This window comes from Thermocatellispora tengchongensis, assembly GCF_014202315.1.
Classification (GTDB): domain Bacteria; phylum Actinomycetota; class Actinomycetes; order Streptosporangiales; family Streptosporangiaceae; genus Thermocatellispora; species Thermocatellispora tengchongensis.
Genome location: NZ_JACHGN010000011.1, coordinates 230,687 through 288,158, shown reverse-complemented (window position 1 = coordinate 288,158; position 57,472 = coordinate 230,687). Strand labels below are relative to the sequence as shown.

The 57,472-nt window shown below is 71.0% G+C and carries 50 protein-coding genes and 3 pseudogenes (2 of these 53 cut by a window edge); 30 read left to right on the top strand and 23 right to left on the bottom strand.

The genetic code is table 11. From position 1 onward, the window contains the following. A protein-coding gene (locus HNP84_RS26155; protein WP_221336750.1) for an alpha/beta fold hydrolase crosses the window boundary here: on the bottom strand, positions 1-384 show its 5' portion. 522 nt of this gene lie to the left of the window's left edge; 384 of the gene's 906 nt are visible here — the first part of the coding sequence; the start codon lies at positions 382-384; its stop codon lies beyond the left edge, outside the window. 636 nt (positions 385-1,020) lie between these two features. Here HNP84_RS26155 and HNP84_RS26150 point away from each other — a divergent pair. The 13 genes from HNP84_RS26150 to HNP84_RS26090 all read left to right on the top strand — a co-directional run bounded on the left by HNP84_RS26150 (position 1,021) and on the right by HNP84_RS26090 (position 14,891). After that, positions 1,021-1,617, top strand: a complete 597-nt coding sequence (locus tag HNP84_RS26150) for a flavin reductase family protein (protein WP_221336749.1) — start codon at positions 1,021-1,023, stop codon at positions 1,615-1,617. Positions 1,618-1,632: 15 nt separating this feature from the next. Further along, positions 1,633-2,394 (top strand): SDR family oxidoreductase, encoded by a 762-nt coding sequence (locus HNP84_RS26145; protein ID WP_376771956.1) that lies wholly within the window; start codon positions 1,633-1,635, stop codon positions 2,392-2,394. Further along, the gene (locus HNP84_RS26140) at positions 2,391-3,158 is read left to right on the top strand and encodes an SDR family oxidoreductase (protein ID WP_185052543.1); all 768 of its coding nucleotides are present in this window, start codon (positions 2,391-2,393) and stop codon (positions 3,156-3,158) included. The genes HNP84_RS26145 and HNP84_RS26140 overlap by 4 nt, the downstream gene beginning before the upstream one ends. Before the next feature lie 183 nt (positions 3,159-3,341). Further along, positions 3,342-4,082 carry a 3-oxoacyl-ACP reductase FabG gene (gene fabG, locus HNP84_RS26135; RefSeq protein WP_312925738.1) on the top strand — a complete coding sequence of 247 codons (741 nt, stop codon included), beginning with the start codon at positions 3,342-3,344 and terminating at the stop codon, positions 4,080-4,082. 273 nt (positions 4,083-4,355) lie between these two features. Beyond that, the gene (locus tag HNP84_RS26130) at positions 4,356-5,360 is read left to right on the top strand and encodes a phosphotransferase family protein (RefSeq protein WP_312925718.1); all 1,005 of its coding nucleotides are present in this window, start codon (positions 4,356-4,358) and stop codon (positions 5,358-5,360) included. Beyond that, a complete protein-coding gene (locus tag HNP84_RS26125) occupies positions 5,360-6,586 on the top strand; it encodes an acyl-CoA dehydrogenase family protein (RefSeq protein WP_185052540.1) in 1,227 nt (408 codons plus the stop codon). Before HNP84_RS26130 ends, HNP84_RS26125 begins: the two co-directional genes overlap by 1 nt. Positions 6,587-6,810: 224 nt before the next feature. Beyond that, on the top strand, positions 6,811-7,608 hold the full coding sequence (locus HNP84_RS26120) for an alpha/beta fold hydrolase (RefSeq protein ID WP_185052539.1): 798 nt from the start codon (positions 6,811-6,813) through the stop codon (positions 7,606-7,608). Positions 7,609-7,639: 31 nt separating this feature from the next. After that, complete coding sequence (locus tag HNP84_RS26115; RefSeq protein WP_185052538.1) at positions 7,640-8,818, top strand: LLM class flavin-dependent oxidoreductase; 1,179 nt, start codon at positions 7,640-7,642, stop codon at positions 8,816-8,818. 163 nt (positions 8,819-8,981) lie between these two features. Next, positions 8,982-10,319 carry an MFS transporter gene (locus HNP84_RS26110; protein ID WP_221336748.1) on the top strand — a complete coding sequence of 446 codons (1,338 nt, stop codon included), beginning with the start codon at positions 8,982-8,984 and terminating at the stop codon, positions 10,317-10,319. Positions 10,320-10,329: 10 nt separating this feature from the next. Then, entirely contained in the window at positions 10,330-11,148 is an 819-nt protein-coding gene (locus HNP84_RS26105; protein ID WP_185052536.1) for an SDR family NAD(P)-dependent oxidoreductase, read from the top strand. 55 nt (positions 11,149-11,203) lie between these two features. Beyond that, positions 11,204-12,157, top strand: coding sequence for an NAD-dependent epimerase/dehydratase family protein (locus tag HNP84_RS26100; protein ID WP_246518702.1), 954 nt, complete (start codon positions 11,204-11,206; stop codon positions 12,155-12,157). 22 nt (positions 12,158-12,179) lie between these two features. Then, positions 12,180-13,157 (top strand): NADPH:quinone reductase, encoded by a 978-nt coding sequence (locus tag HNP84_RS26095; protein WP_185052534.1) that lies wholly within the window; start codon positions 12,180-12,182, stop codon positions 13,155-13,157. Positions 13,158-13,274: 117 nt separating this feature from the next. Continuing rightward, entirely contained in the window at positions 13,275-14,891 is a 1,617-nt protein-coding gene (locus HNP84_RS26090) for a long-chain-fatty-acid--CoA ligase (RefSeq protein WP_185052533.1), read from the top strand. Positions 14,892-14,948: 57 nt separating this feature from the next. Here the strand turns inward: HNP84_RS26090 and HNP84_RS57120 are convergent, their stop codons facing one another. From HNP84_RS57120 to HNP84_RS26055, 10 genes and pseudogenes are all read right to left on the bottom strand, one after another. Next, positions 14,949-15,101 (bottom strand): hypothetical protein, encoded by a 153-nt coding sequence (locus HNP84_RS57120; protein WP_512700964.1) that lies wholly within the window; start codon positions 15,099-15,101, stop codon positions 14,949-14,951. A 54-nt stretch (positions 15,102-15,155) separates the two neighbouring features. Continuing rightward, positions 15,156-15,650, bottom strand: a pseudogene (locus tag HNP84_RS55220) (glycoside hydrolase family 31 family protein); the annotation flags it as partial. Positions 15,651-15,780: 130 nt separating this feature from the next. Then, positions 15,781-16,209, bottom strand: a pseudogene (locus HNP84_RS55215) (TIM-barrel domain-containing protein); the annotation flags it as partial. 26 nt (positions 16,210-16,235) lie between these two features. Then, positions 16,236-16,349 (bottom strand): annotated as a pseudogene (locus HNP84_RS56740) (hypothetical protein); the annotation flags it as partial. A gap of 115 nt (positions 16,350-16,464) precedes the next feature. Further along, entirely contained in the window at positions 16,465-17,487 is a 1,023-nt protein-coding gene (locus tag HNP84_RS26080) for a zinc-dependent alcohol dehydrogenase family protein (protein WP_185052532.1), read from the bottom strand. Between the two features lie 322 nt (positions 17,488-17,809). Then, on the bottom strand, positions 17,810-19,021 hold the full coding sequence (locus tag HNP84_RS26075) for an alpha/beta fold hydrolase (protein WP_185052531.1): 1,212 nt from the start codon (positions 19,019-19,021) through the stop codon (positions 17,810-17,812). 126 nt (positions 19,022-19,147) lie between these two features. Continuing rightward, complete coding sequence (locus HNP84_RS26070) at positions 19,148-20,200, bottom strand: ABC transporter permease (RefSeq protein WP_185052530.1); 1,053 nt, start codon at positions 20,198-20,200, stop codon at positions 19,148-19,150. Continuing rightward, positions 20,197-21,729, bottom strand: coding sequence for a sugar ABC transporter ATP-binding protein (locus HNP84_RS26065; protein ID WP_185052529.1), 1,533 nt, complete (start codon positions 21,727-21,729; stop codon positions 20,197-20,199). Before HNP84_RS26065 ends, HNP84_RS26070 begins: the two co-directional genes overlap by 4 nt. Further along, the gene (locus tag HNP84_RS53465) at positions 21,726-22,820 is read right to left on the bottom strand and encodes a substrate-binding domain-containing protein (protein ID WP_185052528.1); all 1,095 of its coding nucleotides are present in this window, start codon (positions 22,818-22,820) and stop codon (positions 21,726-21,728) included. Before HNP84_RS53465 ends, HNP84_RS26065 begins: the two co-directional genes overlap by 4 nt. A 172-nt stretch (positions 22,821-22,992) precedes the next feature. Then, on the bottom strand, positions 22,993-23,493 hold the full coding sequence (locus HNP84_RS26055; protein WP_185052527.1) for a TetR/AcrR family transcriptional regulator C-terminal domain-containing protein: 501 nt from the start codon (positions 23,491-23,493) through the stop codon (positions 22,993-22,995). 178 nt (positions 23,494-23,671) lie between these two features. Between HNP84_RS26055 and HNP84_RS26050 the strand changes: the two genes are divergently transcribed. Beyond that, on the top strand, positions 23,672-24,181 hold the full coding sequence (locus HNP84_RS26050; RefSeq protein WP_185052526.1) for a YflT domain-containing protein: 510 nt from the start codon (positions 23,672-23,674) through the stop codon (positions 24,179-24,181). 81 nt (positions 24,182-24,262) lie between these two features. On the opposite strand, the gene HNP84_RS26045 is transcribed toward HNP84_RS26050, so the two are convergent. The 3 genes from HNP84_RS26045 to HNP84_RS26035 form a co-directional block, all read right to left on the bottom strand. Continuing rightward, complete coding sequence (locus HNP84_RS26045) at positions 24,263-25,819, bottom strand: glycoside hydrolase family 43 protein (RefSeq protein WP_312925715.1); 1,557 nt, start codon at positions 25,817-25,819, stop codon at positions 24,263-24,265. After that, positions 25,813-26,049, bottom strand: coding sequence for a hypothetical protein (locus tag HNP84_RS53460; RefSeq protein WP_185052525.1), 237 nt, complete (start codon positions 26,047-26,049; stop codon positions 25,813-25,815). The genes HNP84_RS26045 and HNP84_RS53460 overlap by 7 nt, the downstream gene beginning before the upstream one ends. A 159-nt stretch (positions 26,050-26,208) precedes the next feature. Continuing rightward, positions 26,209-27,585 carry a glycoside hydrolase family 10 protein gene (locus tag HNP84_RS26035; RefSeq protein WP_185052524.1) on the bottom strand — a complete coding sequence of 459 codons (1,377 nt, stop codon included), beginning with the start codon at positions 27,583-27,585 and terminating at the stop codon, positions 26,209-26,211. Positions 27,586-27,836: 251 nt separating this feature from the next. On the opposite strand from HNP84_RS26035, the gene HNP84_RS26030 reads away from it, so the two are divergent. Beyond that, complete coding sequence (locus tag HNP84_RS26030; RefSeq protein ID WP_185052523.1) at positions 27,837-28,880, top strand: LacI family DNA-binding transcriptional regulator; 1,044 nt, start codon at positions 27,837-27,839, stop codon at positions 28,878-28,880. Between the two features lie 263 nt (positions 28,881-29,143). On the opposite strand, the gene HNP84_RS26025 is transcribed toward HNP84_RS26030, so the two are convergent. From HNP84_RS26025 to HNP84_RS26010, 4 genes are all read right to left on the bottom strand, one after another. Beyond that, a complete protein-coding gene (locus tag HNP84_RS26025; RefSeq protein ID WP_185052522.1) occupies positions 29,144-31,270 on the bottom strand; it encodes a xanthine dehydrogenase family protein molybdopterin-binding subunit in 2,127 nt (708 codons plus the stop codon). Then, on the bottom strand, positions 31,267-32,271 hold the full coding sequence (locus HNP84_RS26020) for an FAD binding domain-containing protein (protein WP_185052521.1): 1,005 nt from the start codon (positions 32,269-32,271) through the stop codon (positions 31,267-31,269). The genes HNP84_RS26025 and HNP84_RS26020 overlap by 4 nt, the downstream gene beginning before the upstream one ends. Then, the gene (locus tag HNP84_RS26015; protein ID WP_185052520.1) at positions 32,268-32,825 is read right to left on the bottom strand and encodes a (2Fe-2S)-binding protein; all 558 of its coding nucleotides are present in this window, start codon (positions 32,823-32,825) and stop codon (positions 32,268-32,270) included. The genes HNP84_RS26020 and HNP84_RS26015 overlap by 4 nt, the downstream gene beginning before the upstream one ends. Positions 32,826-32,971: 146 nt before the next feature. Further along, the gene (locus HNP84_RS26010; RefSeq protein WP_185052519.1) at positions 32,972-33,445 is read right to left on the bottom strand and encodes a hypothetical protein; all 474 of its coding nucleotides are present in this window, start codon (positions 33,443-33,445) and stop codon (positions 32,972-32,974) included. Positions 33,446-34,443: 998 nt separating this feature from the next. On the opposite strand from HNP84_RS26010, the gene HNP84_RS26005 reads away from it, so the two are divergent. Continuing rightward, complete coding sequence (locus HNP84_RS26005; RefSeq protein WP_185052518.1) at positions 34,444-36,465, top strand: protein kinase domain-containing protein; 2,022 nt, start codon at positions 34,444-34,446, stop codon at positions 36,463-36,465. Further along, complete coding sequence (locus HNP84_RS26000; RefSeq protein WP_185052517.1) at positions 36,465-38,390, top strand: serine/threonine-protein kinase; 1,926 nt, start codon at positions 36,465-36,467, stop codon at positions 38,388-38,390. Before HNP84_RS26005 ends, HNP84_RS26000 begins: the two co-directional genes overlap by 1 nt. 83 nt (positions 38,391-38,473) lie before the next feature. Here HNP84_RS26000 and HNP84_RS25995 read toward each other — a convergent pair whose 3' ends face one another. Further along, positions 38,474-39,235: a hypothetical protein gene (locus HNP84_RS25995; RefSeq protein WP_185052516.1), complete on the bottom strand. Its 762-nt coding sequence runs from the start codon at positions 39,233-39,235 to the stop codon at positions 38,474-38,476. Positions 39,236-39,667: 432 nt separating this feature from the next. On the opposite strand from HNP84_RS25995, the gene HNP84_RS25990 reads away from it, so the two are divergent. The 7 genes from HNP84_RS25990 to HNP84_RS25955 all read left to right on the top strand — a co-directional run bounded on the left by HNP84_RS25990 (position 39,668) and on the right by HNP84_RS25955 (position 46,908). Next, positions 39,668-40,195: a toxin-antitoxin system HicB family antitoxin gene (locus HNP84_RS25990; RefSeq protein ID WP_185052515.1), complete on the top strand. Its 528-nt coding sequence runs from the start codon at positions 39,668-39,670 to the stop codon at positions 40,193-40,195. Beyond that, positions 40,195-41,133, top strand: a complete 939-nt coding sequence (locus HNP84_RS25985; RefSeq protein ID WP_246518617.1) for a DUF4097 family beta strand repeat-containing protein — start codon at positions 40,195-40,197, stop codon at positions 41,131-41,133. The genes HNP84_RS25990 and HNP84_RS25985 overlap by 1 nt, the downstream gene beginning before the upstream one ends. A gap of 96 nt (positions 41,134-41,229) precedes the next feature. After that, positions 41,230-41,733 carry a DUF1707 SHOCT-like domain-containing protein gene (locus HNP84_RS25980; RefSeq protein WP_185052514.1) on the top strand — a complete coding sequence of 168 codons (504 nt, stop codon included), beginning with the start codon at positions 41,230-41,232 and terminating at the stop codon, positions 41,731-41,733. A gap of 251 nt (positions 41,734-41,984) precedes the next feature. Beyond that, on the top strand, positions 41,985-42,074 hold the full coding sequence (gene kdpF, locus HNP84_RS25970) for a K(+)-transporting ATPase subunit F (RefSeq protein WP_185052513.1): 90 nt from the start codon (positions 41,985-41,987) through the stop codon (positions 42,072-42,074). Beyond that, positions 42,074-43,735, top strand: coding sequence for a potassium-transporting ATPase subunit KdpA (kdpA, locus tag HNP84_RS25965; protein ID WP_185052512.1), 1,662 nt, complete (start codon positions 42,074-42,076; stop codon positions 43,733-43,735). The genes kdpF and kdpA overlap by 1 nt, the downstream gene beginning before the upstream one ends. A gap of 2 nt (positions 43,736-43,737) precedes the next feature. Continuing rightward, positions 43,738-46,059, top strand: a complete 2,322-nt coding sequence (gene kdpB / locus HNP84_RS25960) for a potassium-transporting ATPase subunit KdpB (protein WP_185052511.1) — start codon at positions 43,738-43,740, stop codon at positions 46,057-46,059. Beyond that, positions 46,060-46,908, top strand: a complete 849-nt coding sequence (locus tag HNP84_RS25955) for a potassium-transporting ATPase subunit C (RefSeq protein WP_185052510.1) — start codon at positions 46,060-46,062, stop codon at positions 46,906-46,908. Here HNP84_RS25955 and HNP84_RS25950 read toward each other — a convergent pair. The 3 genes from HNP84_RS25950 to HNP84_RS25940 form a co-directional block, all read right to left on the bottom strand. Then, on the bottom strand, positions 46,868-49,519 hold the full coding sequence (locus tag HNP84_RS25950) for a sensor histidine kinase (protein WP_185052509.1): 2,652 nt from the start codon (positions 49,517-49,519) through the stop codon (positions 46,868-46,870). The two genes, HNP84_RS25955 and HNP84_RS25950, sit on opposite strands and share 41 nt — an antisense overlap. A gap of 208 nt (positions 49,520-49,727) precedes the next feature. Beyond that, complete coding sequence (locus HNP84_RS53450; RefSeq protein ID WP_221336746.1) at positions 49,728-50,315, bottom strand: multicopper oxidase domain-containing protein; 588 nt, start codon at positions 50,313-50,315, stop codon at positions 49,728-49,730. A 431-nt stretch (positions 50,316-50,746) separates the two neighbouring features. Further along, positions 50,747-51,661: a zinc-binding dehydrogenase gene (locus tag HNP84_RS25940; RefSeq protein WP_221336745.1), complete on the bottom strand. Its 915-nt coding sequence runs from the start codon at positions 51,659-51,661 to the stop codon at positions 50,747-50,749. Positions 51,662-51,933: 272 nt separating this feature from the next. Between HNP84_RS25940 and HNP84_RS25935 the strand changes: the two genes are divergently transcribed. From HNP84_RS25935 to HNP84_RS25915, 5 genes are all read left to right on the top strand, one after another. Then, positions 51,934-52,521 (top strand): helix-turn-helix domain-containing protein, encoded by a 588-nt coding sequence (locus HNP84_RS25935; RefSeq protein ID WP_185052507.1) that lies wholly within the window; start codon positions 51,934-51,936, stop codon positions 52,519-52,521. A 64-nt stretch (positions 52,522-52,585) separates the two neighbouring features. Next, a complete protein-coding gene (locus tag HNP84_RS25930; protein WP_185052506.1) occupies positions 52,586-52,792 on the top strand; it encodes a hypothetical protein in 207 nt (68 codons plus the stop codon). Between the two features lie 384 nt (positions 52,793-53,176). Further along, positions 53,177-53,899 carry a TetR/AcrR family transcriptional regulator gene (locus tag HNP84_RS25925; protein ID WP_185052505.1) on the top strand — a complete coding sequence of 241 codons (723 nt, stop codon included), beginning with the start codon at positions 53,177-53,179 and terminating at the stop codon, positions 53,897-53,899. After that, positions 53,896-54,822 carry an ABC transporter ATP-binding protein gene (locus HNP84_RS25920; RefSeq protein WP_185052504.1) on the top strand — a complete coding sequence of 309 codons (927 nt, stop codon included), beginning with the start codon at positions 53,896-53,898 and terminating at the stop codon, positions 54,820-54,822. The genes HNP84_RS25925 and HNP84_RS25920 overlap by 4 nt, the downstream gene beginning before the upstream one ends. Next, positions 54,819-56,468 (top strand): ABC transporter permease, encoded by a 1,650-nt coding sequence (locus HNP84_RS25915; RefSeq protein ID WP_185052503.1) that lies wholly within the window; start codon positions 54,819-54,821, stop codon positions 56,466-56,468. Before HNP84_RS25920 ends, HNP84_RS25915 begins: the two co-directional genes overlap by 4 nt. Positions 56,469-56,585: 117 nt before the next feature. On the opposite strand, the gene HNP84_RS25910 is transcribed toward HNP84_RS25915, so the two are convergent. Continuing rightward, the gene (locus HNP84_RS25910; protein ID WP_185052502.1) at positions 56,586-57,038 is read right to left on the bottom strand and encodes a MarR family winged helix-turn-helix transcriptional regulator; all 453 of its coding nucleotides are present in this window, start codon (positions 57,036-57,038) and stop codon (positions 56,586-56,588) included. Positions 57,039-57,129: 91 nt separating this feature from the next. On the opposite strand from HNP84_RS25910, the gene HNP84_RS25905 reads away from it, so the two are divergent. Next, positions 57,130-57,472, top strand: partial view of an NADP-dependent oxidoreductase gene (locus HNP84_RS25905; RefSeq protein WP_185052501.1) — the 5' portion only. 689 nt of this gene lie beyond the right edge of the window; the window shows 343 of its 1,032 coding nt (coding positions 1-343); its start codon is at positions 57,130-57,132; the stop codon falls past the right edge of the window.

Genomic DNA, 57,472 nt, shown 5'->3' with positions numbered 1-57,472 from the left:
CGCGACGATCCTGGTCTCGTCCAGATAGGCGGACCGGGTCGCAGGGTCGGAACCGGATCCGACGCTGACGGCCATGATCGACCGCACCCGGTCCGGGTGGCGTAATCCCAACTGCACTGCCGTGTACCCGCCCATCGAGAGTCCGACGACGTGGGCGGTCTCGACCTCCAGGACGTCGAGCACGGTGATCGCGTCATCGACGGCTTGCCGCCAGGAGTAGGCCGAAGGACTCGTCGGCACATCGGACGGCAGGTAGCCGCGCGCCGCGTAGGTGATGCACCGGTAGTCGTCCTTGAGTTCGGCGACCTGCCGAGACCAGCTCCGGTGGTCGCCGGCGTATTCGTGGAGGAAGAGCACCGGGGCCCCGTCTCCGGTGTCGGTCACGTGGAGACGAATACCGTCAGATGTTTCGACGAGTGGGCACATCGTCATGTCTCTCCTTTCTCGGCAGGCCGGGTTTCCTGGCAGGCCGGGTCGAGGCGCCGGTTATCGGGGGCGCCTCACCTCGTCAAAGCTCCGATGCCGCCAGGGCGGACCGCACCTGGCCGCCGCCTCATCGTGGGATCGGGAGGGAGATCACCGGCTGGAGGTGTCCGGCGAGGTCGCACGTGTGCGCGCTGTGCTGGGTCATGGTGCCTGATCGTGCCCCTGACCGGCGTGCACGCCCCGCGGAGACACCTTCGGGCTCTGTCGGATACACGTCGATGCCCCTCCTGCCATGCCTCGGGCTGCGACCTGCGTCATGGTTTCACAACCTGCGAATGCGTCTGTGACCCAGGTCCGCGGGCTGGTCGATGAGTCGTGGAATCCAGGTCACAGCCTTCGCCGCCGCGGCCGGTCAGACTCCTGCTACCGGCCGCGACGGGGGCGCACGGCGACGCCGGCCCCGGGAGCAGCGGCTGGTTGGGGTCCTCGAAGCACTGTTGGAGGCATCGTGCGGACGCTCGACCTGGTGACCTGCGGAAGAAGGGGGACGATCTCCCTCTCCGGCTCCCTCTCCGGTCGGCCGGGGGCGAGCCCATGACGACTGACAGCCTGCCGCCCGCCGCCATATCGAGCGAGCGCTACCGGCACGTGCTGGGGCACTTCGTCACCGGGGTGACGGTCGTGACCGCGATGCACGCCGACGGGCCGGTCGGATTCACGTGCCAGTCGTTCGGCGCGCTCTCGCTGGATCCCCCGCTCGTCCTCCTGTGCCCCAGCAAGGTCTCGACGTCGTGGCCGAAGGTGGCGGCCGGCGGCCGGTTCGGGGTGAACATGCTGGCGCACGACCAGATCGCGTTGTGCCGCCGTTTCGCCGTCAGCGGGGGTGACAAGTTCGCGGACGTGCCCTGGGCCGCCGGCCGGTTCAGCGGCGCACCGATGCTGCCCGGCACGCTGGGGTGGCTGGAATGCGAGATCGTGACCGTGCACGAGGCCGGGGATCACTGGATCGTCGTCGCCCGCGTCCTCGATCTGGCCGCGTCCTCCGATCGGCGGCCCTTGACGTTCTTCCGTGGCACACTGGCCGGTTTCCGCTCGCACGAACCAGCCGAGTCTCCGCGCGCGGTGCCGGTCCCGGCCGATCCGAGCGGCGGCCGGATGCCACAGCGATACGAGCAAGTGCCTGGAGACTGAGCTGAGGAAGGCGAGATGGGCGGCATGAGCTTTCACGGCAAGACCGCGATCGTCACCGGCGCCAGCCGGGGGATCGGCCTCGCCATCGCCGGGAGACTGGTCGCGGAGGGAGCGCGGGTGGTGATCACCGCACGCAGGAAGGAGGCACTCGACGAGGCCGTGGCCCGCCTCGGTGGCCCCGATGTGGCGTTCGCGGTCGCCGGCAAGGCCGACGACACCGAGCACCAGGCGGAGACGGTCCGCCGGGCAGTCGAGACGTTCGGCAGCCTCGACCTGCTGGTGAACAACACCGGCATCAATCCCTGGTACGGCCCGATGGTCGAGCTGGACCTCGGCGTGGCCCGCAAGGTCGTCGAGGTCAACTGCGTCGCGGCGCTGTCATGGGTGCAGCAGGCCCACCGCGCCTGGATGCGGGAGCATGGCGGTGCGGTCGTCAACGTCTCGTCCCACTCGGCGATCCGGCCCGCGCCGGGCGTCGGGTTCTACGGCGCCAGCAAGGCCATGCTCGTCGCGATCACCGAGTCGCTGGCCGTGGAGCTGGGCCCGGACATCCGGGTCAACGCCGTCGCGCCGGCGGTGGTGAAGACGAAGTTCGCCGCGGCGCTGTACGAGGGCCGCGAGGAGCAGGTGTCCGGGGCGTACCCGCTGAAGCGCCTGGGCGAGCCCGAGGACATCGCCGGCGCGGTCGCGTTCCTGCTGTCGGAGGACGCCTCCTGGATCACCGGCCGGTTGCTGGTCGTCGATGGCGGCGCGTCCCTGGGCGGGGTGGCCGGATGACGATCGCGGGCCAGGGGGTCGTCGTCACCGGCGCCGCCGGTGGGATAGGAAAGGCGCTGGCGGCGCGGCTGGTCGCCGAGGGAGCCCGCGTCGTGGTGAACGACCTGGACCCCGCCGCGACGGGGGCGATCGCCGCCGAGATGGGCGCGTACGCCGTCCCGGGTGATGCCGCCTCCGAGGCCGGCATGACGGCCCTGGTGTCGGCCGCGCGCGACCGCCTCGGCCGGATCGACGTCTGGTTCGCGAACGCCGGCATCGCTCGCGGCCTCGGCCTCGACGCCGGCGAGGCCGAGTGGGCGGCGAGCTGGGAGGTCAACACGATGGCCCACGTCCGCGCGGCCCGACTGCTGGTCCCTGAGTGGCTGGAGCGCGGTGGCGGCCGGTTCGTGGTGACCGCCTCGGCCGCGGGGCTGCTGACCGCGCTCGGCGCCGCGACGTACTCGGTGACCAAGCACGGCGCGATCGCGTTCGCCGAGTGGCTGTCCGCGACCTACCGGCACCGTGGGATCGTGGTCCAGGCGATCTGCCCGCAGGGCGTGCGGACCGACATGCTCGCGGCGTCCGGGCCGATGCGCAGCGTCCTGGCCCGCGACGCCCTGACGCCCGAGGACGTGGCGGAGGTGGTCGTGCAAGCGCTGCGGGACGACCGCTTCCTGATCCTGCCGCACCCGGAGGTGGGCGACTACTACCGCCACCGGGCCGCTGACACCGACCACTGGCTCGGCGGGATGAACAAGCTGCAGCGCTACCTCGAAAGCACGTGAGGCCCGGCCACGGCGGCAGCGACCGGCGCAAGTCGCCGGATCCAGGTCACAGCCTTCGCCGCCGCGACGGGTCAGACTCCTGCTACCGCACCGCGACGGGGCCGCACGGCGACGTGGCCCCTGGGGTCGCTTGCCGGACGTGCGAGGAAACCGGGAGACGGAGGACTGATGGATCAACCGCGCATCGCGATCGTGACCGGCGCCGCCCGCGGCATCGGCGCGGCCACGGCGCTCCGCTTGGCCGAGGACGGCCACTTCGTCGCCGTGCTGGACCTGGACGCACAGGACTGCGCGGGAACGGTGGACGCCATCGCCGCCCGGGGCGGGAAAGCGCTGGCGGTCGGCGCCGACGTGAGCGACGAGAGTTCGGTGGCCGCCGCGTTCGACACGATCGTCTCCGGGATCGGAGAGCCCACGATCCTGGTCAACAATGCGGGCATCATCCGGGACAACCTGCTGTTCAAGATGACCACCGCGGACTGGGACGCGGTACTGGGCGTCCACCTGCGCGGCGCCTTCCTCATGAGCCGGGCCGCCCAGGGCTACATGAGGAACGCCGGGTTCGGACGGATCGTGAACCTGTCCAGCACGTCCGCGTTGGGCAACCGCGGCCAGGCGAACTACTCGGCGGCCAAGGCCGGCATGCAGGGCTTCACCAAGACGCTGGCCATCGAGCTGGGCAAGTTCGGCGTCACCGTGAACGCGGTCGCGCCGGGCTTCATCCAGACCGACATGACGGCGGCCACCGCGGAACGTATCGGCATCTCCTTCGAGGACTTCATCGCGGGCGCGGCCGCGCGGATCCCCGTGGGCCGGGTGGGCCGGCCCGAGGATGTCGCCCACGCCGTGTCGTTCCTGGTCAGCGAGGGCGCCGGCTTCGTGTCCGGCCAGGTCGTCTACGTGGCCGGCGGGCCGGCCGATTGAGAACAGCCGGCGGGCCGGCCGACTGGAACAGCGGTATTCAGCGCGTGCTACTCGCGTGAGAGGACGTTCGGCGATGAGAGTCTTCGACGGGATCACCGATCCGGAGGGTGCCGAGCCGCTCGCCGTGAGACGGGTGGACCTCGATCACCGGGTTCGCGTGAGGGGGACGACCGGGCGCGACGGCGGCGGAGGGCCGGTATGCGTGATCGATGTGCTCAGGGTGGCGGCGCCGTGACGGAGCAGCTCGTCACCGCCTCCACCGACCCTCCGGGCGTGGACCTGAAACGGCTGGCGGACTGGTTCTCGGCCGCGAGGCCCGGGGTGGGCGGACGGCTGCTGTCGGCCCGTCTCATCCCCGGCGGCAAGTCCAACCTGACGTACGAGGTCGGCGACGGTGAGCGTAGCTGGGTGCTGCGCCGGCCACCGCTCGGGCACATTCTGGACACCGCCCATGACATGGGTCGCGAGTACCGCGTCATGTCGGCCCTGGCGGGGACCGGCGTTCCGGTGCCCGCCACCTACGCCCTGTGCACGGACGACTCCGTCATCGGGGCGCCCTTCTACATCATGGAGAAGGTCGAGGGCACCCCGTTCCGAAACGCGGCGGATCTCGCACCGCTCGGGCCGGAACGGGTCCGGACGATCTCGCTCCGGCTGGTCGACACCTTGGCCGCACTTCACGATGTCGATCCCGCCACGGTGGGGCTGGCGGACTTCGGCCGCGCCGATGGATTCCTGGACAGGCAGGTCCGGCGCTGGAGCGCTCAACTGGAGGCGTCCCGCAGCCGCGACCTGCCGGCGGCCGGCGAACTGCGCGGCCTGCTGGCGTCGCAGGTTCCGGCGCAGTCCGCACCGGGGATCGTGCACGGGGACTATCGCCTCGACAACGTGCTCGTCGACCGGAACGACCGGCCGGCGGCGATCATCGACTGGGAGATGGCCACCATCGGCGATCCGGTAACGGATCTCGCCCTTCTGATCGTCTACCAGAGGCTGAGCCGGCTCACCGGTGGCGATCTCGTTTCCGACGCCGCCTCGGCACCGGGATACCTCACCGAGGACGAGGTGAGGAACCGGTACCGCTCGCGTGGCGGCCGCGACCCGGCGCACTTCGGCTTCTACCTCGGCCTCGCCGCCTACAAGCTGGCGGCGATCGTCGAGGGGATCCACTACCGCCACCTGCGGGGTCGGACCGTGGGCGCCGGGTTCGACGGGATCGGTGCGTTGACCGAGCCACTGCTGGAGATCGGGCTGGCGTCGCTGAAGAAGGATGACTGATGGACTTCACCTACGACGCCCGCACGGAGGAACTGCGCGGGCGGCTCCTTGAGTTCATGGCTGCCCACGTCTACCCGGCGGAGGCGGTGTTCGAGCGGCAACTGGCCGAACTGGACGACCGGTGGGCCTGGGACTCGGCGCCCGTACTGTCCGAACTGCGCGCGCAGGCGCGGCGGCAGGGACTGTGGAACCTGTCCCTCCCCGGCGCTCACGGCGCCGGTCTGACCAACCAGCAGTACGCGCCGCTGGCCGAGATCACCGGCAGAAGCCCGCACCTGGCGCCTGCCGCCCTCAACTGCGCCGCACCCGACACCGGCAACATGGAACTGCTGTCGCTGTTCGGCACCGACGCGCAGAAACGACGGTGGCTCGAACCCCTGCTGGCCGGGCGGATCCGTTCCGCGTTCGCGATGACCGAACCCGATGTCGCGTCCTCCGACGCCACCAACATCGCCATGCGCATCGAGCGCGACGGCGACCAGTACGTGATCAACGGCCGCAAGTGGTGGATCACCGGGGCCATGAACCCGAATGCCGCGATCTTCATCGTCATGGGCAAGACCGATCCGGACGCCGACCGCCACCGTCAGCAATCCATGATCCTGGTCCCGCGGGACACTCCCGGCCTGCGGGTCGTCCGGGCCATGCACGTATTCGGCTACGACGACCGCGAGCACGGGGGGCACGCCGAACTGCGCTTCGATGACGTCCGAGTCCCGGCCGCCAACCTCATCGGCAACGAAGGGGACGGCTTCGCCATCGCCCAGGCCCGGCTCGGGCCGGGACGCATCCACCACTGCATGCGGGCGATCGGCATCGCCGAACGCGCGCTCGAAATGCTGTGCGCGCGGGCACGGGAGCGGGTCGCGTTCGGCAAGCCGCTGGCGGACCAGGGAGTCGTCCGCGACTGGATCGCGGAGTCCCGCGTCAAGATCGAGCAGTTGCGCCTGCTCGCCCTCAAGGCGGCATGGCTCATGGATACGCAGGGCAACAGGGCCGCCCACACGGAGATCCAGGCGATCAAGATCGCCACACCGGCGACCGTCCAGTGGATCCTCGACAAGGCGGTCCAGGCGCACGGAGGCGGTGGCCTGTCCCAGGACTTTCCGCTCGCGTACGGCTACGCTCTCGCCCGCATGCTGCGGTTCGTGGACGGCCCCGACGAGGTGCACAAGGACGCCCTCGCGCGCAGCGAGCTCCGCAGGTCCGGGGCGATACGAAGGTAGGCGGCGCGGTGGCGGGCGCAGTGGCCGCTCCGCCCATCGACCGTCGCGGGGCCGGCGGCACCGGGCGCCCCGGCGGCGGGAGGCCGCAAGTCGCCGGACTCAGGTCACAGTCTTCGCCGCCGCGACGTACCAAGCTCGACCTACCGGACGCGACGAGGCCGCACCGCAACGTCGGCCCGGGAGCAGCATCTCATCGGGGTCCTTGAGCCCCTGTTGGAGGCATTGTGCAGACGCTCGACCTAGTGGACGCCCACAGCGGCGTCGAGTTCGGAAACGGTGTCCACCTGGAGGCCCGCTTCGACGGAACCCACAGCCGAGTCGCCCTGGTGCTCCCCGGAGCCGAGCGCGCCCGGGAGAACACCGCGTTCGTGGAAGCACTGGCGAAAGAGTTCTCCGTTGTCACGCCGACCCACCCGGGCTTCGGCCGCTCACCGCGACCGGACTGGTGCACATCCGTCGACGATCTCGCCTACATCTATCTCGACTGGCTGGACCGGTCCGGGCTGACCGATGTCACGCTCGTCGGCCTTCAGTTCGGCGGCTGGGTCGCCATGGAAATGGCGGTGCGGAGCTGCGCGCGGATCTCCCGTCTCGTGCTCGTGGACACGCTGGGCGTCAAGCTCGGCGGGCCGCTCGACCGGGAGGTCGTCGATGTCTTCGCGACGCCGCACGCGGAGCTGGACCGGCGCCTGTACGCGGATGCGAGCCTCGGAATGGGTGACCTCGCGAGTGCGCGGGTGGAGGACGTCCTTGAGATGGCGCGCAATGAGGAGGCTCTCGCGATGTACGGGTGGGAGCCGTACATGCACAACCCCCGGTTGATCCACTGGATGTGGCGCATCGCCGTGCCCACACTTGTCATCTGGGGTGGCCGGGACGGCATCGTCACGCCGGAGTACGGCCGTGGCCTCGCCCGAAGGATCCCCGGCGCGCGATTCGAGCAGATCGACCAGGCCGGGCACCGCGCACAGGTCGAGTGCCCCGAGGAGGTCGCCAAGCTGATCTGCGACCTCGCCCTCTGACCCCGCCCGGAACAGGAAAGGAGCCTCTCCCGTGGAGTACTGGCACTTCAGCGAGACGGCTTACCCGTATCTGCCCGATCCCGAGAGCTACGACTCGATACGCGTCACCTTGCCGAACGGGGTCATCGATCCCGAACGGGCCGCCGGCCTGTGGGACCGCTACATCCGCGAGTGGCAGGTCGCGGACGAATGCGGCCTGAACGTGATGGTCAACGAACACCACTCGACCGCGACGTGCATGAACTCGGCCGCGCCCGTTGTCGCGGGAGTGCTCGCGCGGGTCACCACCAGGGCGCGGATCTTGATTTTGGGAAACCCGGTCGCGAACCGCGTGGACCCCGTTCGCATCGCCGAGGAGATGGCCCTTGTCGATCTGCTCAGCCACGGCCGCCTCGATGTCGGATTCGTACGTGGCGTGCAGTACGAGGTCGCCGCGACCAACTCCAGACCAGTACGCATGACCGAGCGCATGTGGGAGGCGATCGAGCTCATCACGCGTGCCTGGTCGACTCACGATGGGCCGTTCAACTGGGAGGGGGAGTTCTTTCACCACCGCCAGGTGAACATCTGGCCGCGGCCCTATCAGCAGCCCAGCCCGCCGGTGTGGATTTCAGCCGTCAATCCCGGCAGCGTCACCCGGATCGCCGACCACGACTATCGGGTCGCGACGTTCCTGGCGGGGTTCGAGGGCACGCGAGCGCTCTTCCAGGGGTATCGCGACCGTTGTGCGGAGACGGGCAAGCGGCCGCCCGGCGACGAGAAGTTCGGCTACGCAGCCCTCGTCTATGCCGGGAAAACCGACGAGGAGGGCTTCGAAGGCGCCCGCAAGCTGCTGTGGTACCTCCACACCAACAAGGTCGCCAAGCAGTTCGCCTACCCGCCGGGCTACATGCCGTATTTCGTCCGGGCCGCCGGCCTTCGCGGTCAGCGGTCGTCCGCGCCGGGCGCCCCGGCCTCCTCGCCGATACCCGACCTGACGTCGATGTCGCTGGACGAGCTCATCGCTCGGGGAATCGTCTTCGCGGGGAGCGCGAAGACCGTCGCTGGACAGATCGAACGCTTCTACAACCACGTAGGCGGATTCGGGAATCTGCTGATCATGGGTCAGGCCGGCCATATGGGGCACGACGAGACGGTTCGCGGAATTCGGCGTTTCGCCGAGGATGTCGCACCCGCGCTCGACCGCGTGACGGACCGAGTCACCGCCTGATCCGAACAAAAGTCATCTGTCGCGCGCCGGCGCTCGGGAAGCGAGCGTGGGGGACCGGTGCCCATGGACGCCGTCGGGTCGAACCCGCATGAGCCGGGTTCATTCAGCTGATCACCCGTACAGACCCCACGATCGGAGGACAGCGATGTCCCAATCATCTCCAGTGGATGCGGACAACAGGACACCATCGGAAGAGGGACGCCGACGCGCCACCTCCGTCTCGCGCCGGGCCGTCGTCGCCGCGGGCACCGGTAACGCTCTGGAATTCTATGATTTCGCGATATTCGCGTCCTTGACCCCGGTCATCTCCAAGCTCTTCTTCCCGTCCCATGAACCGCTCGCCGCGATCCTGTCCACGTTCGCCCTCTTCGGGGTCGGCTTCGTCATGCGGCCGGTGGGTGCCATCGTGTTCGGACGGGTCGCGGACCGGCGGGGGCGCAAGATCCCGCTCGCGATCGCAGTGCTGATCATGGGGGTGACCACGGTGCTCATCGGCGTCATGCCGACCTATCCCCAGGCGGGGATCGTGGCGCCAGTGCTCCTGTGCATCGCCCGGCTGCTCCAAGGGCTGTCGGTGGGCGGGGAGTTCGGCGCGTCGGCCAGCTTTCTGGTCGAGCACGCGCCTCGGCATCGCCGCGGGCTCTACGGATCGTACGCCTTCTTCTCCTCCACCTTGGGGAGCGTGCTCGGCGCCCTCGTGGTCTTGATCCTGACGTGGGCGATGTCGCCGCAGGACCTCGACGGCTGGGGCTGGCGCGTTCCGTTCCTGCTGGGCTTCCCGCTGCTGGTGACCGGGCTCTATCTGCGCTACCGCATCGCGGAGTCGCCTGAGTTCGAGGAGATCCAGGCCGGGAACGCCCGGGCGAAGAGCCCGCTGCGCACATTGTTCAAACAACACTGGCCGGCGTTCCTGACGGTGATCGGGATCTGTGTCGGCTTCAACATCGCGTCGTCCACGGCTCAGGCGTTCGTGCTGACCTACATCCGCAACGTCATCGGTCTGCCCGCGCTGCAGGCGCTCACCACCGTGGTCCTCTCCGCGGCCGTCGGGGTCTGTCTGGTGGTCGTCTTCGGGTATCTCTCGGACCGGTACGGCAGGAAGCCGATCCTCATCTTCGCGTCGGTCATGACGGTGGCCCTGCCGTACCCCAGCCTGCTGATCATCGGACTCAAGGGATTCGGCCCGGCGCTCCTCGGGCAACTCATTCTGTGGATCCCCGTCGCCGCGTTCGGCGGCGCCATTCCGGCCCTCTTCGCCGAGTTGTTCCCCACCCGGGTCAGGGTTTCCGGATTCGGAATCGCCTATGGCTTCGGTTCCGCGATCTTCGCCGGCACCGCGCCGTTCGCCGCGACTTTGCAGATCGAACTCTCGGGGAACAGCCTGGCGCCGGCCTGGTACATGGCCGCGGCCGGCGCCGTCACGCTGACGGTCGTGATCGCGGCTGTCGAACGGAAACAGTCCAAGGCGCGAGAGACGGCCCACCTGGAAGGTTTGGCCTGAGGGAGTGAGCATGGGATCGACTACAGGTCGATTGACCGGGAAGTCAGCGCTGATAACGGGAGCGGGTTCGGGAATCGGAGCGGCGACGGCGGAACTCTTCGCCCGCGAGGGCGCGAAGGTCGTCGTCGCCGACGTGGACAAGTCGAAGGCGACGCTGACGGCGGATCGTATCCGTGACGACGGTGGTGTCGCCGAACCGTACGCTGCGGATGTCTCGGACGAGACCCAGGTCGCCGGCCTCGTCGAGTTCGCGGTGGAGAGCTTCGGCGGCCTGGACGTCCTGCAGAACTACGCCTCCGACCGGAGCGTGATCGCCGAGGACGTCTTCGTCGCCGACGCCGACCCGTCGGTGTGGCTGCGGCAGTTGGGCGTGGATCTCATGGGCTGCGTCCTGACCGCGAAATACGCTGTGCCGCATATGACGCGGGCAGGCGGGGGCAGCATCGCCAATGCCTCTTCGCTCGCCGCCTGGCTCTCCCTCGAATCCCGCCCGGCTTACGCGACCGCGAAAGCCGGGGTGATCGGCCTGTCGAAGTCCCTGGCCACCCAATACGGGAAGCAGGGAATTCGCTGCAACGTCATCGTCCCCGGACATATCGTCTCGCCCGCGACCGAGAAGATGTATTCCGCGGCGCAGACCGAGGTGATGCTGGATCACGTACTCGCGCCCCGGCTCGGACGGCCGGACGACGTCGCGCTGGCCGCTCTGTTCCTGGCCTCGCCGGAGTCGGCGTTCATCAACGGCCAGGTGATCGTCGTCGATGGCGGCATGTCGGCATACGCGCCCGTGGTCCCGTCGCTCCGGCGCCTGGCCGCGAACGGCCGGTGACGCCGGGCCGAGCAAATACGAGCGAACAGGACGACAGGGAGGCGACGTGCGCTTGATGGTGACGGGTGGACTGGGTGTGAACGGCTCGTGGGTGGTTCGGGAACTTCTTGGCCGCGGCCACGAAGTAGCCATCGTCGAGAACCGTGCCGACACCTCACTGATCGAGGACGTAGCGGAAAAGGTCGAGCTCGTCGTCGGCGACATCTGCGACGGCGAAGAACTGACCCGCGCCGTGTCGCGACTTCGACCGGAATGCATCATCCACCTCGCCGCATTCGTCGATTGCGAATCGAACCCGGGCACGGCGATCTCGGTGAACGTCGGCGGAACCGCCGCGGTCTGCGCGGCGGCGGTCGCGGCCGGTGTGAGGCGCGTCGTCTACACCAGCTCGAAAGCGGTGTACGCGCCCGCCACGGGAAAGCACGGGTTCCCCGCCTACGAGCCGATCTCCGAAGACGACGACCTGCGCCCGGTCGGGATGTACGGCATCACGAAGGCGGCCGCGGAGAACGTGATGGAGTGGTACGGACGCAATTCCGCGGTCGAATGCGTCAGTCTCCGCTTCGCCACCGTCTTCGGGCCGGGAAGACTGCAGCGTCACAGCGGTCCGATCAACACCTACAGTTCGATGATCGAGCTCCCGGCGTCGGGCCGTGCCTTCACGGTGGAGCAGGGCGGAGACGAGCGGGACGACATCATTTACGTCCTCGACGTGGCCGACGCCGTCGCGTGCGTCGCGCTGGCCCCGGAACCGCCTCGTCACCACGCCTACAACGTGGCCGGCGGGAGGGCGGTGTCGGTGCGCGATTTCGCGGACGCGATTCGCAGAGTCATTCCAGAAGCAGCGCTCGAAGTGGGCCCGGGATTGAATCCCATGAAGATGGAGGCCAGCTATTACATGGCGCTGGACGGCACTCGGATGGAGGAGGAGTTTGGATGGCGTCCCCGCTACGACGTGGACCGTGCGATCCGGCACTACTGCGAACTGGTGAAGTCGCGCCTTTCCTGACGAGCCGGCGGGTGGTGGGGGCATGAGAGCAGCGGTCTACCGCCGGCCGGGTCCTGCCGCCGAGGTGCTCGAAGTCGTCGAGCTCGAACCGCCGGAACCGGGCCCGGGTCAGGTCCGGGTCCGGATCGTCACCTCGGGCATCAACCCGACCGACTGGAAGACGCGCGCCGGGTACGCCGGGCGTATGCCGGACGGATTCCAGGTCCCCCACCACGACGGCGCGGGCGTTGTGGACGCCGTGGGGAGCGGCGTCGCCGGGCTCGCCGCCGGGCAGCGGGTGTGGCTGTATCTGGCGGCCTTCGACAACCGCTATGGGACCGCGGCCGAGTACGCCGTCGTGCCCGCCTCGCGGGCGGTGCCCCTGCCCGACGACGCTTCCGACGACCTGGGCGCCTGTCTCGGCGTACCCGCTCTCACCGCCGCGCACTGCCTGGGCGGGAACCCGGAGGCGCTGAAGGGGCAGACCGTCCTCGTGGCGGGGGGAGCGGGAGCGGTGGGTCACTACGCGATCGAGCTCGCCAAGCACGCCGGTGCGCGGGTCGTGGCCACCGTGAGCTCGGACGAGAAGCGCGCCCTGGCGGAGGGAGCGGGCGCCGACCTGGTCGTCCGCTACACGGACGCGGACGCGGCCCGGCGCATCCGTGACTTCGCGAATCACGTCGATCGCGTCGTCGAGGTCGCGATCGCGGCGAACCTGGACCTGGACATGGCCGTGCTCGGCTCCTCCGGCACCATCGCCGTCTACGCCGCGGAGGGGGAGCTGGCCCTGCCGGTCGGAGAGTTCATGAAGGCGAACACCACGCTCGCCTTCGTGCTGCTCTACGGACTGTCCCCCGGGCAACTGGCCGACGCGATCCGGTGGACGTCCGGCGCGCTCGCGGTCGGCGCCCTCTCCGCGCTGCCGGTGATTCCCTATCCGCTGGAGCAGGTGGCCGCCGCGCACGACAGGGCGGCGCAGGGAATCGTCGGGAAAGTCGTTTTGAGAATCGCCGGGAACTGACGCCCGGCCACAGGCCCCGGAACCGGACGAGGCAGGAGGACACCCCGACATCCCCGTCCTCACCCGCGAGCCGGTCATCGACCCCGCCCGCGCCGCTGACCAGTCAGGAGCACACGCATGGACACCTGGATCACGGAACTGACGCCGCTGTCGTTTCTGCGACGGTCCGCCGCCGTCTACCCCGGCGGCGTGGCCGTCGTGCACGGCGAGAACACCTGGACGTACCGGGAGTTCGCCGCGCGGGTCGAGCAGCGGGCCCGCATGCTGCGCGCCGCCGGGGTGCGCCCGGAGGACCGGGTCGCCTACCTGATGCCCAACGTGCCGGAGATGCTGGCCGCGCACTTCGCCGTGCCCCTGGCCGGGGCGGTGCTGGTCGCGATCAACACCCGGCTCGCGCCCGAGGAGGTCCGCTACATCCTTGATCACTCCGGCGCCACCGTGCTCGTCGTCGACTCCGAGTACGCGGCCACGATCGCTCCGATCGCCGGGGCGCTGGAGACGGTGCGTACGATCGCCGTCGCGGCCGACCCGCTCGGCCCCGGCCATACGGTCGAGGTCCCGGGCGCGATCGCGTTCGACGACCTGCTCGCCGGCGCGACACGAGACCAGGGTGAGCTGGTGTGGGCGGTCGGCGACGAGCGCTCGCCGATCTCGATCAACTACACCTCCGGCACGACCGGCCGCCCCAAGGGGGTGGTGTACACCCACCGTGGCGCGTACCTGAACTCGCTGGGCGAGATCTTCCACTCCGCGCACAACGCCGACAGCGTGTACCTGTGGACGCTGCCGATGTTCCACTGCAACGGCTGGTGCACCACGTGGGCGCTGGTGGCGGCGGGCGGGACCCAGATCTGCCTGCGCGAGGTGCGCGGCGACAAGGTGTGGGAGCTCATCGACCGACACCGGGTCACCCACCTCAACGGAGCGCCCACCGTCGTTACCACGATCATGGAGGCCGAGCGGGCGCGCAGGCTCGACTACCAGCTCGTCGTCACCACGGCGGGGGCGCCGCCGAGCCCTGCCACGATCCTGCGGATGGAGCGGATGGGCTTCCGGATCGTGCACGTCTACGGGCTCACCGAGACCTACGGCCCCTACTCGGTCAACGTCTACCAGCGTGCGTGGGACGACCTGGAGCCCGAGGAGCGGGCCGCGCTGCAGGCCCGGCAGGGCGTCGGAATGCTGCAGGCGGAGCAGATGCGCGTCGTCGACAAGGACATGGCCGATGTGCCGGCCGACGGGCGGACCATGGGCGAGATCGTGATGCGCGGCAACAACGTCATGAAGGGCTACTTCGAGGACCCGGAGGGCACGGAGAAGGCCTTCGCCGGGGGCTGGTTCCACACGGGCGATCTCGGCGTGATGCACCCGGACGGTTACGTCGAACTGCGCGACCGGGCCAAGGACGTGATCATCTCCGGGGGCGAGAACATCTCGACGGTCGAGGTCGAGCATGCCGTCGCCTCGCACCCCGACGTGCTGGAGGTCGCCGTGATCGGCGTCCCGGATCCCAAGTGGGGAGAGCGGCCCAAGGCGTTCGTCGTCCCGCGGCCGGGGAGAAACCCCACCGAGGCGGACCTGCTGGAGCATGTGCGATCACGCATCGCGCGCTACAAGGCACCCCGCGAGGTCGAAATCGTCCCCGAGCTGCCCAAGACCTCCACCGGCAAGGTGCAGAAGTACGAGCTGCGCGAGAAGGAGTGGTCGGGCGAGGCCACTCGCATCCGGGGATGATCAGGCGGGCTGCTGACGAACTCGGGTCGCGCCGGACCCTGCCGGTGGAGGCCGCTGTCAGGCGGGTTCCCAGGTCCAGCCGGAGGCGAGGGAGGAGGAGACCGCGACGTCCCCGCCGGAACGGGTGATGGTGAACATCGTGGGCGCGCCGGAGGCGGGGTCGGTGACGGTGAGGGTGGTCTCGCCGTCCGGTCCGGGGTAGACGCGCAGGGTCAGGCCGTCGAGGTAGTCGTAGTCCGGACGGTCGTCCCTGGCCCCGATGGGCTACACGGCCCCTTCACGCATGTATATCGGCATCGAGGTGAAGCCGTGCGTCTCGGTGCGCCAGCGTTCGCCCTCCACGCGTTCCTCCGTCAGGTAGTTCGTCCACGTGCCGTCGGGCAGGTAGACCTCCACCGTGCCGTCCGGGGTGAAGACGGGCGCGACGAGCAGGTCGGGGCCGAGCATGTACTGGGTGTCGAGGTAGGTGACGTTGCGGTCGCCGGGGGACTCCATCGCCATGGGCCTCATGACGGGTGTTCCGCTGTGGTGCGCCTGCACGCCCGCCTGGAACAGGTACGGCATCAGGCGCAGCTCGAGCTTGGTGAACAGGCGGGTCACCTCCACGGCCTCCTCGTCGAAGGCCCAGGGCACGCGGTAGGACGACGAGCCGTGCAGGCGCGAGTGGGAGGACATGAGCCCGAAGGCGACCGAGCGTTCGAACACGCCGGGGTCCGGGGTGCCTTCGAAGCCGCCGATGTCGTGGCTCCAGAAGGAGAAGCCGGAGAACGCGAGCGACAGGCCGCCGCGCAGGGTCTCCGCCATGGACGCGTAGCTCGAACCAGGAGTCGCCGGCCCAGTGCACCGGCAGTCGCTGGCCGCCGGCGGTCGCCGACCGGGCGAACACCACCGCCTCGCCCCTGCCGCGTTCCTCTTCCAGGACCTCGAACACCGCCCTGTCGTACAGGTGGGTGTAGAGGTTGTGCATCCGCTCGGGGGCGGAACCGTCGAGGTAGGCGACGTCGAGTGGAATGCGCTCCCCGAAGTCGGTCTTGAACGCGTCCGCTCCCTGGTCCAGCAGCGCGCGCAGCTTCGACTGGAACCACCGCTTCGCCTCGGGGTTGGTGAAGTCGACGAGCGCCATGCCGGCCTGCCACATGTCCCATTGCCAGACGGAGCCGTCGGGGCGCCTGAGAAGGAGGCCGTGCCCGGCGGCCTCGGCGAACAGCGGCGAGCGCTGGCCGATGTAGGGGATTGATCCATACGCACACGCGCAGGTCTTCGGCGCGCAGGCGGGCGAGCATGCCCTCGGGGTCGGGGAAGACGCGCCGGTCCCCACTGGAAGTCGCACCAGTTGAACTCGCGCATCCAGAAACAGTCGAAGTGGAAGACCGACAGCGGCAGGTCGCGCTCGGCCATGCCGTCGATGAAGGAGGTCACCGTCCGCTCGTCGTAGCCTGTGGTGAACGAGGTGGACAGCCACAGGCCGTAGGACCAGGCGGGCAGGCGTGCGGGGGCCGGGGACCGGCACCGGGCCGCCGGGGTGGACGCGGGCAGCGAGGCCGGTCCCGGACCGCCCGATCGGCGTGGCCGGTCAGGGCTGCAGGAGGACCTTGATCGCGCGGCGTTCGTCCATGGCCTTGTAGCCCTCGGCCGCCTGGTCCAGCGGCAGGGTCAGGTCGAAGACCTTGCCCGGGTCGATCTCACGGCCGCAGATCAGCTCGATCAGCTCCGGAAGGTACTGGCGCACCGGCGCCGGACCGCCGTGCAGGTGCACGAGCGAGAAGAACAGCTCGTCGCCCGGCAGCGCCACGTCGTGCGCGACCCCGACGAAGCCGACATGGCCGCCGGGACGGGTGGAGCGGATGGCCTGCAGCATCGACTCCTGGGTGCCGACCGCCTCGATGACGCCATGGGCGCCGAGCCCGCCCGTCAGGTCCTTGATCCTGGCCACGCCCTCGTCGCCGCGCTCGGTGACGATGTCGGTGGCGCCGAACTGCCGGGCGAGCTCCTGCCGGGGCGCGTGCCGGCTCATCGCGATGATCCGCTCGGCCCCGAGCCGCTTGGCGGCCAGGACGGCGCACAGGCCGACGGCGCCGTCACCGACGACGGCGACGGTCCTGCCCGGCCCCGCCTGCGCGGCGACGGCGCCGAACCAGCCGGTGCCGAGCACGTCGGAGGCGGCCAGCAGGCTCGGCACCAGGTCCGGCTCCGGGACATCGGGGGTCGCGACGAGCGTCCCGTCGGCGAGCGGCACCCGCGCGAGCTGGGCCTGGGTGCCGAGCGTGCCCATGAGCACGCGGTGGACGCAGGCGCTCTGATAGCCCGACCGGCAGAGCTCGCAGGTGTTGTCGGAGGCCCAGAACGAGCCGACCACGAACTGACCCGGCCTGATGGTCGTGACCTGGCTGCCGACCTCCTCCACGACGCCGACGTACTCGTGGCCCATGGGGGCCGGCCCGTCGAGCTTCTCCACCCCCCGGTAGGGCCACAGGTCCGAGCCGCAGATGCAGGTCGCCGCCAGGCGGATGATCGCGTCGGTCGGCTCGATGATCGCCGGGTCCGGGCGCTGCTCGACGCGGACGTCACCCGGGGCGTACAGAACTGCTCCACGCATGGTGGATCTCCTTTGGAATATGGGTCGTAGGGCCTGCGGCTTTCAGGCTCCGGACGGCCTGTGATCCGACATCCGCATCTCCTCCTTCCCTCGCCCTGTTTCCGAGAACGGGCCGGGCCGTCTCGGCCCGGGAAGAAGATGACCTTCTCCAGGGCGTTGCTTTGCCCTGCTCGACCGGCCGCCTCTCCCGGCCGGGCCGCCGCCGGCACGAGGTGCAGCAGGACGGGCCTCACCGGCCCGCTGAAGCATGACGATCACACGACGCGGCCTGCGGTCCGGCGAGGGCGGTGACGAGAGTGAACAGGGAGCCGTGCTCGTTGCCTTACCGGTCGCGCAGGAACGCGGTGACCAGTTCCCGGTACTCGCCGGGCCGGTCGCGGGCGATGGCGTGGCCGGATCCGTCGATCACGCGGAAGACGGCGTTCGGCAGCACGTCGGCGTACTCGCGGGCGACCTCGGGCGCCAGATAGTCGCATGAGCCGCGCAGCACCAGCACGGGCACGGCGACCCGGCGCAGGGCGGGCCGGGGATCGGCGACCTGGAGGGCGTCGCGCGTGGTCATGACGTTGGCCCAGAACCCCAGCCCTGACGGCGGCACCCGCAGTGGCCGGCCGGGGCATCCCGCCCGCATGTCGAGCTCTCCGACGAGGGACTCGAACTCGCCGTCCATCGCCTCGTCCGGCAGCAGCGCGTGGGCGGCGCGTGGCCCCGCGACCTCGATGAGCGCGGCGCCCAGCAGCAAGCGAGGATGGTCCCACAGTGCCCGGTTCTGGTCGCGCAGCCCGCCCTCGGTCATTTTCCGGTTGTCCGGGAAGGCGGGGGACCACATCGTCCCGGGCGAGGCCACGACCGCGCGAGCCACCCGGTCCGGGTGCGCGGCCAGGTAGGCGGCGATGAGCTGGCCGCCCCAGGATTCGCCGGCCAGCACGACGCGGTCGGCGCCGATCGCGGCCCGGACGGCGTCCAGGTCGGCGACGTGCCGGGCGATCGTGTAGCCGCGTACGTCGGACAGGCGGCTGGACAGGCCCGCGCCCACCTGGTGGTAGGCGTACACCTCGAAGCCCGCGGTGGCGAGCGCGGGTGCCAGCGGCGACGGCTCGGCGTCCGGCGCGCCCGGCCCGCCGTGGACGAGAATCACCGGGGTGTCCCGGCGCTCGCCCTGGGCCGGGGTGCGGGCGTAGGCGATACGCGAGCCGGTGGGCAGGTCCCAATACCGCGTGCCGGGCCCGTCCACGATCGGCCGGTACGGCGGCCCGCCGAACAGCAGGCCGGCGAGGGGGACGGCCACGACCGCCAGCTCCACCCCGGCGACCGCGATCGGCACCCAGCGCCGGACCCGCGAGCGCGCCACGCGCCGCAGCGTCAGCCGGCAGAGCCACCAGACGACGCCCGCCGGCGCGGGCGCGGCCACGGCCAGCGCCACGTACCGGTTGCCACTGGCCGCGGCGGCGGCCCACAGCGCGCCGAGCCCCACCCCGAGCCCTGCCGGAACCGCCAGGACGATGAGCAACCCGGCCGCTACCTTCGCTCTCACGCCCGCGCGCACCCTGTCGGCTGAACGGCCCGGCTCACCGCCCGAATCGCTCATGTCACGTCAACGTCTGATCGTGCCGGTTTTCTCCTTGGGCGCTGCGCGGTCAGGGGCTCCCGTATCGAGGGCTCAGCGGCCGGGGCCTGCGGCGCGCCGGCCCGGCGTCAGGGTGTAGCTCACCACGAGCGCGCCGACGAGAAGGGCGCCCTGGACGAAGGTCTGCGCGTAGTAGGGGGCGTTCAACATCGTCATGCCGTTGATCATCACGCCGATGAACAGCGCGCCCACGACCGTGCCGGGCGCGTTCGGCCGGTTGGCGCCCAGCACCGCGTACCCGATCAGGGCCGCGGCCACCGACTGCAGCAGGTACGGGTCGCCCGCGCCGACGTCGCCCCGCCCCAGCCGGGCCGAGAGCATGATCCCGGCCACAGCCGCGCACAGCCCGGACACCACGTACGCCAGCGCCCGGTAGCGCGCCACCCGGATGCCGGCCAGCCGGGCGGCCTCGGCGTTGCCGCCGATGGCGTACAGGGCGCGACCCCAGCGGCTGCGGTGCAGCAGCACGTACACCGCGAGCGCGAGCAGGGCGAAGACGGCCACCGGCACGGGGACGGTGCCGATGGAGCCGCCGCCGAGCCAGGCGAACCCCTCGGTGTAGCGGCCCGGGGCGGGCGCGCCGTCCACGGTCATCCCGGCGGCGACCGACTGGCCGCCGGTCAGGATCAGCGCCAGGCCCTGGAACAGGAACATGGTGCCGAGCGTGGCCACCAGGTCCGGCACCCGCGCCACCACGGTGAGCAGCACGTTCACCCCGGCCACGAGCAGCCCGGTCAGCAGCCCGGCCACGATCGCGGTGCCGCCGGTCAGGTTGAACCTGACCATGGCCAGCGCGGTCACCATGACCACCGCCCCGACGCACGCCCCGGCCGACAGGTCGAAGCCGCCGGTCGTCATGGAGACGGTGACGCCGAGCGCGACCACGCCGACCACCGACACCGACTGCAGCACGATCAGCGCGTTGGCGTACGTGCCGAAGGCCGGGCGCAGGATGCTGAAGATCGCCACCATCGCCACGAGCAGGGCCGGCAGGCCGTACCGGTACGCCGTCGCCGCCGCGCGCGCCCCGGCGCTGGCGGTCCCGTGCCGCGCGCGATCGGTGCCCGCGGTCCCGGTGGCGGTCACGCGGCGCCTCCCGACATCAGCGCCGCCAGGCGCTCGGGCGTGGCCTCGGCGGCGCGCAGTTCCCCCGCCGGCGACCCCTCGTGCAGCACCAGGACCCGGTCGGCCACCTCGACGATCTCCTGCGGGTCCGAGGACGCCACCACCACGGCCATCGTCCCCGCCTCGCGGACCACGCGGCCGATGTCGGCGCGCGCGCCCACGTCCACGCCGCGGAACGGCTCGTCGAGCAGCAACACCCTCGGGGCCGCCTCCAGCCACCGGCCCACCACGACCTTCTGCTGGTTGCCGCCCGAAAGCGTCTCGATGGGGGCCTCCGCGCCGGGCCCCTTCACCCCGAAGCGGGCGGACACGCGCCGGGCCGCCGCGGTCTCCGAGCGGCGCGAGAGCAGCCCGGCGCGGCTGTGCGCGCGCAGGGTGGGCAGCGTCACGTGCGCGCGTACCGACCAGCCGGGCACGATCGCCTGGGCCGAGCGCTCCTCCGCGGCGTAGGCGACCCCGGCGGCGATCGCGGCGCGGGGGTGCGCGGGCCGGTACGGCGCGCCGCACAGCCTCATCTCCCCCGACACGAGAGGGCGCGCGCCGCCGAGCTGTTGCAGCAGTCCGGTCTTGCCCGAGCCGAGCAGCCCGGTCACGCCCAGCACCTCCCCTTCGCGCAGGTCCAGGTCGAAGGGCGTGCCGCCCGGGGCCGCGCGCACGCCGGCGGCCGTCAGCACGGCGGCGCCGACCGTCCTTCTCCCGGCGCGATCGGCGGGTGCGGCGGCATCGACGGGTGCGACGGGTGCGGCGAACTCGCCCAGCATCGCCTCCACGATCGCCGCACGGCGCAGCGGAGCGGTGAAGACACGGCGTACGCGGCCGTCCCGCAGCACGATCACCCGGTCGCACAGGCTCTCGATCTCGGCCAGGCGATGCGAGACGTACAGGACCGCGACCCCCGACGCGGCGGCCCGGCGCACCTTCCGCGCCAGCGCGTCCGCCTCGGCCGCGGACAGGGTGGAGGTCGGCTCGTCCAGGATGAGCAGCCGGGCCCGACGCGCCAGCGCGCGGGCGATCACGATCTGCTGGCGGGCCCCGGCCGGCAGGGTCTCCACGGGCGCGTCGAGCGGCAGCGCCAGCCCGGCCGCCTCCGCGACCGCGCCGGCCTCGGCCCTGATCCGCGCGGGCGTGCTGAACCATCGCCCGCCGCGCCGGGCGATGGAGTCCAAGGTCAGGTTCTCGGCCACGGTGGCGCCGAAGACCACGCCGTCGTCGATGTTCTGGTGCACGGTCTGCACGCCCGCCGCCTGGGCGTCCAGGGGCCCGGCCGGCGCGAACGGCCGGCCGTCCAGGGTGATCGTGCCCGCGCTCGGCCGCACGGCGCCCGACAGCACCTTGATCAGGGTGGACTTGCCCGCGCCGTTCGCGCCGATCAGCCCGGCGATCTCCCCTGGGCGCACCTCCAGCGTGACGCCGTCGAGCGCCCGGGTCGCCCCGTACGACCTGGCCAGACCGGACACCGCGACGACGGGCGGGGGTACCGGCGCCGTCACGACGACGGCGCCCAGGGGACGCGGGCCACGTCGGGGGTGCGCAGGGCGGGGATGGCCTGGTTGAGCTGCTCCATGTTGGCGATGCGGCCATCGCGCAACTGCTTCTGCGTGATGAGCGCGGGCGGCACCTTCAGCTCGGCGGCGACGTCCTGCCCGGCCGCGAGCAGGGCGGCGGCGCGTACGGCGACGCGGCCGACGTTGGACGGGTCGGTGGCGGCGGTGGCCACCCACGGGCTGCCCGGCTCGGTCATCACGGCGATGTCGGCGGTCGAGACGTCGGCGCCGTAGACCTTGACCTTGTCCTGAAGGCCCAGCTCCTTGACGGCCAGCGCGGCGCCCTTGGCGAACTCGTCGTACGGCGCGAAGATCGCCTTCACGCCCGGGTTGGCCTGAAGCGCGGCCTTGGCCTGGTCGGCGACCGCCGAGGCGGTGGAACTGTTCACCACGCCGATCTGGGCGACCTGTTCGATGCCCGGGTTGTCCTTCTTGAACTGGGTCCAGGTCTCGTTGCGCCGGTCCAGCGGCGCGAAGCCGGCGACGTACACGTAGACCACCTCGCCGGCGCCCCCGGTGTCGGCCTTCAGCGCGCCCAGCGCCTGCTCGGCGATCCGGTGGTCGTCCTGGGAGAGCACCACGGCCTTGTCGGTCCCCGGATCGACGTCGAAGGCGACGAGCGGGATGCCGGCGTCGGCCGCCTTCCTGATCGCGGGCTGCACGGTCTGCGCGAAGCCGTGGTCCACGATGATCGCATCGGCCTTCTGGTTGACGGCCTGCTCCAGGTTGAGCGCCTGTTTGTCGTTGTTGCCGTCGCCGCTCGACACCTCCAGCGTCACGTTGAGCGCCTTGGCCTCGGCCTGGGCGCCGGCCAGCCACTGCTCGAAGTAGTCGCCGGAGGACAACTGGCGCACCAGCGCGATCCTGACCTCCCCGGACGCGAACTTCGGCGGCACCGGCGCGGTGGGGCCGGCCGGTCCGGTGGCCGGGGGAGCGGAGGACGGGGAGGCGGGGGCTGCGGTGGTGCCCTGGGAGCAGCCGGCGAGCGCGAAAGCGCTGAGCAGGAAGGCGGCCCCGAGGAGTCGTGCGGGTCTCACACGCGGATCGTAGGCGGTAGGCGCGGCTATTGTCCACTTTTCCTGTAGGCATTTGGGGCATCCCGTTCGGCTGGAGCCGCTGCCACTTCGCCATCGACTGGTACGACCTGGACTACCCCGCCGTCATCGAACCGCGGCGACGACCCCTGCCGCCGCGCGAGCGCCCGCGGGGCTACCCGTCCAGGGCCAGGCCGTCGAGGAGCGTGGCGAGGCCGAACTCGAAGAGCTTGTCGAGGTCGAAGTCGTAGCCCTGCGCGTCCAGCGATCTGATCAGACTGGCGAACCGCGGGAAGCGGTTCGAGGCCGCTATCGCGTTCAGCCCCGTGAGCTGCCGGTCCAGCCACTGCTGCTCCGACAGGCCGGTGGCCGACATCGCCTGGGCCTCCCGCTCCAGGTGCACGGCCAGTCCCTGCACGTAGGAGTAGATCAGGATCTCGATGTCGAGCATGGCCGCCGGTTCCAGGCCGAGGCCGTCGAGGGCGGTCAGCAGTTGCTCGCCGTGGGCGGCCACCCCCGGCAGGGGGAGGGGCCGGCCGAGCGGGGTCAGGTGCGGCAGCCAGGGATGCCTCCGGTAGACGCGCCACAGCGCCCTGGCGACCGTCTCCAGCCGCTCGCGCCGGGTGAGCCGGGCGCCGGCCGGGTGGCCCTCCTCGCCGTAGGCCACGTCGGCCATGTTCCACACCAGCTCGTCGCGCCCGCGTACCTGCCGGACGCGGCGCCCGGCAAGCCCGACGGCGAGGTGGACACCCGTCCGTCGCGGCCGCTCTGGCAGCCGGGCCCGGCCTATCCGTTCGGCTCGTGAGCCCGGTTCATGAGCCCGGTTCATGGGTTCGCTTCATGAAGGAGGATGTGTGGCACTGCTGACCCCCGCCCCCACGGCGTACGCTCCCGGCGGCACGCCCGGCCTCGGCGACCGGGTGGTGGCCGGGTCCTACGCCACATACGAGCAGGCCCGCCGGGCCCTGGACTTCCTGGCCGGGGAGGGATTCCCCGTCGCCAAGGCCGCCATCGTGGGCTCGGATCTGCGTCTGGTCGAGACCGTGCTGGCCCGGCTCACCTGGCCGCGCGCCGCCGGCGCCGGCGCCGCCGCGGGCACGTGGTTCGGCCTCGCGGCCGGCCTGCTGACGGCCCTGATCGCGTCCGGCCCGGCGCCGCTGCTCGTGCTCGGAGGCATCCTGTACGGCGCGCTGTCCGGCGCCGCCTTCGGGCTGGGCGCCTACCTGGTCGGCCGGAGGCGCGGCGGCTACGTCTCCCGCAGCGCCCTGGTGGCGGACAAGTACGACATCGTGACCGATCGCGACGTGGCCGAGGACGCCGCGAACCTGCTCATCAAGCACGGCTGGCGCTCCGGGACCGCGTGACCGGTACGACCGGTGAGGGGCGCCATCCGTCCGGCCGATCTGTCACCCATGTGGCGTCCTCGCAGTCCGGGCGGAACGGCGTCACGGACAAGGTGCGGCGGAAGGATCGTGACTCCATTCGTAGTCGAACCAGTCGAAGGCCGCCACGCCCTCGGTGACGTACATGCCGATCACCCGCCCGGTGAATCCGGTGGCCACCTCGGTGGACAGGTATCGGCCGTCCAGCTCGGCCAAGTGGACGTACTCCTCACCTGCTCGTGCGGCGAAGGCGATCACATCCGGCCCGTGGACGCCGACGCCGAGCGGCCGGGTTTCCGCCTCTCCCGTCAGGGTGGGGGCCGGTGGAGGCGTCTCAGCGGTACGGATCTGGATCACGAGGGTGAGCGGTCCGGGGGGTACGGACGTCCTGGCCACCCTCTGACGCAGCGGGCCGATCCTGGCGATCACACTGGCCTCGCCGTCGTGCACCTCGATGTCGTAGTGGTGGGCCTCGTCCAGCCGTACCGACAGCCCCGCTCGGGCCTGGCCCGGTTCGAGGCGTGCGGTGACGCGGCAGTCGTGGTGCTGCTGGCGCCGGCCGAAGAAGGTGTGCCCGGGACGGTCGAGCGTGGGGCCGGTGGCGTGCAGCGTCAGCCAGCCGGGCCGTTCGGTCAGCGACCAGGAGCCGCCGGGGCGGCTCCGCGGCGAGATCCAGTACGGTGCCGGCGTCTCGGTGTCGAAGTCGTCCCGGACCGGTGGCGGAGGGAGGGGGTGCCAGGCGGCGGGGGCCTCGTGACGTGCCTCGACCGGTCCGGCGAGCGGCCACCCGTCCACCCATCGGACGGGCGTGAGGAACGTCTCGCGGCCGAGGACGTGGAACTCGGGCGTGTGCCCGCGGGGGCGGGTTCCGAGCAGGACCATCCACCAGGTGCCGTCGGCGGCCTGCACCATGTCGGCGTGGCCGGTGCTCTGGATCGGCCGGTCGGTGCCGCGGTGGGTCAGTATCGGGTTGGCCGGGCAGGGCTCGTACGGGCCGCGCGGCGAGCGGGCGCGGGCGATCGAGACGGCGTGCGCGCGCTCGGTGCCGCCCTCCGACATCAGCAGGTACCACCACTCGCCGATGTGGAACAGATGGGGCGCCTCGGGGTACTTGCCGCCGGTGCCCGACCACACGGGGAGCGGGCCCTCCAGCACCTTCCCCGTCACCGGGTCCACGCGGGCCACATGGTTGCCGGAGGTGGCGCACCAGCACGAGCCCTCGTCGTCCCAGGCCAGGTCGGGGTCGATGCCGGGCAGGTCGAGCCAGACCGGGTCCGACCAGGGGCCTTCGGGGCGGTCGGCGGTGACGAGGAAGTTGCCGCGGCCGCTCACGTTGGTCGTGATCATGTAGAACCGGTCGTCGTGGTGGCGGATGGTGGGCGCGTAGATCCCGCGGGAGGCGGGCACGTCGTCCGGCAGATGGAGCTGGGACGGCCGGTCGAGCACGTTGCCGATCTGGCGCCAGTGGACCAGGTCGCGGCTGTGGAAGATCGGCACTCCGGGGAAGTATTCGAAGCTGGAGCACACCAGGTAGTAGTCTTCGCCGACCCGGCACACACTGGGGTCGGGATGGAATCCGCCGATCACCGGGTTGTCGTAGGTCCGCACGGAGATCAGCACGATCGCGCCCGGCCGGCGGACAGCAGTACGAGGTCGGAGTCCATGGCCAGGGCAGCGGCCTCGGCGGTGCCCGGGGTGTCGTCGCCGGACACGGGGCACTCCTCGTGCGCGATCGCGGGGATGCCGGAGCGGTCCAGGGGCATCTGCGCCGGCAGGGCCTCCACGCGTCCGCCGATGGGGAGGTCGCGGGCTCGCCATGGTGCGAAACCCGGCGCGTCTACGTAGGTCATGGGTTCCTCTGCGCGATCGTCGTGTCGTAGATGGCCGGCTCAGCCCTTGAGGTCCGGCACCGTGCCCCCGGCCGACGCCGTGGTGAGCCACCGAGCCGCCCACCTCGGTCGGTTCACCTCGACGCCGGTCATGCCGGGGGCTTCAGATGGTCGATGTCGTCAGGAGCTCGTGCAGGACACGTCGGCCGGAACCCTGTTGGAGCCCGTGTGGGAGCCCTGGAACCCGAACGAGGTGGTCGCGCCCGCGCCGAGCGTGCCGTTGTAGTTCGCGTTGCGCACCGTGGCCGACGACCCGCTGGTGGTCAGGTTGCCGTTCCACAGGTTGCCGATCCGCTGGCCGTCGGGGAAGGTCCAGGTGACGGTCCAGCCGTTGAGCGCACTGGAGGAGGTGTTGCGCACCGTCACCTCGGCCACGAACCCGCCCTGCCACTGGCTGCTCACCTTGTACGCCGCGGCGCACGCGCCCCCGCCGGGCGACGGGCTGCTCGTGCCGCCGAGTGCGGCGGTGATGGCGTAGTAGGCCGGCTTCTTGTTGTAGTTCTCGTCGTAGGGCAGGGCGGCCCCCTGGCCGGGGAAGACGGACGGGACCCAGGACTGCTTGTCGCTGAAGTCCCAGACCGTGATGCCCACGCACCGGGATACCGCCAGGCACGCCTCGACGACCCTGGTGTAGTCGTTCGCCTGCTGGGCGTCCTTGGCGGCGGTGCGCGGCAGGTCCATGCGGATGTCGAGCTCGGTGATGGCGACGTCCACGCCGAGGTCGGCGAAACGCTGGATGTTCTGCCGCAGGGTGGAGGGCACCTGCCCGAGGATCAGGTGCGCCTGCATGCCGACGCCGTCGATCGGGATGCCCTGCTGCTTGAACGACTTCACCATGTTGTACACGGCGTCGCTCTTCGGGCCGATGCCTTCGATGTTGTAGTCGTTGTAGTACAGCTTGACGTTCGGGTCGGCGGCACGCGCCGCCCTGAACGCCTCGGCGATGTAGCCGTCGCCGATCTTCTGCTGGAACACCGTCTGCCGTCGTGAGCCGTCCTCTTCGAACGCCTCGTTGACCACGTCCCAGTGGATGAGCCGGCCCTTGAAGTGGGTGACCTCGTTGGTGATGTGGTTGCGCATCACGTTCAGCAGCCGGTCCGACGGCACGCTGTTGACCCAGTCCGGTAGCTGGTTGTGCCACACCAGCGTGTGCCCGCGCACCGTCTGGTCGTTCGCCTCGGCCAGCTCGACGATCGTGTCGGCGGCCTCGTAGTCGAACCGGCCCTCCGACGGCTCGGTGTATTGCCACTTCATCGTGTTGCCGACGGTGAGCTGGCCGAACTCACTGCCCAGGATCTGCTTGTACACCGGGTCGGACAGATGGGGGTTGTCCGTGGCCGAGCCGAAGTACCGGCCCTTGGCCGCCGCCAACTGGCCAAGCGTGGCGTCCGCGTGCGCCGGCGCGGTCAGGACGCCGGCGGACAGGACCGCCACGGCCGCCACGGCCCCGGCTACGAGCCCGGCCGTACGGCGTGGAGAGCGGGAGGTGCGTTTCATGCATGCTCCTAAGGTCGGTGGCGGGCCCGTGGAAGGCGGCGGCCCGTCACTGGGGGGTCGCGGCCCGTCAACGACGTGGTCAGGGCCGCGGCGTCGGCGGGCGACGGAAGGAGGAGCTAAAGTTTCTGTCGCTATGCCGATCGTTAACTCGGGACGATAGGCCGGATGCCCGGAGAGCGTCAATGAAGTTTTCGTAAGTCTGCCGAAACTATCGATCGGCCGGGTGTGACGGTGGAAGTTACACTGCGACCATGAGCGCGACGACGGAGCCGACCGATTCCCCAGCGAAACCGCAGCCGCTCACGATCGCGCAGATCGCCGAACTGGCAGGGGTGTCCACGGCCACGGTCTCCAAGGTCGTCAACGGCAGGACGACGGTCGCGCCCGAGACCCGCACCCTCGTGGAAAGCCTGATCAACCGGCACGGCTACCGGCGGCAGAAGAAGCGCCCGGGTGCCGCGCCCCTCATCGACCTGGTCTTCCACGAACTCGAGGGCGAGTACGCCATGGAGATCATCAAGGGCGTCGAACGCGTCGCACAGGAGCACCGCCTGGCCGTGGTGCTGTCCGAACTCCAGGGACGTCACACACCCGGCCGGGGATGGATCGAGGACGTGCTGAGCCGGCGTCCCACGGGTGTCATCGCCGTCTTCTCCGGTCCCACCGACAGCCAGCGCGCGCAACTGTTCACCCGGGACATCCCCTTGGTCCTGGTCGACCCGACCGGAGATCCGGGGCACCAGGTGCCGTCCGTCGGTGCGGGCAACTGGTCCGGTGGCCTTTCGGCCACTCGCCATCTGCTCGACCTCGGGCACCGGCGCATCGCGATCATCACCGGTCCCGCCCATGCCCTGTCGGGCCGGGCTCGCCTCGACGGCTACCGGGCCGCCCTGGACGCCGCCGGCGTGCCGATCGACCCGGCTCTGATCGCCGAGGGCGACTTCAACATCGCCGACGGCATGGCACACGCCCGCCGTCTTCTCGCCCTGCCCGAGCCCCCGACGGCGATCTTCGCCTCCAACGACGCCCAGGCCGTGGGCGTCTACCAGGCCGCCGGCCAGGCCGGGGTGCGCATCCCGCACGACCTGAGCGTGGTCGGTTTCGACGACCTGCCCATGGCCGAGCGCCTCTTCCCCCCGCTCACCACGGTCCGCCAGCCGCTGACCGACATGGCCGCCGCCGCCACGAGGATGCTCGTCGAGCTCGCCCGAGGCGAGGGCCCCCTTCCGCAGGACCGGCTGGAACTGGCCACCAAACTGGTCGTTCGCGGCAGCACGACCCGGCCGGCCCGCTGAGCCGGCCGCCGGCCGGGACCAGTTGCCCGCACCGGCGTACGGCGCCCCGGCATCCGGCCGGCGCCGTACGGCGCAGCCGAAAGTTTCCGTCCAATCACCGAAAGAGTCAGGGGCGGCGCCGAGCGGGCATCCTGTCGTCCCGAGGAGGCGGTCTTGACGATTTTGGAAAGTTTCGCCGCCTCCTCAAGACGTCCCTGCCGGTGCTGATTCGCATGTCGATCGACCGGCCCGCCCGCCGTGCGGCGTCCGGGAACGGCCGCGGCTCAGGCGACGCCGACGGCCTGCGGGCGGTCCTGGGCCGCCACGGACTCGACGACGCGGCCGAGGCTGATCGGCAACGTCCGGTGGCGGGTGCCGGTGGCGTGCCACACCGCGTTGGCGATCGCCGCGGCGACGCCGGCGTTGCCGATCTCACCGAGGCCGTTGAACCCGGACGGATCCTGGGGCTCGTAGTCGGCCACGAAGTCGGCCTCGATGCCGGGCACGTCGGCATGGGCGGAGATGTGGTAGCCGGCGAAGTCGGCGGTGACGAGGCGGCCCGTGACCGGGTCGCGGACCCCCTCCTCGTGCAGCGCCATCGACAGGCCGCCGATCATGCCGCCGATCAACTGGCTGCGGGCCAGCAGCGGATTGATCACGCGACCCACGGCGAACATGCCGAGCAACCGGCGTACGCGCACCTCTCCGGTCGCCACATCGACCGTGACCTCGGCGAACACGGCACTGTAGGTGTAGCGGTCCTCGTCCGGCCGCCAGTTGATCAGTGGTGTGGTGTCGACCGACGCGGTGACCGGCGTGGTGGCGCCGGCGAGCTTCTCGCGCAGGGCCTTCGCGGTCTCGACGATGGCGAACGCGCATGACGTCGTGCCGCGGGATCCGCCGGCCCCCGCGGCCATGCCGAGGTCGCTGTCGCCGATGTGCATGCGGATCCGCTCGACGCCGACGCCGAGGGCGTCCGCGGCCACCGCGATCAGCGCGGTACGCGCTCCGGTGCCGATGTCGGTCGCGCCGATCCTGACGGAGAAGGTCCCGTCGGTCTCCGCGGTGATCGTCGCAGAGGAGGGGAAGACCCCGGCGATGAACGCGACGGCGGCCACGCCGGTGCCGACGAGCAGGTCGCCCTCCCTGCGGACCCGGGGGCGGGGGTCGCGCTGTGCCCAGCCGAACCGGCGCGCGCCCTCCTGAAGGCACGCGACCAGGCGGCGGCTGCTGAACGGGCGGCCGGACACCGGGCCGACCTCGGGCTGGTTGAGCAGCCGCAGTCTCAGCGGGTCGATCCCCAGCCGCTCGGCCACCTCGTCAACGGCGGACTCGAAGGCGAACGAACCGGGTGTCGCGCCCGGGCCTCGCATGGAGCACGGGGGCAGGAGGTCGAGGGGCACCGCGGTCAGCTCCGTGCGGATCGCCGGTGCCGCGTACAGCGTACGGGCCTGCTCGGTGCACCACTCGATGTACTCCGCCAGAGGCGACAGCGCGAACGCCGCGTGGTGGTGGACGGCCCGGAACCGCCCGTCGGCGTCGGCGCCGATCCGGACGCGCTGCTCGGTCGGCGGCCGGGACCCGGTCGCGAGGAAGACCTGCCTGCGGGTGAGGGCGACGCGTACCGGCCGTCCGAAATGCTCGGCGGCCATCGCGGCGAGGATGAGCTGCGGCCCGCAGACGGTCTTGCCGCCGAACCCGCCGCCGACGTGCTCGGCGCGGATGTGCGCCCGCTCCGGGTCGATGAGGAAGAGCGAGGCCATCACCTGGGAGATCCCGAACGGCCCCTGGTCGGAGTCGAGGGCGTGGAGATGGCCGTCCTGCCACCACGCGGTCGCGACATGCGGCTCCATGGCGCTGTGGTTCTCTTCCGGCGTGTGGTACACCTCGTCCACCACCAGCGCGGACGCCGCGAGCTCGGCCTCCAGGTCACCGGTGTCGGCCTCCGGGCCGAACAGGGTGGACGCGGGGCGCGCGGCCGGGTGGGCCAGGGAGAACTCGATGTCGTGGGGCTCGGCGTCGTAGGTCACCCGCACCGTGGCCGCCGCCGCACGTGCCTGCTCGGGCGTCTCCGCCACCACGAGCGCGATGGGACGGCCCGCGTAGGCGACGACCTCGTCCTGCAGCAGCGGGAGGCTGCGGTCGGGGCCGAAGTACTGGCCGGCGTCGGGGTTGAGACGCCGCGCGTTGCGATGGTCGAGCACGCCCAGTACTCCCGGCTGGGCGAGAGCCTCGCCGGCGTCGATGTCCCGGATCCGGCCGCGGGACACCGTCGCCGTGACCACCCAGCCGTGAGCGAGGCCGGCCACCGGCACGTCCGCGGTGTAGCGGGCGGCGCCGGTGACCTTGAGGCGGCCCTCGATCCGCGGCCGTGACTCGCCTACGGCGGCCGTGATGCCGTCGGGGTTCATCCGTTGCTCTCCTCTCCGGTGTCTGCGGCGAGTTCGGTCACGACCGCCTCGATCAGGTTGCGGGCAAGGGTCACCTTGTACGCGTTGTCGCGCAGCGGCTCGGCGGCGGCCAGCTCCACGTCGGCGGCCGCGCTGATCCGCTCGGCCGTGAGCGGGCCGCCGCGGAGCGCGGACTCGGCCAGTCGCGCCCGCCACGGCCGTGACGCCACGCCGCCGAGTGCCAGCCGCACGTCCTGGACGACGCCGTCCCGGACGTCGAGCGCCGCCGCCACGGACACCGTGGCGAACGCGTACGAGGCGCGCTCGCGAACCTTGCGGTAGCGCGACCTCCCGGCGGCCTTGACCGCCGGTACCGTCACCGCCGTGATCAGGGCTCCGTCCGGCAGGGCGGTCTCCCGGTCCGGGCGGTCGCCCACGGGGAGGTAGAACTCCGACAGGGGGATCGCCCCGGGGCCGTCCAGCGCCTCATACCGCACCACCGCGTCGAAGGCGATCAGCGGCACGGCCATGTCCGAGGGGTGGGTGGCCACGCAGTGCCGCGTCCACCCGAGGATCGCGTGGTTGTGGTGCGCCCCGTCGATCGCGGGGCATCCGCTGCCGGGAACCCGCCTGTTGCACGGCTCCGACGTGTCGGTGAAGTAGGCGCAGCGGGTGCGCTGCAGCAGGTTCCCCCCGACGGTCGCCATGTTGCGCAACTGGCCCGACGCCCCGAGCAGTATCGCCTGGCTCAGCGCCGGGTACCGGCCCCGCACCCGCGGGTCGGCGGCGACGGCGCTGTTGGTGGCCGTCGCGCCGAGCACCAGCCCGCCGTCCGGCGTCTCGCCGATCTCGTCCAGCGTCAGGCTCCGGATGTCCACCAGCCGGGCGGGTGACTCGACCCCGGCCTTCATGAGGTCCACGAGATTGGTGCCGCCCGCGAGGAACCGCGCCCCCTCGTGCCGGGCCACGAGGTGCAGGGCCTCGTCGATCCGGCTCGTGCGCCGGTAGGCGAACTCCCTCATCCGGCCACCGCCTCGCGGGCGGAGGCCTCAAGGATGGCGCGCACGATCGAGGGGTACGCACTGCAGCGGCACAGGTTGCCGCTCATCCGCTCGCGGATCTCCTCCTCGGTCAGCTCCGGCGTCCGCTCCGGCGAGCCGTCGCGGGTGACCGCGCTGGGCCAGCCCGCCGCGTGTTCGGCGAGCATCCCGACCGCGGAGCAGAGCTGCCCCGGGGTGCAGAACCCGCACTGGAACCCGTCGAGGCGGACGAACGCCTCCTGGATCGGGCGCAGCTCGCCGTCGCCGGCCAAGCCCTCGACGGTCGTGACGGCGGCGCCCTCGGCGGCGACGGCGAGGGTGAGGCAGGAGAGCACTCGGCGCCCGCCGAGCAGGACGGTGCACGCGCCGCACTGCCCGTGGTCGCATCCCTTCTTCGTACCGGTCAGCCCCAGGTCGTCTCGCACCGCGTCGAGAAGCGTCCTGCGGTTGTCGACCGCCACCCGGTAATCCACATCGTTGACTCGCAGTGAGATCTCACTTCGCGTTTCAATCTCACCACGCCCATTGTCGGTCATCACGGTCCTCCCACCAAAGCGATCGAAACTTCTTGCTCAGCGAGAATTCAAAAAGCAGCGGCATTGTCACGCGCCGGCCTGCCGAACCCGGGTGGTCCCGGGCGGGACGGGCCGGGCGATAAGTCCGCCGGCGGAGGACTCAAACACTACGCCGGTTCACCGAATTCACCTTGCCCAGAAGTCTCCGACTTCTGCCTGATCCTGCCCCGTTCCCCCGCAGAACCGGTCAGTGCCGCGCGGGACGCAGTCGCAGGGGCAGGTGGTCCAGGCCGTGCAGGGCGTTGTTGAGCATCGGCCGGGGTGCCGCGACGGGTTCGACGGCGGCCACGTGACGCGTCAACGCGCGCAGCGTTGCCGAGGGCGTGCACGGTGGTGTCGATCTCGGCGGACAACATGGACCTCACCAGGATCGCGGCCTCGTCGGCCGAGTGTCCCTCCTCGTCGGCGCGCGCGTAGATCCCGTGCCGTTCGAGCCGCACGACGGGGCCGGCCTCGCGTATCCGCTCGTACGCCGGATACGGATCGGCCAGGAACTCCGGCGAATAGGGATCGAGATCCAGCGCCACAACCACGGAATACTCCCGCCGGAAGGATTGATATTCATCACCGAACGCCGTCAAGGAACCCCGACACCTATCTAAGTCATAAAGGGCTGGTTCTGCGGCAGAATCGAGCAAGCAATTGCCGCTTTCGGGCAAGCCCGGTAGGCCGGCAGGACCGCCTGAGCGCTTTTCCCAGCTCCGATCGGGACGTGATCCCCAGCTTGGGGAAGGTTCCCGGCCACGCGGTGGCGCCTGCGCAGCCGGCGGACGTAGGCCAACCGGGCGCGGGCCAGGGGGCGCCAGGACAGGTCGGCGGCCGGCGCCGCCTGGTAGCGCGCCTCCGCCTGGGCGACGTCCGACAGTACGGCTCGCGCGTGCAGCGACGGCGGGGGAGTGAGCCGCGCGGCCTCCTCCGACCGGGTGACGATGCGGCGCGCGGAGGCCGCCTGGCCGCAGTGCCCCGCCGCTTCGGCGTATCGGCCCGCGCCCACTGCGGCGAGCCCGCATCGCCGTCGTCGAAGGTGCTCCGGATCCACACCACGTGCGCCCGCTGCCGGGGCGACGGGGACAGCCGCTCGCTGTGGGCCGGCAGCCGCCGCCGGCGACCGGAACGTCAGGGGCTGGTCCACATCGCGGCGTTCATCCCCCGAGGCCGGTGAGAGCGCGTCCGAGCCCGCCGGCAAGTTCCCCGGCGGCACCCTGGCCCAGACCCTCAGCACCGGCTCCGGCCCTCTGCCCGGCGGCGGCACGGGCATCGTCACGGTCCTCGTCGAACCGGTGCGCCGCACGCGTCCGGGCATGGTGGAAGGAAGAGGAGCGGGACCGCCGTACTGCCGCCGCGCGAGAGCGCGGGTTTGTGTGCTGCTGCAAGCACCGCCATTGTGTTGGGGCGATGGACGACGGCGACGCGGCGTTCCAGCTAGGCCGCGGCGATGGCCGCCCACGGTCGGAGCCGGGGACAAGAACCTCGAAGGCCACATAACTCCCCGTGACCGTTGAACCCCTGCGATCGACCCGTTGCCCCGCATAATTGCTGACCTACAGGTGGGCTGAGCTCCTTGAGAGGAGAACGGGGAATGCCGGAGATCCGGCCACTGCGGGAGGGGGATCCCGGTGAAGTCGGTTCCTACCGGCTGCTCGGGCGGCTGGGGGAGAGCACCTATCTGGGGCGATCCCCCGGCGGTGAGCGGGTGGTGATCAAGTTGTTACCCGCCGACGCCGACCGTGAGCGGTTCATGCGGGTGATCGAGCCGTTACAGGGGGCCTCGGCGTTCTGCACCGCGCAGATCCTGGGCTCCGGGACTCTGGACGGCCGGCCGTACGTCGTGAGCGAGTTCATCGACGGGCCCACCCTGCGCGCCGCGGCCGAGGCGGGCGAGCGGCTGCGGGACGCGGCGCTGCACCGGTTCGCGGTCGGCACGGCCACCGCGCTGGTCGCCATCCACCAGACCGACGTGGTGCACGGGGACATCGGGCCCGGCAACGTGGTGCTGGGGCCGGACGGGCCACGCGTGATCAACTTCGGGGTGGTGCGGGCGATCCAGGCCACCGGCGCGGCCGCGACCCGCAAGGTCGAGATGCCCGCGTTCACCGCGCCGGAGCGGCTCCAGGGCGGGGAGGCGGAGCCGGCCGCGGACATGTTCTCCTGGGCGGCCACGATCGTGTACGCCGCCTCGGGCCGCTCGCCGTTCGAGGGCGGGTCGATGGCGGGCACGGTGAACCGGATCGTGAACGGCGAGCCCGAGGTGCCGGAGCTGGGCGACCTGCGTGAGCTGGTGCTCACGTGCCTGGCCAAGGACCCGGCGCGGCGGCCCTCGGCGAGCGAGGCGCTGCTGCGGCTGGTGGGCGAGACCGGGTTCCTGACCGAGTCGGTGAACGTGGCCGTGCCGGGTGCGGGGACCGCGCCGCCGGCAGGGGCGGGTGCAGGGCCGGGGGCGGGGCCGGGTGCGCCGCCCCCGCCCTCGGGCCTGCCGTACGACCCGCCGCCCTCGCGGGGCGCGACCGTGCCGGTGCGGCGGGGCGGCATGGTGGCGCTGGCCGTGGCGGTGGCGTTCCTGGCGGGGGCCGTGCTCTCCGGGGGTGCCGTCTACACGCTGACGGGCCGGGAGGGCACGGCCGCCGCCGCTCCCGGCGCGTCCCCGCCGGGCGGGCGGGCGTCGGTGATCACGACCCCGCCGCCGATCACGCCCGGCTTCACCAGCGCGCCCGTCAGCAGCGTCGCCCCCAAGGCGAAGACCGACACCGAACTGCCCGACATCGGCGCCACGTTGTACGAGCACCCCGACGACGGCGTCCGCTTCACCTCCTACCTTCAGTACAAGCACCCCTACCGGGCCTTCGTCCGCGCCCCCTCCGGGGAGTTCGAGCCGGTCGGCTCGATCGAGGAACCGGTGCTCTCGCCCGACGGCACCTGGGTGGCGCTGAACCCGGGGCTGAAGTTCCACAACTCCGACAGGGACCACATCGGCTTCACCAACCTGACCACCGGGGAGAAGTTCACCGTCAACACGGTGAAGAAGCCGAACCAGACCGTGTTCCCGATCTGGTCCCGGGACGGGCGGCGGCTGCTGCTTTCGGCTGTCGATGAGAAGCGGGAGTACGTCCTGGGGTTCGTGCTGGTGGACGTGGCGGCGCGCACGGCCACCGTGGTGCGGACGGAGTGGACCGACGACGGCAGCCTCATCTTCACCTTCACCCCCGACGGCACGGTCGCGCGGGGCTACAGCACCGGCGACAGTCACGGGATCCAGTTCTACGACCTGTCCGGCAAGGTGATCAGGACCATGAACTGGGTGGGCAAGCCGCGCTACCGCGACTGGTACTCCCCCTCGGGCAAGTTGTTCGCCACCATCTGCCCCAAGGTGGTGGACGTCTGCGTCTGGAACGCCACGACCGGCACGCGGGTCGCCACGGTGCCGATCCCGGACGACGTCGGCCTGCTCGGCTGGTTCAACGAGGACCACCTGCTCATCGAGACGCGGAAGAAGGGCGGCAGGGGAGAGATCAAGATCGTGAACTTCGTCGGCGAGGTGAAGCGGGTGCTGGCCGACATCAGCCCGAAGCGGGGCGTGCTGCACTTCGCGCCCGTGGTGCGGTGATGCAGCTCGCGGGCGACCCAGCGGAGGTGGCCTCGTACCGCATCCTGGGCAGGATCGGCGCGGGCGGCCAGGGCGTGGTCTACCTGGGCGAGTCGCCGTCCGGGGAGAAGGTCGCGGTCAAGATGCTGCGGTACGGGGCGGGGCCGGGCACCGAGGACTCGCTCGGCGACTTCAGGCGGGAGATCGAGCTGGCCCGGCGGGTCAAGGCGTTCTGCACCGCGAGCGTGTTGGCGACGGGCGACCTGGACGGCCTGCCGTACATCGTCAGCGAGTACGTGGACGGCCCCTCCCTCTCGGAGGTGATCGCGGAGCGGGGCGTGCTGCGCGGCGCGGAGCTGCGCCGGCTGGCGATCGGCACGCTGACGGCGCTGGCGGCGATCCACCAGGCGGGTGTGGTGCACCGCGACTTCAAGCCGGGCAACGTGCTGCTCAGCCGGGACGGCCCGCGGGTGATCGACTTCGGCATCGCACGCGGGCTGGACGTGAGCGAGCGGACCGGGGGAGACCTGGTGGGCACGCCGCCGTACATGGCGCCGGAGCAGTTCGCGGGCGGCGGCTCGGGCGCGCCGGCGGACATGTTCTCCTGGGCGTCCACGATGGTGGCGGCGGCGACGGGAAGGCCGCCGTTCGGAACGGGCAACCCGGCCGCGGTGATCAACCGAATCCTGACCGGGGAGCCCGACCTGGGCGACCTGGACGGCGACCTGCGCGACCTGGTGGCGCGCTGCCTCGCCAAGGAGCCGGACCGGCGCCCGCCCGCGTCCCGCGCGCTGCTGACGCTGCTCGGCCATCCGGTGCCGCCGGACGCGCTGCTGGCCAGGGGGAAGGAGTCGGCGGCTCCGCCCGAGCCGGACCCGGTCGCCACCGTTCCGGTCGGGGGCGTCCGTGCGCGGCGGCGGGTCGCGCACGGGGCCGCCGCGGTGGCCGTCGCGATGCTGGCGGCCGGCGGCGGGGCGTACCACTTGGCCACGCGCGCGTCCGGCCCGCCGGCGGCCACGCCCCCGCCGGCCACGCACCGCGTCGCGATCTCGGCCGGGCCGATGCCGCTCACGGCGTCGGCCACGGTGACCGTTCCGGAGACCTCGATCAAGGTGCGGGAGAACCCGGCGGATCCGGTGTGGCTCTCCACGGCGTACGACACCGTCGGCGACGGGCCCACGAACCACGCCGCGTACGTCCGCGACCCCAAAACCGGAGAATTCGCATTTTTCGGTAATTATCAGATGCCGGTGGCCTCACCCGGCGGCGCCTTCCTCGCCTCGCTGCCCGGCACCAACCTCGACGCCATCGAGGCCAACACCCTCAGGCTGGTGGACCGGGCCCGCGGCGAGGACGTGCAGCTCCGCGTCGCCGGCAAGCCCGGCGTCGTCACCGACCTGCAGTGGAACGAGGACCAGCGCCTGGTGCTCACCATCTGGGACGACCGGGAGAACGGCCGCACCCTCGGCTTCGTCATCGTCGATGCGGCGACCAAGGCGGTCACGGTCGGCAAGACGCCCGGCGGCGGCGTCTACTCCTGGGCCGGCCCGGACCACGTCATCCACCAGACCGCCGACCACACCGTCCGCGTCCTCGACCTGGCCGGCAGGGAGGTGCGCTCCTTCCGTAACGTGGGCGAGCTGCACCCTGTCGGCGTGGCGCCCGTCGCCGGATACGGCGAGGTGTTCAGCACCGCCTGCCCGCCACCCGACACCGGCGTCTGCCTCTGGGACGCCGTGACCGGCGCCCGCGAGGCGGTGGTGCCGATCGCCGCCGGGGCCCGGTTCGACGGCTGGCTCGACGAGCGGCACTATCTCGCGGTGGTCACCGCGGGCAGGAAGTCCAAGGTGGTCATGGTGGATCTCGCCGGCAAGGCCGTGCGCACGCTCGCCGAGGGCCCGGCCGGGGAACTGGAGCGGATCGCGCTCTGGTTCACCCGGAGATGAGGCGCGGGCGCAGACCGTCGCCACTGCTCACGTGGTGACCTTGACGATGAGCGCGGCGTGGTCCTCCGGCTCGTGTCCGGGGCTCACCCGGCGGCATACAGCTTGGCGATGCGCGCACCGAGGTCGGCACCGTAGTTCTCGTGGTAGACCTGGGCGGAGCAGTAGACCGGGCCGCCCTGGCGGGCCAGGGTGGGCGTCCAGACGGCGGCGTTCTCCATACCGGGGTCGCTCATCGCCAGACCGGTGAGCGCGATGTCGTCCACGCCGACGTCGATGAAGTAGTCGCTCACGCCCTTGCGCTCGTACAGGCGCCATCGCAGCGTCGCGCTCGTCGCCCCGCTCAGCTCGGCCGTCAGATCGACCGTCGCCCTCACCCAGGTGTCCGCCGCGTCGGCGGCGACGTCCCGCTCCCAGACCACCTTGCCGTCGAGCAGGAGCTGCTTGATGTGGTACCCGGCCGGATGCTCCGGCCCGCGGCCGTCACGGTGCCAGAAGCTCACCACCCGCTTGGCCGCCCCTGAGGTCAGGACGGTCTTGCGCGTCGCGCCACACGACATGCCGGCCTTGGTGGTCGTCTGCTTCTGGACGACGAAGCTCAGCCGCCCATCGCCCGTGCGGGCCAGATTGTCGGCCGCGGGGCGCGTCCATGCCTGGTCGCGGGGGACGAACGGGAGCTTGTACCGCAGGACCCCGGCGAGTTCACCGCTACGGACGTGCTCGACCCCCTTCTTGGTGACCGCCTCGACGTAGGACAGCGTCGGCTTCTGGGCGGCGTGGCTCAGCGGGTGTGCGTACGGCATCAGGTAGACCTCGGTGCCGGGCAGCCGCTTGGCGAGCTGCTGCACCTGGCGGGACAGGCTCCACGGTCTCCACCGTCCAGCCGACCAGGTTCGGGTGGCTCTTGGCGAGGGTGGCGATCTCGCGGGACCAGGCGACGTAGTCGTGCTTGAACGGCCGGGACACGCAGCAGTTTTCCCGGCTCGGCGAGTACACCAGCACCCAGACGTCGATCCCGGCGGCGGCCGCCGCGGGCAGGAACTCATCCCGCAGGTCGGTCCAGTGCACGTTGTCACCGGCCATGGGATAGACGTAGGTGTTCGCGTTGAGCGCCCTCAGCCCCGCGATGATCGCCTTGGTGTCCACGTGCCTGATCCCGTCGGCGCGCGGCTGGCGATCGCGTGTGATGACGTCGTAGTGCCACATGCTCAGCGTCTAGATGACACCTGATAGTGCTTGATTCGATTGCCGTGACGCCCAGATGATGTCATGATGACGTCATGGACCTTGCGCCGTATGTCGATCACCTCCGCCGCGAACTCGCGATCGCCGCCGGGGCGGGCAGCGAGGAGGCTCGGGCCTTGGCCGAACGGCTCGCGGCCACGCTTGAGTCGGCCACGCGGCTCGCGCTGCTGGAGGCTCTGTCGGCCGCCGCGGACGCGATCACGCACGACCTCGCACCGGGCTCGGTAGAGGTGCGGCTGCGCGGGCGCGACCCCGAATTCGTCGTGACACCACCGCCCAAGGCCCCCGCGTACGACGAGGAGGGCGAGGTCCGGCAGGCCGAGAGACCGCCCGCCCCGCCACCTTCGGACTCCGATGAGGGAGGCACGTCCCGGATAACGCTCCGGGTCCCCGAGTACCTCAAACCGCGCATCGAGGAGGCGGCCGCCCGGGAAGGGCTGTCGGTCAACGCCTGGCTGGTCCGCGCCGTCTCCGCCGCACTCGATCCAGGTGATGCCGACCGCCGCTCCGGCCGGCGCCCGGCCCAGCGGACCGGAAGCCACTACAGCGGCTGGGTGCGCTGATGACCACGCCGACCCACGACAAGGTGACCGGGATGACCACCTTCAACACCAGCGAACCCATCGTCGCCGTTCTCGATATGGCGACCGCCACCATCCGGATCAACGCGAGCGACCGCGCCGACACCGTCGTGGAGGTGCGTCCGAGCGACGAGCGCAACGACGCCGACGTGCGGGCCGCCGAGCACACCGAGGTCGAGTACGCCGACGGCAGGCTCCTGGTACGAAGCGGCAAGGAAGACGCCGGCTCGACCTTCGGCTGGGGTCTGTCGCTCGACAAGCTCGTGGAGTCGCCCACGAAATGGGCCCGGACGCTGCTGCTCGGCCCAGGCTCGGTCGAGGTGACGATCAGCCTGCCGGCGGGCTCCCGCATCGACGCCAAGTCGGCGGGGAGCCTCCGCTGCCGAGGCCCGCTCGGAGACGTGTCGTTCACCACCTCCTATGGCGACATCCACGTCGAGCATGCCGGACGGCTGCGGTTGAAGAGCACCTACGGCGACATCTCCGTCACCGGCGCGTCCGGGCACGCCGAGGTGAGCGGGGCCCACGGCAGCATCCACATCGGCGAGATCAACGGCACCGCCGAGCTCAAGACCTCCCACGGCGCCGTCCGCGTCCGCGAGGTGACCGGCGAGTTGCGGCTGAACAGCGCCCACGGCGACATCAGCGTGGACCGCGCCCTGTCCGGCGTCGCCGCCAAGACCGCGTACGGCAGCCTGCACATCAGCGAGGTGACGTCCGGCTCGGTCGTGATGGAGACCACCGGCGGCGGGCTGGATCTCGGCATCCGCGAGGGCACCGCCGCCTGGCTGGACGTGAGCTCCACGTACGGCACCGTGGACGTCTCCCTCGACCCCAGCGACGTCCCCGATCAGAACGACCGAATCGTCGAGGTGCGGGCCCACACCACCTACGGCGACATCAGCGTCCACCGTTCCTGACCACCGAGGAGATCATCCGATGAACGCCTCGCACCCGCCCGTCGCCGAGGGCATGACGATCGCCACCGCGCGGCCGTACAGGAGGGCTGTCAGCCGATGACAACGGTCTCCGACCTGGATCGCGAGCGCGCGGTGGAGCTGGTCCAGCAGGCGTACGCGGACGGCCGGCTCAGCCCGGCCGAACTGGAACTGCGGCTCGAACAGGCGCTCACCGCCACGTCCTCCCACGAACTGGAGCCGGCCGTCGCCGGTCTGCCGGACGAGTGGGTCCGGCTGGAGTCCATCGGCGGGCGGATCACGCGGACGGGCGACTGGAACGTCCCGCGTCGCCTGCGCATCGACTCCGAGTACGGCAAGGTGAAACTCGACCTGTCCCAGGCCCACATCCCGTATGCGCAGGTCGAGATCGAGCTCTGCCTCACGTACGGCGGCGCCACGATCATCCTGCCCGCCGGCGCGAGCGCGGACGCCGACGGGTTGCGCACCGAATGGGGGCGCGTGACCTGCCAGGCGAGCCGCCGAAGCGCGGGCGGGCCACATGTCCGCATCACCGGGAAGATGCCCTACGGCCGCCTGGCCGTCCGCACCGCGCGTAAGTGACGCGACGCCCGCACCGGACGCGGCTCCGTATGAAGGACATCAAGATTCGCCGCATAGGCGTATGAAAGCCGTCAAGATTCGCGAAGAGCACCGATTTCGGCGGTTTGCTGCTGCATGGGCCACCCAGCCGGGTGGCCTGTGGCGTGTCTCCGGAAGCTGAGGTGCTTGAGGATGACCGATGTCATCTTCGTCGCCCTGACGGTCGCGGTGTTCGTGATCCTCGGGCTGGTCGTGAAGGCGGTGGAGCGGCTGTGAGCGCCGTCAACGCCGTCGGTCTGGTGGCGGTCGTCGGCCTGGTGATCTTCATGGTCGCCGCCCTGCTCTTCCCGGAGCGTTTCTGATGAACCCGACCCTCGCGGGAATCCTGTTCATCGGTTCCCTCGTCCTTGTCCTGGCCGTCTGCTACCGGCCGCTGGGCGATTACATGTACCGCGTCTACACCGGCTCGCGTCACAACGCGATCGAGCGCGGCATCTACCGTCTGATCGGCGTGAACGCCGACAGCGAGCAGCGCTGGGGCGTGTACGCGCGCGGCGTGCTGGCCTTCTCCGCGATCTCCATCCTGTTCCTGTACGCCCTGCAGCGGCTGCAGAGCCACCTGCTGCTCAGCCTGGGCATGGAACCGGTCGAGCCGGCACTGGCCTGGAACACCGCGGTCAGCTTCGTCACCAACACCAACTGGCAGGCGTACTCCGGCGAGGCCACCATGGGTCACCTGGTGCAGACCGCCGGCCTGGCGGTGCAGAACTTCGTCTCCGCCGCCGTCGGCATGGCCGTCGCGATCACCCTGGTGCGCGGCTTCGCCCGCGACAAGACCGGTGAGCTCGGCAACTTCTGGGTGGACCTGACCCGAGGCACCGTGCGCATCCTGCTCCCGATCTCGCTGGTCGCGGCCCTGGCGCTCGTGGCCGGCGGCGCGATCCAGACGTTCGCCGATCACTCCACCTGGACCACCCTCACCGGCGGCGAGCAGACCTTCACCCCCGCCGCGGCCGCCTCCCAGGAGGCGATCAAGGACTTGGGCACCAACGGTGGCGGCATCTTCAACGTCAACTCCGCCCACCCGTTCGAGAACCCCACCTCCTGGACCAACTGGATCGAGATCTTCCTGATCCTGCTGATCCCGTTCGCGTTGCCGCGCACCTTCGGCCGGATGGTGGGCGACAACCGGCAGGGATACGCGATCGCCGCGGTGATGGCGAGCGTCTTCGCCATCAGTGTCACGCTCACCAACTGGGCGGAGCTGTCCGCGGGCGGCACGGTTCCCCAGGCGATCGGCGCGGCGATGGAGGGCCGCGAGGTCCGGTTCGGGGTGTCGAACTCGGCCATGTTCGCCTCGGCCACCACGCTCACCTCGACCGGGTCGGTGGACTCCTTCCACGACTCCTACACCGCGCTCGGCGGCGCCATGCTGATCTGGAACATGCTGCTGGGCGAGGTCGCGCCGGGCGGGGTGGGCGCGGGCCTGTACGGCATGCTGATCCTGGCCGTGATCACGGTGTTCGTGGCCGGCCTGATGGTCGGCCGCACCCCCGAGTACCTGGGCAAGAAGATCGGCCCCCGCGAGATCAAGCTCGCCTCGCTGTACTTCCTGGCCACCCCGCTGCTGGTGCTGATCGGCACCGCGGTGGCCATGGCGACCCCGGCCGGCCGGGCGGCGATGCTCAACACCGGCCCGCACGGCTTCTCGGAGATCCTGTACGCCTACGCCTCCGCCTCCAACAACAACGGCTCGGCGTTCGCGGGGGTGAGCGTGAACACCGCCTTCCACAACATCACCCTCGGATTGTGCATGGCCTTCGGCCGGTTCCTGCCGATCGTGCTGGTGCTGGCACTGGCCGGTTCGCTGGCCGCGCAGACGCCGGTGCCCGCGTCCACGGGCACGTTGCCCACCCATCGGCCGCAGTTCGTCGGCATGGTCGTCGGGGTCACGGTCATTCTCGTGGCCTTGACGTTCCTCCCCGCACTGGCGCTCGGGCCGCTCGCAGAAGGACTTCACTAGCCATGTCCACCCCTACGCTCCACACCCCCCGCCGTACCCCCGCGCCGCACGACAAGGTCGGCGGTGGACTGCTGGACCCGCGCCAGATGATCCGCTCGCTCCCGGACGCGCTGCGCAAGCTGAACCCCGTCACACTGTGGCGCAACCCGGTCATGCTGATCGTGGAGGCCGGAGCGGTGTTCACCACCGTCCTCGCGATCGCCGCCCCGTCGTTCTTCGCCTGGGCGATCGTGGTGTGGCTGTGGCTGACCGTGATCTTCGCCAACCTCGCCGAGGCCGTGGCCGAGGGCCGCGGCAAGGCCCAGGCCGCCACACTGCGCGCCGCCAAGCGCGACACCACCGCACGCCGCCTGCTCAGCCCTGACGACCCCGCCCACTGGGAGGAGGTCGGCGCGACCGAGCTGCGCCAGGGCGATGTGGTGGTGGTCGAGGCCGGCCAGATCATCCCCGGTGACGGCGACGTCATCGAGGGCATCGCCAGTGTGGACGAGTCCGCCATCACCGGCGAGTCCGCCCCCGTGATCCGCGAGTCCGGCGGCGACCGGTCCGCGGTCACGGGAGGCACCAAGGTGCTGTCCGACCGGATCGTCGTACGGATCACGCAAAAGCCCGGGGAGAGCTTCATCGACCGGATGATCTCCCTCGTGGAGGGCGCGAACCGGCAGAAGACCCCCAACGAGATCGCGCTGAACATCCTGCTCGCCGCGCTCACGATCATCTTCCTGGCCGCGACCGCGACGATGCAGCCCATGGCGATCTACGCCAAGGCCACCAACCCCGGCATCCCCGACAGCCTCGCGCTGACCGGCGACGGCGTCACCGGCGTCGTCCTGGTCTCGCTGCTGGTGTGCCTGATCCCCACCACCATCGGCGCGCTGCTGTCGGCGATCGGCATCGCCGGCATGGACCGGCTGGTGCAGCGCAACGTGCTGGCCATGTCGGGCCGCGCGGTCGAGGCCGCGGGCGATGTGAACACGCTGCTGCTGGACAAGACCGGCACCATCACCCTGGGCAACCGCCAGGCCGCCGAGTTCCTGCCGGTCCCCGGGGTGCCGGCGATGGAGCTGGCCCGCGCCGCCCAGTTGTCCAGCCTGGCCGACGAGACCCCCGAGGGCCGCTCCATCGTGGTGTACGCCAAGCAGGGCTACGGCCTGCGCGAACGCGAGCCCGGCGAGCTCGCCCACGCCACCTGGGTGCCCTTCACCGCCCAGACGCGAATGAGCGGCGTGGACATAGCGCCGGACCCGGGCGCGGTGGGTACCGCGCCGGACTCGGGCGCGGTGGGTACGGCGCCGGACGCGGGCGCGGTGGGTACGGCGCCGGACCCGGGCGCGGTGGGTACCGCGCCGGACGCGGGCGCAATGGGTACCGCGCCGGACTCGGGCGCGGTGGGTATCGCGCCGGACTCGGGCGTGTCCGGACTCGGCGGGCGCCAGGTCCGCAAGGGCGCGGCCACGGCGGTGATGAAGTGGGTGCGCGACCACGGCGGCCACCCCACCGCCGACGTCGGCCACCTGGTGGACGGCATCTCCGCGTCCGGCGGCACCCCCCTGGTGGTGGGCGAGGTCAACGGCGGCGAGGCGCGCGTCCTCGGCGTGATCCACCTCAAGGACGTGGTCAAGGAGGGCATGCGCGAGCGTTTCGACGAGATGCGCCGCATGGGCATCCGCACCGTCATGATCACCGGCGACAACCCGCTCACCGCCAAGGCCATCGCCGAAGAGGCCGGCGTGGACGACTTCCTGGCCGAGGCCACCCCCGAGGACAAACTCGCCCTGATCAAGAAGGAGCAGGAGGGCGGGCGCCTGGTCGCGATGACCGGCGACGGCACCAACGACGCCCCCGCCCTGGCCCAGGCCGACGTGGGCGTGGCCATGAACACCGGCACCTCGGCCGCGAAGGAGGCCGGGAACATGGTCGACCTGGACTCCAACCCGACCAAGCTCATCGAGATCGTGGAGATCGGCAAGCAGCTCCTCATCACCCGGGGCGCGCTGACCACCTTCTCCATCGCCAACGACATCGCCAAGTACTTCGCGATCATCCCGGCGATGTTCGCCGCGGTCTACCCGGGCCTGGACGCGCTGAACATCATGCGCCTGTCCAGCCCTCAGTCCGCGATCCTGGCGGCGGTGATCTTCAACGCCGTCATCATCGTGGCGCTGATCCCGCTGGCGCTGCGCGGGGTGCGCTACCGGCCCTCCAGCGCGGCCAAGCTGCTGTCCCGCAACCTGTACCTGTACGGCCTGGGCGGCGTCATCGCGCCGTTCATCGGCATCAAGCTCATCGACCTGGTCATCCAGTTCCTTCCGGGGATGTCATAAATGGACCGTCTGCCCAGTTGGCTCCGCCGGCACCTGGCCGCGCTGCGCGCGCTGCTCGTGCTCACCGTGATCACCGGCGTCATCTATCCGCTGGTCGCCACCGGCGTCGCCCAGGCCCTCTTCAACGACAAGGCCAACGGCTCCCTGGTGGAGAAGGACGGCAAGACCGTGGGCAGCGCCCTGATCGGCCAGTCCTTCACCGACGCCGACGGCGACCCGGCCGGCGGATACTTCCAGAGCCGTCCGTCGGCGGCCGGCGACGGCTACGATCCGACCTCCACCTCGGCCAGTAACCTCGGGCCGGAGGACGTCGTGGACACCCTCGCCGGCGCCGGCCAGGAGGGCAGGCAGTCGCTGCTCACCCAGGTGTGCGCCCGCTCCAAGGCGGTTGGCGAGCGGGAGGGCGTCTCGGGCGCCCGCCCGTACTGCACTCCCGACGGGGTGGGCGCGGTGCTGAAGGTGTTCCCCGCCGTGGGCACGCCCACCCGCGCGGTCAGCGTCAACCAGGCATGCCCGGCCACCCCGTTCATCGCCACCTGGCAGGGCGTGCGGGTGGAGTGCGGCAGGCCCGGCGAGGACTACTCCGCCGGGCGCACCGTGCCCGTCCGCGGCACCGCCACCGCCGTGGTGCCGCCGGACGCGGTCACCGCCTCCGGCTCCGGCCTCGACCCGCACATCTCCGTGGCTTACGCCGAGCTCCAGGCCCCCCGCGTAGCCCGGGAGCGCGGCCTGCCGCTGGAGCGGGTGCGTACGCTGATCCAGGAGAACACGACCGGCCGCGCGCTGGGGTTCATGGGCGAGCCCGCGGTCAACGTGCTGGAACTGAACCTGGCCCTGGATCGCAATTGATCGAACGGAACGGGCCGCTCGCGTGACGGCCTGGGGCGTACCGGTCGCCGTCGCGGTCTCCGCCATCGTGGACCCGGCCGCGCGGCGCACGCGCGATGGGGAGGGTGAGGATCATCGTCAGTCCCCCGCCCGGCGTCTCCTCGGGGATCAGGGTGCCGCCCATGGCCTCGGCAAGCCCCCGGGAGAGCGCGAGGCCCAGGCCGACGCCGGTGTGGTTGTCCCGGTCGCCCAGGCGCTGGAAGGGCAGGAAGACCCGCTCGTGCGCCTCCGCCGGGATGCCGGGGCCGCGGTCGATCACCCGGACCTCCACGTACTCCCCGTGCCGGCTCGCGGTGATCAGGATCTTCTGGTCGCCGGGGCTGTGGCGCACGGCGTTGGAGATCAGGTTGACCAGTACCCGCTCCAGGAGCGCGGGATCGGCGACCACTTCGGGGATCTCCGGGGAGATGTCGCCCTCGACAGGCACACCCGGTGACCCGAGGTCGTCGATCGCGCGGGGGACGATCTCTTCCAGGGCGACCGGTTGCAGGGTCAGCCCCAGCACCCCGGCCTGCAGGCGGCTCATGTCCAGCAGGTTGGCCACCAGCCGGTCCAGGCGGGTCAGCGACTCCTCCGCGGTGGCCAGCAGTTCGGCCCGGTCATGGGCGGACCACTCCACATCGGTGGCCCGCAGGCTGTCCACCGCGGCCTTGGCCGAGGCCAGCGGCGTACGCAGATCATGGCTGACCGCCGCCAGCAACGCCGTGCGCATCTTGTCCGCCTCGGCCAGCGGCCTGGCCCGCTCGGCCTCCGCACGCAGCCGCTCCTGCCGCAACGCCACCGCCGCCTCCGCCGCGAACGCCTCCAGCACCCGCCGATCCGACGCGTCGGGCAGCCTGCCCATGGCGGTCAGGGTCAGGTTCTCGTCGATGGACACGTCGATGTCGGCGTCGGCCGGCGAGGTGCACGGAGCACCCCCGGAGGCGGCGACGACCCGCCACTCGTCCGGGTCGCCCCGGCTGTCCGGCCGGCGGCCCGACTCCGGCCGGTGCTCCAGCAACGTGACCGAGGTCAGGCCGAACGTCTCACGCATGCGGGCGAGCAGCGAGGGCAGCGCCGCCTCGCCGCGAAGCACGTGCCCGGCGAGCGCCGAGAGCAGTTCGGCGTCGGCGGTGGCGCGGGCGGCCTCGCGGGTGCGCCGGGCCGCGAGATCGACGATCGCGCTGACCGTGACGGCGACCAGGACGAACACCACCAGCGCCAGGAAGTTCTCCGGGTCGGCGATGGTGAACTGGTGGGTCGGCGGAGTGAAGTAGTAGTTCAGCAGCAGCGATCCGCCCACCGCCGCGATGATCGCGGGCCAGATGCCGCCGATCAGCGAGACGCCCACCACGAGCAGCAGGAACAGCAGGATCTCGCTGGGCAGCGCCAGCACGTCCCGGAAGGGGATCATCGCGGCGGTGAACGCCGGCATCCCGGCGACGGCGGCCGCCCAGCCGATCCTGCGCCGGGTACGGGGGAGCGCGGCGCGCGCGGCCGGTCGCCGGCCTTTGCGGACCTCCTCGTGCGTGATCATGTGCACGTCGATGGAACCGGATCGCGCGATGGTCTCCACGCCCACGCCGCGGGAGAGGATCTGCGCGAACCGGCCGCGGCGGGAGGCGCCGAGCACGAGCTGGGTGGCGTTGACGCCGCGGGCGAAATCGAGCAGGGCGGCGGGGATGTCGTCGCCGACGACCTGGTGATAGGTGCCGCCGAGGCTTTCCACCAGCGTGCGCTGGCGGCTCAGGCCGGCCGCGTCGGCGCCGGCGAGCCCGTCCGCCCGCGTGACATGTACGGCGAGCAGGTCGGCGCCCTTGGCGCGCGCGGCGATGCGGGCGGCCCGGCGGATGAGCGTGTCTCCCTCGGGGCCGCCGGTCAGCGCCACCACGACCCGCTCGCGGGTCTCCCACGTGGCGGCGATGCCGTGGTCGGCGCGGTAGCGGTCGAGCTGCTCGTCCACCGTGCCCGCGACCCACAGCAGCGCCAGCTCCCGCAGCGCCGTCAGGTTGCCCACCCGGAAGTAGTTGGCGAGGGCGGCGTCCACCTTCTCCGGCGCGTACACGTTGCCGTGCGCCAGCCGCCTGCGTAACGCCTGGGGCGACATGTCCACCAGCTCGACCTGGTCGGCGCGGCGCACGACCTCGTCGGGCACGGTCTCGCGCTGCGGCACGCCGGTGATCTGCTCCACCACGTCGTTGACCGACTCCAGGTGCTGGACGTTCACCGTGGAGATCACGTCGATGCCGGCGGCCAGGACCTCCTCGATGTCCTGCCACCGCTTGGCGTTGCGCGAGCCGGGCACGTTGGTGTGGGCCAGCTCGTCGATCAGCGCGATCTTCGGGGCGCGGGCGATCACGGCGTCCACGTCCAGCTCGGTGAAGGACGCGCCCCGGTGGGTGAGGGTCTTGCGGGGCACCACCTCCAGCCCGTCGAGCAGTTCCGCGGTATGGACCCGGCCGTGGGTCTCGACCAGGCCCACCACCACGTCCTGACCGCGCTCCAGCGCCCTGCGTCCTTCACCCAGCATCGCGAACGTCTTGCCCACGCCAGGAGCGGCTCCAAGATAGATCCGCAAGCGCCCACGCGGCATACCGATCACTACTCCCCGCCGAGTCCATCGGCCACCATGAGGGGAACCACTGCGCCGGCCGGTGGCCCTGTTCCAGGAAAGTGGTCTGCTTCCAGGAGAACCGGGAAGCAACCCGGCCGGCCCTTTATTGACGCGTTTCCTACGGCTACCGGCAGAATCTTGACGCAATCTTGACGCGGCGTACGCGTCTTCCCCGAGGGGTCGCCGATCAGTGCCCTGTGTGGGTGGGGATGGTGAGGCTCACCTGGCTCTCGGTACCGGGTGCGACGATCACGAATTGCCCCATCATCCCGGAGTCCTCGTGCCGGAGGATGTGGCAGTGGTACATGTACGGTGAGGCAGGGTCGATGAAGTCGCCGAACTGGACCGCGAGCCGCACGACGCTCTTGGCGGGCACGTACACGGTGTCCTTGTAGCCGGCGGCGTAGGCGGGCGGAGGGGAGCCGTCCATCTCCAGCACCTGGAAGGCGACCTCGTGAATGTGGAAGTTGTGGGAGTAGACGTTGTTCTCGATCTCCCAGATCTCGACGGCGCCGGCGGGCACGACCTCGTCGATGCGCGCCATGTCCATCTCCTTGCCGTTGATGGCGTCGTGGCCGCTGAGCCTGAAGCGCCGTACCCTGGCGCCGGCGGGCGCGGTGATGGGGGTCAGAGGGGCCAGGCGGGCGGGGACGTCAGGAGCCGGCTTGAGGTCCTTGGCTGCGATGAGCTTCAGCAGGTCGAAGTCGCCCTCGCCGATGTCCACGCCGTTGCCGGCGGTGCGCAGGACCACTTGCTCGCCCGGTGCGAAGGTCACGATGAACTCCGCGCGCTCGCCGGGGGTGAGTGAGAACTCCTCGACCTCGACCGGGGCGCCGAGCAGGCCGCCGTCGTTGGCGATGACGTGGGCCCCAGGTGGACGTCTGCTTGCCGGCCAGGATTCGCGTCCGGCCCGCCTGCATGGACAGCTCGAAGCGTCGTACGCCGTCCTTGTCCGGCTCGGGGTGAAGAAGCGGGGGCACCCGCAGCGGATTGGCGAAGTCGAGTGCGGCCGCCGGAGACGAGGACCTGGCCTCGGGACCGGAGCCACAGGCCGCCGCCAGGCCGGACAGGGCGGCGACCGTGAGGAACTCACGTCGATGCACGATGGAGTCCTGACGATACGTCCATGACGCCGTTTCCGCCTCGGTGATGCGGGCGTGCGGCGCCATGGGAGATGCTGGGCTGATATTGATCAGCAAGCGGTCGTCACGTGAGGTCGAAGACCGCCTTCCCCCTCACGCGCCGGCCGCGCAGCGCGGCGGCCGCCTCGGCGAAGCGTTCCCAGGAGCCGCGCCAGCCGATCTCGGGCGCCAGAGTGCCGTCGGCCGTGAGCCGCACCAACTCGGCCAGGTCCTCGGCGGCCCCGAACTCGTTGACGTACGAGGTGAGCGTCTTGGGCGGCCCGACGGTGGCGTACGGCGGGAAGACGGCCGGCTCGCCCGAGGTCCATCCGACGGACTGAAGGCTCCCGCCGGGGGCGAGCAACTCCCAGGCCCTGACCAGATGAGGCCCGCCGACCGTCTCCACGACGATGTCCACGGACTCCTTGACGTCGTCCAGCCCCACGACCACCTCATCGGCGCCCAGACCGGCCAGGCCGTCACCCCGCCCGGGGGAGCCGACCGAGGCGATGACGTGCGCCCCCGCGTGGGCGGCGATCCGTACCGCGTACCGTCCCACGCCGCCCGAGGCGCCGGTCACCAGGACGCGCTTGCCGGGCGCGATGCCGGCTCCGCGCAGCGAGCGAAGCGCGGCCAGGCCCGCCGTCGGCAGGGCGGCCGCCTCGGCCAGGCCGACCCCTTCCGGGACCTCGGCCACCGACGACACATCGACCGCCACTCGCTCGGCGAACGCGCCGTCCGCGAAGAGCACGACACGGCTGCCGGCGGCGGGGCCGGAACCGTCCGCCGCCCCCTGCAGGACGATCCCGGCGGCGTCGAGCCCCAGGGGCGCCCCTGCCGGGATGCGTCCGGAGTTCGCGTTGTTGAGGTCGGCGTAGTTGAGTGAGGCGTGCATCACCTCAACGAGCACCTGCCCAGGCCCGGCGACCGGGTCGGCGATCTCTCCGAAGGCGATGCTCTCGGGGGCGGACGGGTCGGCGATGAGGGCGCGCGCGGACATCGACATCTCCTGTGCGTGGAAGGCGGGACGACAAGTAAGACCCTAGCAGATAGTTCCGTAACATATGATCTGCTTATCTACTATTTGGCTTCCGGGTCCGGGAGCATGCCTGATGTGCTGCCGACATCTCGCCCACCCGTCCTGCGGGTGCCGGCGGCCGGTACCGGCGGACGCGCGCGGGGACACCGCCCCGGAACACCACCAAGGTCCTCCAGCCCGACAAAATTGCAAATTTCTTTGTGAAAGCCGCAAACGTGCGGCACGGTGAACGCATGAGCGAAGAGTTCGATGCCGTCCTGGCCGCCGTCGGACCCCGGCTGCGCGAGTTGCGCCGCCGCAGCGGAGCGACCCTCGCCGCCCTGTCGGAGACCACGGGCATCGCGATCAGCACCCTGTCGCGGCTGGAGTCCGGGCATCGCAAGCCGGGCCTGGAACTGCTGCTACCGCTGGCCAGGGCCTACCAGGTGCCGCTGGACGAGCTCGTCGGCGCCCCGCCCACCGGCGATCCCCGCTTGTACCCACGCCCGTTCCGCCACAACGGCATCACCGTCATCCCGCTGACCCGCAGGCCCGGCGGGCTGCAGGTGTACAAGCAGATCCTCCCGGCCGGCCTGACCGACCACCTCGAACCGGATCCGCGCTCCCACGAGGGCTACCACTGGCTGTACGTCCTCAACGGACGGCTGCGCCTCGTACTCGGCGATCAGGACCTCGTCCTCTCCAGCGGCGAGGTCGCCGAATTCGACACCCACCTCCCGCACTGGTTCGGCAACGCCGATGAGCGCCCGGTGGAGTTCCTCAGCATCCTCGGCCCTCAGGGCGAACGCTTCCACATCAAAGCCCGTTACCGGCCCACCTGACTCCCTAGCGGCGCCCCTTGAACCACGATGCCGTTCTAGCCTGGTTGGTAAGGGGGTGGTCTGTATGGAAGTCCACCGCGGCATGGCCAAGGCGATCACGGTCGGGGCGGTGGTGGGGGTCCTTACCGGGCTTCCATCCGCAGCCTGGACGCTCGCTCAGACGTCGGCTGATGCACCGAGAACGACCAGCGAGCACGACCGCATGATGGGCGTCTGCCACGCCATCATGGACACCCGCGAGCACACGACCGGATACGGTCCGGCCGAGTAGGCCAACGGGGAGCCACGCTCGGGGCGGCGGCGCGCTGATGGTCGGCGAGTCGCGGGGCGCGACGCATCTGGTGGATCAGCGGTTCGTCCAGCACCCCGGCCTCCGGCGCCCGCCGGGCCGTGTAGCCGCCCTGCGCCAGCACGTCCCGCTCCTGGACGTCCGCCCGGCGAGGAAGCCCGCGCTCCGCGCCCTCCGGTCCTGAGGGCCCGCCGCTCGATGACCTCGCCAGTACGTGCGGCCTGGCTTGGCAGGCGGCGCAGACGGGCGACGAGGTGCGACCTCATCGACGCCATCACCCTCCGGCCTGAATCCTTGACAGGATACTGAACGCGATTTAGCCTGAATCCAGTTCAGCTTACTTATCTCAGTTCAGGAATCAGGACGATGGCAGAGGCCGGCCCCAGACGAAGACGCGCGCTCGACGATCGCGACCGGACCGCGCGAGCGCGGATCCGGGACGCCGCGATCGAGCGCTTCGCCGCCCACGGCGTGGCGGCGACCAACCTGAAGGACATCGCCGCAGACGCCGGAGTGTCGACACCGCTGGTCATCCACCATTTCGGCTCCAAGGAGGGACTTCGCGCCGCGTGCGACGAGTACGTCGCATCGGTGATCAAGGAACAGAAGAGCACGTCGATGGCGGCGACGACCGGCAAGAGCCTCGATCCCTTCCAAGCGGTTCGGGAGGCCTACGAAGGCACACCGATCATGAGATACCTCGCGAAGACGATCGTGGACGGTTCTGCCCACGTGGACGAACTGGTCGACGAGATGATCGAGAATTCGCTGCTCTACATGGACGAAGGGGTCAAGAGTGGACTTCTCACGCCCACCGAGAATCCGCGTGAGCGGGCCGTCGTCCTGTTCCTGTGGCAGATGGGCGCGCTCGTCCTGCACGAGCAGGTCGAGCGGCTGCTCGGCATCGATCTGATCGACGACACCGCCGGTTCCGCGATCAAGTGGGCGCGGATCAACGCCGACATCCTCGCCAAGGGAGTCATCAACGAGCAGCTCTACGAAAAGTGGCGGGACGCCATGGTGGCCGCCGAACAGCAATCGGACAACCCCCCGAAACAGGCAAAGGCGCGAGACCAGGAAACGACATGACCACTGCCATCGCCACCTCCGGGCTCGTCAAGACCTTCGGGTCCACGCGAGCACTCGACGGGCTCGACCTCACGGTGAACACAGGAGAGATTCACGGCTTCCTGGGCCCCAACGGCGCCGGGAAGTCCACGACCATCCGGATTCTGCTGGGCATCCTGCGGCCGGATGCGGGCTCGGTCACCATGCTGGGCGGCGATCCGTGGGCCGACGCGGTGGCGCTGCATGCCCGCCTGGCGTACGTGCCCGGCGACGTGGAGCTGTGGCCCAACCTCACCGGCGGCGAGGCCATCGACCTGCTCGGCAGGCTGCGCGGCGGCCTGAACAAGCGGCGGCGCGATGAGCTGATCGAACGCTTCGACCTGGACCCGTCGAAGAAGGGGCGCACGTACTCCAAGGGCAACCGGCAGAAGGTCGCCATCGTGGCCGCGCTCGCGTCCGACGTCGAACTGCTGCTGCTGGACGAGCCGACGGCCGGTCTCGACCCCTTGATGGAGGTCGTGTTCCAGGACGTCATCGGCGAGGTGAAGGCGGCGGGCCGCACGGTGCTGCTGTCCAGCCACATCCTCGCCCAGGTCGAGAAGCTCGCCGACACCATCAGCATCATCCGGCTGGGCAAGATCGTGCAGTCCGGAACACTGGCCGAGATGCGGCACCTCACCCGTACGACCATCGAAGCGGACACCGCCACTCCGGTGACCGGCCTGGAGCGGCTGCCCGGCGTGCACGAGGCGAGGGTCGGCGACGGCCGCGTGCGGTTCGCGGTGGACGGGGAGCACCTCGACGGCGCGATCAAGCACCTGAGCGGCTTCGGCATCCGTGCGCTGACCAGTCATCCGCCCACGCTCGAAGAGCTCATGCTCCGGCACTACGGCGACGAACTGGCCGCAGAGACCAACGGAAACCGCCACGGAGCACTGAGATGACCGCGACCGCCGCACCGGCCTTCCGGCGCACGACCGCACGGCCAGGGGGGAGTGCCCTGGCCGGAACGGGAACCCTGCTGCGGTTCGACCTTCGGCGCGACCGGATTCGCATCCCGGTATGGCTGGCGGCCCTGACGCTGGGGACGATCATGCCGGCGACCGCCTACCCGGCGCTGTACGCGACCGCCGCCGAGCGGCAGGCGGCGGGCGCCACGATGAACACCCCCGCCGGCCTCGCCTTCACCGGGCCGGTTCACTACCTGAGTGACTACACCTACGGCTCGATGGTGAGTCACCAGCTGCTCGGCTTCATGGTGATCATGGTCGGGATCATGAGCGTCCTCATGGTCGTCCGGCACACCCGCGCCGAAGAGGAGACGAGACGGTCCGAGCTGGTCCGGGCCGCCGTCGTGGGCCGGCACGCCCAGCTCGCCGCGGCGCTGATCCTGACGGCCGCGGCGAACATCGCCCTCGCGCTCCTGCTCACGCTGAGCCTGGGTTCGCTCGGGATCGACGGAGTCACCTGGGCCGGGTCGCTGCTGTACGGAGCGGCGCACGCGGCGACCGGCATCACGTTCGCCGGGGTCGCCGCGGTGACCGTCCAGATCACCGAGCATTCCCGGGGCGCCTCCGGCATGGGGCTCGCCGTCGTGGGGGCGGCCTACCTCGTCCGGGCGGCCGGAGACTCGGCCGACAGCGGACTGTCGTGGGCCTCGCCGATCGGCTGGGCACAGCAGACCTTCGCCTATCTGGACGACCGTTGGTGGCCGCTGCTGCTGAACCTGGCCGCGGCCGTGGTGCTGGCCGGGATCGGGTTCGCCCTCAGCCTGCGCCGCGACGTGGGGGCCGGACTGCGCGCGGCGCGGCGCGGAAGGCCGGTGGCCTCGCGCGCGCTGACCACGCCGATCGGGTTCGCCCTCCGGCTGCACCGGGGCATGCTGATCGGGTTCGCCGCCGGCATGATGGTGCTCGGGATGTCGTACGGGCCGTTCCTCGGCGACGTCGAGGAGATGTTCCGGGACGTCGAGTTGTTCAGCGAAGCGGCTCAGATGGGTGGGGCCACGTTCGTGGACTCGTTCATCACCATGATCATGACCGTGCTCGCGATCGTCGCGGCGATCTACGTGGTGATCGCGACGCTGCGGCCACGGGCGGAGGAGAACGCCGGCCGCGCCGAGCCCGTACTGGCGACCCGGCTGTCGCGGGCCGGCTGGCTCGCGAGTCACCTGACGGTGGCGCTGGCGGGCGGCTCGGTGATGATCCTGCTCGCCGGCCTGATGCTCGCCGCGACCGGGGCGCCCACCGTGAATGAGAGCGGCCTGTTCGGGGAGATCATGGCGGCGTCCGCGGTCTACATCCCGGCGCTGTGGGTGACGGCCGGCCTCGCGGCCGCCCTGGTGGGATGGTTCCCGCGCGCGGGCGCACTGGCCTGGCTGGTCGTGGTGTACGCCGGCGTGGTCGGCTACTTCGGGACGATCCTGCAGTTCCCCGAGTGGATGAACAATCTGTCGCCGTTCGGCCACATCCCGCGGCTGCCGGTCGAGGACTTCACCTGGACCCCGCTGCTGATCCTGACCGCGATCGCGGCCGGACTCGTCGCCGTCGGACTGTACGGGTTCCGCCGACGCGACCTGGAGACCAAGTAGAACCCCGGACCCGAGGCGGGACGCCGACAGCCGTCCGAGCCGTCCCGCCTCGGCGTACGGTGACGACCGGCTCGCCCAGGGCGTGGCCGAGTCGCCGGGCGGTGCCTTGATCGCGCCTCAAGTGGCTTGACTGTTCGGTTCTCGTGTTCCGTTGAGGGCCTTGCGGAGCAGGGCGGCAAGCTGGTCCTGTTCGCGGGGGCTCAGATTGGCGATGGCGGACCGGGCGAACTCGAAGGACTCCTCGAAGGCGGCGTAGAGGAGGGTTCCGCTGGGGGTCCGGACGATCTGCCGGGAGCGGCGGTCGTCGGGGTGGGGGCGACGGCGGACGAGATCGCGAGCTTCGAGCCTGCGGATGATCTGGGTGATGTTGGAGGCGTCGCAGCCGAGTTCGTCGGCCAGTTCTCGCATCCCGATCTGCCGGGTCAGCCGCCCGAGCACGCAGGCCTGCGCCACGGTCAGCCCGTGCTTCAGGGCGGCGGTCTCGTATGCGCGGTCGTAGGCGTCAACGAAGTCGAACATCGCCCGTTCGGCATCGGTCGAGGCGCTGACGAGCCCGGTCGGTACGGCCATGGGGCCATTCTACCCAGAACTTGATGCACTCAAGTATGTGTGCCAGGATAGATGCTTGAGTGCATCAAGTATCTGGGGAAGGGGTGTTCCGATGACGGTCACCAGCAAAGGATGGGCCCGGGAGTGGCACCTGACACGACGGCCGCAGGCGCGCGCGTCAGCCGATGACTTCGCGCTGGTCGAAGCTCGGATTCCCGAGCTGCGGCCCGGTCAGGTCCTGGTTCGTAACACCCACCTGTCGGTGGACCCGTACATGCGTGGCCGGATGGACGACCGCCCCTCCTACATCCCTCCGTTCCCGCTGAACGCGCCGCTGGAGGGAGGAGCGGTCGGCGTGGTCGTCGAGTCCCGGGCCGACGGCGTCAAGCCGGGCCAGGTGGTCGAGCATTTCCTGGGGCTGCGCGAGGCCACCGTGATCGACGCTGCCGGGGTCG

Bases quoted from the DNA above. Each gene is read 5' to 3' on its own strand.
- HNP84_RS26150 (WP_221336749.1), top strand. From the start codon at position 1,021: ATGACGACTGACAGCCTGCCGCCCGCCGCCATATCGAGCGAGCGCTAC.
- HNP84_RS26145 (WP_376771956.1), top strand. From the start codon at position 1,633: ATGGGCGGCATGAGCTTTCACGGCAAGACCGCGATCGTCACCGGCGCC.
- HNP84_RS26140 (WP_185052543.1), top strand. From the start codon at position 2,391: ATGACGATCGCGGGCCAGGGGGTCGTCGTCACCGGCGCCGCCGGTGGG.
- HNP84_RS26125 (WP_185052540.1), top strand. From the start codon at position 5,360: ATGGACTTCACCTACGACGCCCGCACGGAGGAACTGCGCGGGCGGCTC.
- HNP84_RS26105 (WP_185052536.1), top strand. From the start codon at position 10,330: ATGGGATCGACTACAGGTCGATTGACCGGGAAGTCAGCGCTGATAACG.
- HNP84_RS26100 (WP_246518702.1), top strand. From the start codon at position 11,204: ATGGTGACGGGTGGACTGGGTGTGAACGGCTCGTGGGTGGTTCGGGAA.
- HNP84_RS26095 (WP_185052534.1), top strand. From the start codon at position 12,180: ATGAGAGCAGCGGTCTACCGCCGGCCGGGTCCTGCCGCCGAGGTGCTC.
- HNP84_RS26090 (WP_185052533.1), top strand. From the start codon at position 13,275: ATGGACACCTGGATCACGGAACTGACGCCGCTGTCGTTTCTGCGACGG.
- HNP84_RS26080 (WP_185052532.1), bottom strand. From the start codon at position 17,487: ATGCGTGGAGCAGTTCTGTACGCCCCGGGTGACGTCCGCGTCGAGCAG.
- HNP84_RS26055 (WP_185052527.1), bottom strand. From the start codon at position 23,493: ATGGCCGACGTGGCCTACGGCGAGGAGGGCCACCCGGCCGGCGCCCGG.
- HNP84_RS53460 (WP_185052525.1), bottom strand. From the start codon at position 26,049: ATGACCTACGTAGACGCGCCGGGTTTCGCACCATGGCGAGCCCGCGAC.
- HNP84_RS26035 (WP_185052524.1), bottom strand. From the start codon at position 27,585: ATGAAACGCACCTCCCGCTCTCCACGCCGTACGGCCGGGCTCGTAGCC.
- HNP84_RS26030 (WP_185052523.1), top strand. From the start codon at position 27,837: ATGAGCGCGACGACGGAGCCGACCGATTCCCCAGCGAAACCGCAGCCG.
- HNP84_RS26025 (WP_185052522.1), bottom strand. From the start codon at position 31,270: ATGAACCCCGACGGCATCACGGCCGCCGTAGGCGAGTCACGGCCGCGG.
- HNP84_RS26020 (WP_185052521.1), bottom strand. From the start codon at position 32,271: ATGAGGGAGTTCGCCTACCGGCGCACGAGCCGGATCGACGAGGCCCTG.
- HNP84_RS26015 (WP_185052520.1), bottom strand. From the start codon at position 32,825: ATGACCGACAATGGGCGTGGTGAGATTGAAACGCGAAGTGAGATCTCA.
- HNP84_RS26005 (WP_185052518.1), top strand. From the start codon at position 34,444: ATGCCGGAGATCCGGCCACTGCGGGAGGGGGATCCCGGTGAAGTCGGT.
- HNP84_RS26000 (WP_185052517.1), top strand. From the start codon at position 36,465: ATGCAGCTCGCGGGCGACCCAGCGGAGGTGGCCTCGTACCGCATCCTG.
- HNP84_RS25990 (WP_185052515.1), top strand. From the start codon at position 39,668: ATGGACCTTGCGCCGTATGTCGATCACCTCCGCCGCGAACTCGCGATC.
- HNP84_RS25985 (WP_246518617.1), top strand. From the start codon at position 40,195: ATGACCACGCCGACCCACGACAAGGTGACCGGGATGACCACCTTCAAC.
- HNP84_RS25980 (WP_185052514.1), top strand. From the start codon at position 41,230: ATGACAACGGTCTCCGACCTGGATCGCGAGCGCGCGGTGGAGCTGGTC.
- kdpA (WP_185052512.1), top strand. From the start codon at position 42,074: ATGAACCCGACCCTCGCGGGAATCCTGTTCATCGGTTCCCTCGTCCTT.
- kdpB (WP_185052511.1), top strand. From the start codon at position 43,738: ATGTCCACCCCTACGCTCCACACCCCCCGCCGTACCCCCGCGCCGCAC.
- HNP84_RS25955 (WP_185052510.1), top strand. From the start codon at position 46,060: ATGGACCGTCTGCCCAGTTGGCTCCGCCGGCACCTGGCCGCGCTGCGC.
- HNP84_RS25950 (WP_185052509.1), bottom strand. From the start codon at position 49,519: ATGCCGCGTGGGCGCTTGCGGATCTATCTTGGAGCCGCTCCTGGCGTG.
- HNP84_RS25940 (WP_221336745.1), bottom strand. From the start codon at position 51,661: ATGTCCGCGCGCGCCCTCATCGCCGACCCGTCCGCCCCCGAGAGCATC.
- HNP84_RS25935 (WP_185052507.1), top strand. From the start codon at position 51,934: ATGAGCGAAGAGTTCGATGCCGTCCTGGCCGCCGTCGGACCCCGGCTG.
- HNP84_RS25930 (WP_185052506.1), top strand. From the start codon at position 52,586: ATGGAAGTCCACCGCGGCATGGCCAAGGCGATCACGGTCGGGGCGGTG.
- HNP84_RS25925 (WP_185052505.1), top strand. From the start codon at position 53,177: ATGGCAGAGGCCGGCCCCAGACGAAGACGCGCGCTCGACGATCGCGAC.
- HNP84_RS25920 (WP_185052504.1), top strand. From the start codon at position 53,896: ATGACCACTGCCATCGCCACCTCCGGGCTCGTCAAGACCTTCGGGTCC.
- HNP84_RS25915 (WP_185052503.1), top strand. From the start codon at position 54,819: ATGACCGCGACCGCCGCACCGGCCTTCCGGCGCACGACCGCACGGCCA.
- HNP84_RS25910 (WP_185052502.1), bottom strand. From the start codon at position 57,038: ATGGCCGTACCGACCGGGCTCGTCAGCGCCTCGACCGATGCCGAACGG.